The 56,726-nt window shown below is 53.0% G+C and carries 59 protein-coding genes and 1 tRNA gene (2 of these 60 cut by a window edge); 39 read left to right on the plus strand and 21 right to left on the minus strand.

Translation table 11 applies throughout. The features are described 5' to 3' along the window. The 21 genes from G549_RS0103790 to G549_RS0103890 all read left to right on the plus strand — a co-directional run. Window positions 1-1,492: the 3' portion of a peptide ABC transporter substrate-binding protein gene (locus tag G549_RS0103790; protein WP_027833904.1), read on the plus strand. It extends 212 nt beyond the left edge of the window; only the last 1,492 of its 1,704 coding nucleotides appear in the window; its start codon lies beyond the left edge, outside the window; the stop codon is at window positions 1,490-1,492. A 76-nt stretch (window positions 1,493-1,568) separates the two neighbouring features. Next, window positions 1,569-2,579 carry an ABC transporter permease gene (locus G549_RS0103795; protein WP_027833905.1) on the plus strand — a complete coding sequence of 337 codons (1,011 nt, stop codon included), beginning with the start codon at window positions 1,569-1,571 and terminating at the stop codon, window positions 2,577-2,579. Next, window positions 2,572-3,486: an ABC transporter permease gene (locus tag G549_RS0103800; RefSeq protein ID WP_027833906.1), complete on the plus strand. Its 915-nt coding sequence runs from the start codon at window positions 2,572-2,574 to the stop codon at window positions 3,484-3,486. Before G549_RS0103795 ends, G549_RS0103800 begins: the two co-directional genes overlap by 8 nt. Window positions 3,487-3,756: 270 nt before the next feature. Beyond that, complete coding sequence (locus G549_RS0103805; protein ID WP_027833907.1) at window positions 3,757-5,583, plus strand: ABC transporter ATP-binding protein; 1,827 nt, start codon at window positions 3,757-3,759, stop codon at window positions 5,581-5,583. A 238-nt stretch (window positions 5,584-5,821) separates the two neighbouring features. Continuing rightward, on the plus strand, window positions 5,822-6,430 hold the full coding sequence (locus G549_RS0103810; RefSeq protein ID WP_027833908.1) for a 50S ribosomal protein L21: 609 nt from the start codon (window positions 5,822-5,824) through the stop codon (window positions 6,428-6,430). A gap of 19 nt (window positions 6,431-6,449) precedes the next feature. Further along, window positions 6,450-6,716 carry a 50S ribosomal protein L27 gene (gene rpmA / locus G549_RS0103815; RefSeq protein WP_027833909.1) on the plus strand — a complete coding sequence of 89 codons (267 nt, stop codon included), beginning with the start codon at window positions 6,450-6,452 and terminating at the stop codon, window positions 6,714-6,716. A 126-nt stretch (window positions 6,717-6,842) separates the two neighbouring features. Next, window positions 6,843-7,406, plus strand: coding sequence for a GNAT family N-acetyltransferase (locus tag G549_RS18935; protein WP_051213313.1), 564 nt, complete (start codon window positions 6,843-6,845; stop codon window positions 7,404-7,406). Beyond that, on the plus strand, window positions 7,393-7,950 hold the full coding sequence (locus G549_RS0103825; RefSeq protein ID WP_027833910.1) for a GNAT family N-acetyltransferase: 558 nt from the start codon (window positions 7,393-7,395) through the stop codon (window positions 7,948-7,950). Before G549_RS18935 ends, G549_RS0103825 begins: the two co-directional genes overlap by 14 nt. Then, the gene (locus G549_RS21180; protein ID WP_051213315.1) at window positions 7,931-8,476 is read left to right on the plus strand and encodes a GNAT family N-acetyltransferase; all 546 of its coding nucleotides are present in this window, start codon (window positions 7,931-7,933) and stop codon (window positions 8,474-8,476) included. Before G549_RS0103825 ends, G549_RS21180 begins: the two co-directional genes overlap by 20 nt. Then, a complete protein-coding gene (locus tag G549_RS18945; protein WP_051213317.1) occupies window positions 8,469-9,029 on the plus strand; it encodes a GNAT family N-acetyltransferase in 561 nt (186 codons plus the stop codon). Before G549_RS21180 ends, G549_RS18945 begins: the two co-directional genes overlap by 8 nt. Next, window positions 9,026-10,066: a GTPase ObgE gene (obgE, locus tag G549_RS0103840; protein WP_027833911.1), complete on the plus strand. Its 1,041-nt coding sequence runs from the start codon at window positions 9,026-9,028 to the stop codon at window positions 10,064-10,066. Before G549_RS18945 ends, obgE begins: the two co-directional genes overlap by 4 nt. A 30-nt stretch (window positions 10,067-10,096) precedes the next feature. Beyond that, on the plus strand, window positions 10,097-11,236 hold the full coding sequence (gene proB, locus G549_RS0103845; protein ID WP_027833912.1) for a glutamate 5-kinase: 1,140 nt from the start codon (window positions 10,097-10,099) through the stop codon (window positions 11,234-11,236). 3 nt (window positions 11,237-11,239) lie between these two features. Beyond that, entirely contained in the window at window positions 11,240-12,511 is a 1,272-nt protein-coding gene (locus G549_RS0103850; RefSeq protein ID WP_027833913.1) for a glutamate-5-semialdehyde dehydrogenase, read from the plus strand. Continuing rightward, window positions 12,508-13,140, plus strand: coding sequence for a nicotinate-nucleotide adenylyltransferase (locus tag G549_RS0103855; protein ID WP_084633942.1), 633 nt, complete (start codon window positions 12,508-12,510; stop codon window positions 13,138-13,140). Before G549_RS0103850 ends, G549_RS0103855 begins: the two co-directional genes overlap by 4 nt. Window positions 13,141-13,259: 119 nt before the next feature. Next, window positions 13,260-13,649: a ribosome silencing factor gene (gene rsfS, locus G549_RS0103860; protein WP_027833915.1), complete on the plus strand. Its 390-nt coding sequence runs from the start codon at window positions 13,260-13,262 to the stop codon at window positions 13,647-13,649. A gap of 13 nt (window positions 13,650-13,662) precedes the next feature. Beyond that, entirely contained in the window at window positions 13,663-14,145 is a 483-nt protein-coding gene (rlmH, locus tag G549_RS0103865) for a 23S rRNA (pseudouridine(1915)-N(3))-methyltransferase RlmH (RefSeq protein ID WP_027833916.1), read from the plus strand. A 120-nt stretch (window positions 14,146-14,265) separates the two neighbouring features. After that, entirely contained in the window at window positions 14,266-15,597 is a 1,332-nt protein-coding gene (locus G549_RS0103870) for a murein hydrolase activator EnvC family protein (protein ID WP_027833917.1), read from the plus strand. A 19-nt stretch (window positions 15,598-15,616) separates the two neighbouring features. Beyond that, window positions 15,617-16,933: a S41 family peptidase gene (locus tag G549_RS0103875; RefSeq protein ID WP_036221315.1), complete on the plus strand. Its 1,317-nt coding sequence runs from the start codon at window positions 15,617-15,619 to the stop codon at window positions 16,931-16,933. Between the two features lie 61 nt (window positions 16,934-16,994). Then, window positions 16,995-18,137 (plus strand): divergent polysaccharide deacetylase family protein, encoded by a 1,143-nt coding sequence (locus G549_RS18950; RefSeq protein ID WP_051213319.1) that lies wholly within the window; start codon window positions 16,995-16,997, stop codon window positions 18,135-18,137. A 10-nt stretch (window positions 18,138-18,147) separates the two neighbouring features. Then, window positions 18,148-18,672, plus strand: coding sequence for an RNA pyrophosphohydrolase (locus G549_RS18955; RefSeq protein ID WP_036220953.1), 525 nt, complete (start codon window positions 18,148-18,150; stop codon window positions 18,670-18,672). After that, on the plus strand, window positions 18,669-19,355 hold the full coding sequence (locus tag G549_RS0103890) for an aspartate/glutamate racemase family protein (protein ID WP_027833919.1): 687 nt from the start codon (window positions 18,669-18,671) through the stop codon (window positions 19,353-19,355). Before G549_RS18955 ends, G549_RS0103890 begins: the two co-directional genes overlap by 4 nt. Window positions 19,356-19,433: 78 nt before the next feature. On the opposite strand, the gene G549_RS0103895 is transcribed toward G549_RS0103890, so the two are convergent. The 7 genes from G549_RS0103895 to G549_RS0103935 all read right to left on the minus strand — a co-directional run bounded on the left by G549_RS0103895 (window position 19,434) and on the right by G549_RS0103935 (window position 27,693). Further along, on the minus strand, window positions 19,434-21,080 hold the full coding sequence (locus G549_RS0103895) for a BCCT family transporter (RefSeq protein ID WP_027833920.1): 1,647 nt from the start codon (window positions 21,078-21,080) through the stop codon (window positions 19,434-19,436). Window positions 21,081-21,640: 560 nt separating this feature from the next. After that, window positions 21,641-22,594 carry an SDR family oxidoreductase gene (locus G549_RS18960; RefSeq protein ID WP_084633943.1) on the minus strand — a complete coding sequence of 318 codons (954 nt, stop codon included), beginning with the start codon at window positions 22,592-22,594 and terminating at the stop codon, window positions 21,641-21,643. Window positions 22,595-23,148: 554 nt separating this feature from the next. After that, window positions 23,149-23,562 carry a hypothetical protein gene (locus G549_RS0103915; protein ID WP_027833922.1) on the minus strand — a complete coding sequence of 138 codons (414 nt, stop codon included), beginning with the start codon at window positions 23,560-23,562 and terminating at the stop codon, window positions 23,149-23,151. Between the two features lie 235 nt (window positions 23,563-23,797). Then, window positions 23,798-23,874: transfer RNA gene (locus G549_RS0103920), tRNA-Arg, on the minus strand. Between the two features lie 128 nt (window positions 23,875-24,002). Beyond that, window positions 24,003-25,424, minus strand: a complete 1,422-nt coding sequence (locus tag G549_RS18965; protein ID WP_051213320.1) for a sensor histidine kinase — start codon at window positions 25,422-25,424, stop codon at window positions 24,003-24,005. A 24-nt stretch (window positions 25,425-25,448) separates the two neighbouring features. Further along, window positions 25,449-26,879: a dihydrolipoyl dehydrogenase family protein gene (locus G549_RS0103930; protein ID WP_027833923.1), complete on the minus strand. Its 1,431-nt coding sequence runs from the start codon at window positions 26,877-26,879 to the stop codon at window positions 25,449-25,451. Between the two features lie 43 nt (window positions 26,880-26,922). Continuing rightward, window positions 26,923-27,693, minus strand: coding sequence for a TVP38/TMEM64 family protein (locus tag G549_RS0103935; RefSeq protein ID WP_051213322.1), 771 nt, complete (start codon window positions 27,691-27,693; stop codon window positions 26,923-26,925). Between the two features lie 317 nt (window positions 27,694-28,010). On the opposite strand from G549_RS0103935, the gene rpmH reads away from it, so the two are divergent. From rpmH to yihA, 5 genes are all read left to right on the plus strand, one after another. Further along, window positions 28,011-28,145, plus strand: a complete 135-nt coding sequence (rpmH, locus tag G549_RS21635; RefSeq protein WP_084633949.1) for a 50S ribosomal protein L34 — start codon at window positions 28,011-28,013, stop codon at window positions 28,143-28,145. Between the two features lie 37 nt (window positions 28,146-28,182). After that, on the plus strand, window positions 28,183-28,563 hold the full coding sequence (gene rnpA / locus G549_RS0103945) for a ribonuclease P protein component (protein ID WP_051213326.1): 381 nt from the start codon (window positions 28,183-28,185) through the stop codon (window positions 28,561-28,563). After that, window positions 28,560-30,389: a membrane protein insertase YidC gene (gene yidC, locus G549_RS0103950; protein WP_027833926.1), complete on the plus strand. Its 1,830-nt coding sequence runs from the start codon at window positions 28,560-28,562 to the stop codon at window positions 30,387-30,389. The genes rnpA and yidC overlap by 4 nt, the downstream gene beginning before the upstream one ends. A gap of 93 nt (window positions 30,390-30,482) precedes the next feature. Then, complete coding sequence (locus tag G549_RS0103955) at window positions 30,483-31,178, plus strand: CatB-related O-acetyltransferase (protein WP_425528538.1); 696 nt, start codon at window positions 30,483-30,485, stop codon at window positions 31,176-31,178. Then, window positions 31,171-31,800: a ribosome biogenesis GTP-binding protein YihA/YsxC gene (gene yihA, locus G549_RS0103960; protein WP_027833928.1), complete on the plus strand. Its 630-nt coding sequence runs from the start codon at window positions 31,171-31,173 to the stop codon at window positions 31,798-31,800. Before G549_RS0103955 ends, yihA begins: the two co-directional genes overlap by 8 nt. Before the next feature lie 9 nt (window positions 31,801-31,809). On the opposite strand, the gene G549_RS18970 is transcribed toward yihA, so the two are convergent. After that, window positions 31,810-34,365, minus strand: a complete 2,556-nt coding sequence (locus G549_RS18970; RefSeq protein ID WP_156905471.1) for a bifunctional diguanylate cyclase/phosphodiesterase — start codon at window positions 34,363-34,365, stop codon at window positions 31,810-31,812. A 217-nt stretch (window positions 34,366-34,582) separates the two neighbouring features. Next, a complete protein-coding gene (locus tag G549_RS0103970) occupies window positions 34,583-35,293 on the minus strand; it encodes a glutamine amidotransferase-related protein (protein ID WP_084633955.1) in 711 nt (236 codons plus the stop codon). Window positions 35,294-35,436: 143 nt separating this feature from the next. Between G549_RS0103970 and argB the strand changes: the two genes are divergently transcribed. Both argB and G549_RS18975 read left to right on the plus strand, forming a co-directional pair. Further along, on the plus strand, window positions 35,437-36,351 hold the full coding sequence (argB, locus tag G549_RS0103975; RefSeq protein ID WP_027833930.1) for an acetylglutamate kinase: 915 nt from the start codon (window positions 35,437-35,439) through the stop codon (window positions 36,349-36,351). Further along, window positions 36,351-37,040, plus strand: a complete 690-nt coding sequence (locus G549_RS18975; protein ID WP_036220955.1) for a pyrimidine 5'-nucleotidase — start codon at window positions 36,351-36,353, stop codon at window positions 37,038-37,040. Before argB ends, G549_RS18975 begins: the two co-directional genes overlap by 1 nt. On the opposite strand, the gene G549_RS0103985 is transcribed toward G549_RS18975, so the two are convergent. Continuing rightward, the gene (locus G549_RS0103985; RefSeq protein WP_027833931.1) at window positions 37,037-37,717 is read right to left on the minus strand and encodes a helix-turn-helix transcriptional regulator; all 681 of its coding nucleotides are present in this window, start codon (window positions 37,715-37,717) and stop codon (window positions 37,037-37,039) included. The genes G549_RS18975 and G549_RS0103985 overlap by 4 nt on opposite strands. An 88-nt stretch (window positions 37,718-37,805) precedes the next feature. On the opposite strand from G549_RS0103985, the gene G549_RS0103990 reads away from it, so the two are divergent. Further along, entirely contained in the window at window positions 37,806-38,102 is a 297-nt protein-coding gene (locus G549_RS0103990) for a hypothetical protein (RefSeq protein ID WP_036220957.1), read from the plus strand. A 29-nt stretch (window positions 38,103-38,131) separates the two neighbouring features. Here G549_RS0103990 and G549_RS0103995 read toward each other — a convergent pair whose 3' ends face one another. After that, on the minus strand, window positions 38,132-39,007 hold the full coding sequence (locus G549_RS0103995) for an LOG family protein (protein WP_027833933.1): 876 nt from the start codon (window positions 39,005-39,007) through the stop codon (window positions 38,132-38,134). A gap of 175 nt (window positions 39,008-39,182) precedes the next feature. Here G549_RS0103995 and dapD point away from each other — a divergent pair, with 175 nt between their 5' ends. The 3 genes from dapD to G549_RS0104015 are packed head-to-tail and all read left to right on the plus strand — an operon-like array spanning window position 39,183 to window position 41,787. Continuing rightward, window positions 39,183-40,031, plus strand: a complete 849-nt coding sequence (gene dapD, locus G549_RS0104005) for a 2,3,4,5-tetrahydropyridine-2,6-dicarboxylate N-succinyltransferase (protein ID WP_027833934.1) — start codon at window positions 39,183-39,185, stop codon at window positions 40,029-40,031. Continuing rightward, the gene (dapE, locus tag G549_RS0104010) at window positions 40,032-41,192 is read left to right on the plus strand and encodes a succinyl-diaminopimelate desuccinylase (RefSeq protein ID WP_027833935.1); all 1,161 of its coding nucleotides are present in this window, start codon (window positions 40,032-40,034) and stop codon (window positions 41,190-41,192) included. A gap of 1 nt (window position 41,193) precedes the next feature. Next, window positions 41,194-41,787: a hypothetical protein gene (locus G549_RS0104015; protein WP_027833936.1), complete on the plus strand. Its 594-nt coding sequence runs from the start codon at window positions 41,194-41,196 to the stop codon at window positions 41,785-41,787. Here the strand turns inward: G549_RS0104015 and truA are convergent. The 3 genes from truA to def are packed head-to-tail and all read right to left on the minus strand — an operon-like array spanning window position 41,776 to window position 43,971. Continuing rightward, window positions 41,776-42,528, minus strand: coding sequence for a tRNA pseudouridine(38-40) synthase TruA (gene truA, locus G549_RS0104020; RefSeq protein WP_027833937.1), 753 nt, complete (start codon window positions 42,526-42,528; stop codon window positions 41,776-41,778). The genes G549_RS0104015 and truA overlap by 12 nt on opposite strands. Further along, entirely contained in the window at window positions 42,528-43,454 is a 927-nt protein-coding gene (gene fmt / locus G549_RS0104025; RefSeq protein WP_027833938.1) for a methionyl-tRNA formyltransferase, read from the minus strand. Before fmt ends, truA begins: the two co-directional genes overlap by 1 nt. A 1-nt stretch (window position 43,455) precedes the next feature. After that, complete coding sequence (def, locus tag G549_RS0104030) at window positions 43,456-43,971, minus strand: peptide deformylase (RefSeq protein ID WP_027833939.1); 516 nt, start codon at window positions 43,969-43,971, stop codon at window positions 43,456-43,458. 176 nt (window positions 43,972-44,147) lie between these two features. Here def and G549_RS18980 point away from each other — a divergent pair, with 176 nt between their 5' ends. The 5 genes from G549_RS18980 (at window position 44,148) to G549_RS18990 (ending at window position 49,364) form a co-directional block, all read left to right on the plus strand. Further along, window positions 44,148-45,299 carry a DNA recombination protein RmuC gene (locus tag G549_RS18980; protein ID WP_036220959.1) on the plus strand — a complete coding sequence of 384 codons (1,152 nt, stop codon included), beginning with the start codon at window positions 44,148-44,150 and terminating at the stop codon, window positions 45,297-45,299. Between the two features lie 526 nt (window positions 45,300-45,825). Then, window positions 45,826-46,425, plus strand: coding sequence for a helix-turn-helix domain-containing protein (locus G549_RS0104040; RefSeq protein ID WP_027833940.1), 600 nt, complete (start codon window positions 45,826-45,828; stop codon window positions 46,423-46,425). Beyond that, window positions 46,418-47,650, plus strand: a complete 1,233-nt coding sequence (locus G549_RS0104045) for a type II toxin-antitoxin system HipA family toxin (protein ID WP_156905472.1) — start codon at window positions 46,418-46,420, stop codon at window positions 47,648-47,650. Before G549_RS0104040 ends, G549_RS0104045 begins: the two co-directional genes overlap by 8 nt. 310 nt (window positions 47,651-47,960) lie before the next feature. Then, window positions 47,961-48,770, plus strand: coding sequence for a class I SAM-dependent methyltransferase (locus G549_RS18985; protein WP_051213330.1), 810 nt, complete (start codon window positions 47,961-47,963; stop codon window positions 48,768-48,770). Between the two features lie 111 nt (window positions 48,771-48,881). Continuing rightward, window positions 48,882-49,364: a pyridoxamine 5'-phosphate oxidase family protein gene (locus G549_RS18990; RefSeq protein WP_036220961.1), complete on the plus strand. Its 483-nt coding sequence runs from the start codon at window positions 48,882-48,884 to the stop codon at window positions 49,362-49,364. Window positions 49,365-49,433: 69 nt separating this feature from the next. Here the strand turns inward: G549_RS18990 and G549_RS0104065 are convergent, their stop codons facing one another. Further along, entirely contained in the window at window positions 49,434-50,456 is a 1,023-nt protein-coding gene (locus G549_RS0104065; RefSeq protein ID WP_027833942.1) for an AraC family transcriptional regulator, read from the minus strand. 128 nt (window positions 50,457-50,584) lie between these two features. On the opposite strand from G549_RS0104065, the gene G549_RS0104070 reads away from it, so the two are divergent. Continuing rightward, window positions 50,585-50,995, plus strand: coding sequence for a hypothetical protein (locus G549_RS0104070; RefSeq protein ID WP_027833943.1), 411 nt, complete (start codon window positions 50,585-50,587; stop codon window positions 50,993-50,995). A gap of 62 nt (window positions 50,996-51,057) precedes the next feature. Here the strand turns inward: G549_RS0104070 and G549_RS0104075 are convergent, their stop codons facing one another. Both G549_RS0104075 and G549_RS0104080 read right to left on the minus strand, forming a co-directional pair. Then, a complete protein-coding gene (locus G549_RS0104075; protein WP_210162390.1) occupies window positions 51,058-52,359 on the minus strand; it encodes a SulP family inorganic anion transporter in 1,302 nt (433 codons plus the stop codon). A gap of 62 nt (window positions 52,360-52,421) precedes the next feature. Next, entirely contained in the window at window positions 52,422-53,495 is a 1,074-nt protein-coding gene (locus tag G549_RS0104080; protein WP_027833945.1) for an ornithine cyclodeaminase, read from the minus strand. Between the two features lie 150 nt (window positions 53,496-53,645). On the opposite strand from G549_RS0104080, the gene G549_RS0104085 reads away from it, so the two are divergent. Further along, window positions 53,646-54,086: an Lrp/AsnC family transcriptional regulator gene (locus tag G549_RS0104085; RefSeq protein WP_027833946.1), complete on the plus strand. Its 441-nt coding sequence runs from the start codon at window positions 53,646-53,648 to the stop codon at window positions 54,084-54,086. Here the strand turns inward: G549_RS0104085 and G549_RS0104090 are convergent. The 4 genes in view from G549_RS0104090 to G549_RS0104105 are tightly spaced (at most 17 nt apart) and all read right to left on the minus strand, a layout consistent with a single transcriptional unit that may run on beyond the window. Then, window positions 54,083-54,487, minus strand: coding sequence for a nuclear transport factor 2 family protein (locus tag G549_RS0104090; RefSeq protein WP_027833947.1), 405 nt, complete (start codon window positions 54,485-54,487; stop codon window positions 54,083-54,085). The genes G549_RS0104085 and G549_RS0104090 overlap by 4 nt on opposite strands. 14 nt (window positions 54,488-54,501) lie before the next feature. Further along, the gene (gene recR / locus G549_RS0104095; protein ID WP_027833948.1) at window positions 54,502-55,110 is read right to left on the minus strand and encodes a recombination mediator RecR; all 609 of its coding nucleotides are present in this window, start codon (window positions 55,108-55,110) and stop codon (window positions 54,502-54,504) included. 17 nt (window positions 55,111-55,127) lie between these two features. After that, window positions 55,128-55,451, minus strand: coding sequence for a YbaB/EbfC family nucleoid-associated protein (locus G549_RS0104100; protein WP_027833949.1), 324 nt, complete (start codon window positions 55,449-55,451; stop codon window positions 55,128-55,130). Then, window positions 55,448-56,726, minus strand: the 3' portion of a protein-coding gene (locus G549_RS0104105; protein ID WP_027833950.1) for a DNA polymerase III subunit gamma/tau. The gene runs 491 nt beyond the window's last position; only the last 1,279 of its 1,770 coding nucleotides appear in the window; its start codon lies beyond the right edge, outside the window; the stop codon is at window positions 55,448-55,450. Before G549_RS0104105 ends, G549_RS0104100 begins: the two co-directional genes overlap by 4 nt.

Below are 56,726 nucleotides of genomic sequence, written 5' to 3' on the forward strand. Positions count from 1 at the left end.
TATGGAGCCTGCCTTGGCGACAGAAATTCCAACCATTGAAAATGGCGGCGTTTCTGAAGACCTGACATCCATCACGTGGAAATTGCGTGACGATGTTGTGTGGTCTGACGGCACACCATTTACAGCAGCTGACGTTGTCTTCTCGGCCAATTATTGCTTGGACCCAGAAGGTGGCTGTAACGCAGCATCAAACTTTGCTGATGTGGAAAGCGTTGAGGCGCTTGACGATCACACTGTGAAGATCAACTTCTCAGTGGCAAAGCCATTCCCATATGGTCCATTTGTGGGCGCGACTGCTCCTGTGATCCAGGAAGCCCAGTTCAAAGAGTGCATGGGCGCGAAAGCACCTGAGTGTACTGAAGCGAACTTTGGCCCCATCGGCACAGGCCCATTTGTTGTGGACGAGTTCCGCGCGAATGACGTTGTGACCTATAAAGCCAACGAAAACTATCGCGATCCTGCACAGCCTGCTTTTGCAACCGTGACCCTTAAAGGCGGCGGCGACAGCGCAGCAACAACACGCTCTGTGCTTGAAACTGGCGAATTTGACTATGCATGGAACGTGCAGGTTGAGCCTGAAGTGCTTGACCAAATGATGGCTGCCGGCAAAGGCGAAATCATTTCTGCGTTTGGTACATCTGTTGAACGTTTGATGGTGCAATTGACCAACCCAGATCCATCTTTGGGCGACAAGCGCGCAACTGTTGAAGGCGGGCCACACCCGTTCTTGAGCGACATCAATGTGCGTAAAGCATTGTCTATGGCCATTGACCGCGACATCTTGGTTGAAGTGGGCTATGGCCCGAACGGTCAGGTGACATGTAACGTGCTGCCTGCGCCTGAAATTTATGCTTCAACCGCAAATGATGCATGTAAAACTCAAGACGTTGAAGGCGCCAAAGCGCTTCTTGACGAAGCTGGCTGGTTGCCAGGTCCTGATGGCGTTCGTGAAAAAGACGGCGTGCGTTTGTCAATTCTATACCAAACATCCACCAACTCCGTTCGTCAGGGCACACAAGCTTTGATCAAACAGATGTGGCAGGAAATTGGTGTTGAAACTGAGTTGCGCAACATCGACGCTGGTGTGTTCTTCGGTGGTGACCAATCTTCACCTGACACATTCCAGAAATTCTTTGCTGACATCGAAATGTACACCAACAACTTCGACGGCACTGACCCTGAAGCCTATATGGGCAACTGGGTCTGCTCAGAAATTCCTTCTCCTAAGAACCAGTGGATCGGCAACAACATGCCGCGCTTCTGTTCAGAAGAGTATGATGCTTTGAGCGCTGAGATGGGCCAAACTGCTTCAATTGAAAAGCGGTCTGCCCTTGCGAAAAAGATGAACGACATGCTGATGCAGGAATATGTGATTATTCCTTTGATCCACCGTGGTCGTGTATCCGCAGCGTCTAACACCCTTGGCAATGTTGTTCTGAACCCATGGGATTCAGAATTGGCGTTCGCTGAAGAGTGGACACGCGTTGAATAATCGAACTTGTGGGGCGCGCATGGCGCGCTCCACGCTTCCCACTTTTGGGCAATAATGTAGTGTTGGGGAACTCTTCATGCTGAATTACACCCTTAGGCGTTTGCTGTTTGCGATCCCTACCCTTTTGGTGATCAGCTTCATTATCTTCGTGATATTGGATCTAGCGCCGGGCGATCCAACCGGCCAATTACCGCTAACCATTCCCGCTGAAGTGCGCGCGAAAATCCGCGAAAGCCTTGGCGTTGGTGAGCCTATTCATATCGCCTATTTCAAATGGGTGCGTGGTTTCTTTGTTTATGAACCGCTTTATTGGCTTGATCAAATTGGCATCACCATTGGTGATCCCTCCGAACGTGCTCGGATCATTTCTTACGCCACCCGTGGCCCTGTATTCGATCTGATCCTTGAGCGCATCCCGCAAACCTTGTGGGTGGTGGGCCTTTCTTATGTGTTTGGCATTTTGATCGCTTTGCCGATCGGCGTGATTTCTGCCTATAAGCAATATTCATGGTTTGACCAGTTGGGCACATTTATCTCCATGGTGGGCTTTTCCGTGCCGACCTTCTTTACTGGCCTCTTGATGATCGTGATCTTCTCTGTGCAGTTGGGCTGGTTCCCATCGGTCTATGACACTACATTAGATGTGAATAGCTGGGACACATTCATTTTGCAGGTAAAGCAGATGGTGATGCCTGTTGCTGTGCTCGCCCTTTATAATGCCTCGCAGATTTCACGTTTTATGCGCGCGTCGATGCTCGATAATCTGACACAGGATTATGTGCGCACGGCCCGTGCAAAAGGCATGAGCGAAAAAGTAGTGGTGTTGACCCACGTGCTGCGCAACTCGTTGATCCCGGTGGTGACCGTGATCGCCCTCGGCGTACCGACCATTTTCTCTGGTGCGATTATCACCGAGCAAATTTTCCGGGTGAACGGGCTGGGCCAATTGCTGATTATTGGCATTCAGGGCAGCGACTTCCCGCTCGTGCAAACACTGACCTTCATCTTTGCCATTCTCATCGTGCTGTTCAATCTGATCGCCGATGTGATCTATGGCATTCTCGACCCAAGGATCCGCTATGACTGATCAAGCTGCAACCACAACATTGGGCAAGCCGCAGCGCTCCTTGTGGGGCGATGTATTGCGCCAATTCTTGAAGCATAAGGGCGGCGTGGCTGGCCTTGTGATCTTCTCGTTCATCCTTTTTGCGGTATTGTTTGGTCCTTATATCCACACCATCGACCCGCAATATCTAGATATTCGCAACAAAAATTTGGGGCCAACCTGGAAGCACCCCATGGGCACCGACAATTTGGGACGTGACGGCTTGGCGCAAGTGCTGAGCGGCGGCCGCGTGTCTTTGGCCGTGGGCATCGCGGCGATGGCGTTGTCGCTGTTGCTGGGCACCTTGATCGGCATTCTGGCTGGTTTCTTCCGCAAGTTGGATGGGCCGCTTATGCGGACCACGGATTTGTTTCTGGCGCTGCCCATTTTGCCGCTTTTGCTGGTGATCATTTTGTTGTTCCGCGACACGTTGCGGTCCGCATTCGGGCCGGAGATGGGCATCTTCTTGCTGATCGTGTTTGTGATCGGCATCACCAGTTGGATGAATACGGCGCGGATTGTGCGCGGCGAAGTGCTGGCGGTAAAAGAACGTGAATTTGTGTTGGCGGCCCGCTCCATCGGCACCGGCTCAACCAAGACCATTCTGCGTCACATTTTTCCCAACGTGTTGAGCCCGGTGATGGTCTCGGCCACGCTGGGGATTGCCACAGCGATCATTACCGAATCCGCTTTGAGCTTTTTGGGCCTTGGCTTTCCATCCGACTTCCCCACATGGGGACGGCTTCTTTATGATGGCGCCAACTTTATGACCCTTAACCCCGCACGGGTGATTTGGCCTGGTCTGGCGATCTCGCTGACCGTGTTGAGCGTCAATTATATTGGCGACGGCATCCGCGATGCGCTCGACCCGCGCATTCGGGGACGGTAAGAATTCAACATTTTTAATATGTGATAAAACGGCACCAGCAATGGTGCCGTTTTTGTTTCTGCGGGCGTTGCGCCTTGACGCAAGAATAAGGGCTGGCTAGCCTCTTTTCATTCTTAGAGCAGGAGTTTCCCTGATGAAAAAAGTACAAGGCACTACCGCTTAAGCCTTCCGATTTCTTGGAAGTTGCGAAAGCCGAATGAAAGCTGAACGGGCCCGCGCGAAAGCGACGCCCGCAGCATATTTTGTTGCTTTTCTCTAGGACCAATTTACATGTTTAAACTTATTTCGGATCTGGTCGATCCGTTCGTGCGCGGGCGCATGGATACGCCTAATTCCACCCCCCTTGGCTTTATCCGCCAACAAATGCGCCCCTTGCGCTGGATTATTCTTGCTTGTCTTGTGACCACAATATGCGCCGCTCTAATTGAAGTGTGGCTGGTTTACTATGCTGGACATCTCGTCAACCGCCTGGTTGCAATTCCACCCGATCAGATTTGGGCGTTAATGGGCGCAGAACTTGTTCTGGCGGCGTCCATATTGCTGGCGCTGCGCCCTGCCGTGGCTCTTTTGAATGAAGGACTGGACGATATTGTTTTTCGGCCAATTGCTGTCAGCATGGTCAGATGGCAGGCGCACCAGCATATTATGCGACAATCAGTTGGTTGGTTTCGCAACCAGCAATCCGGGCAATTGGCCCAACGCGTGCGCGAAATTGGCGTTTCGGCCACAGGCACCATTTATGCCGTTCTGCATGGCCTTATCTACGTGGTCACCTATTTTGTCGGGTCATTTTGGCTGTTCACCGCGATCGATTTTCGTCTGGCTATTCCACTTTTGATCTGGGTCGCGTTCTATTTATTGCACATGGCCTATGCCGTACCCCGGTTCAGTCGCCACTATGAGCGGTTTGAAGCGGCGAAAACCGATTTAACCAGCCTGTTGGTGGACAATTATGCCAATATCGAAACGGTCAAGCTTTATGCCGACCAAAGCTATGAAGATCAGCATGCGCTCACCAAATTCAGGCGCGCCTTCACGGCATTTGTTGGTGTCCAACGTTTTGAAGTGGTGATCAATGTTGGCATGGTTGTGTTGAGCAACATGTTGCTGGTGGGGCTGATCGGGTATGCGCTTTATTTGTGGCACGTGGGGGCGGCTCAATTGGGCCTGGTGGCCGCATCGCTGGCATTGGCGACACGCGTTTCCAGCATGGCGGAATGGATGATGGACGCAGTTGCCTCGATTTACGGCAATATTGGTGCAACCCGCGAGGCCTTGCGCTCCGTCGCGCAGCCTTTGGATATGCCCGCCAACCCCAATGCACCGAACCTGAATTTTAAAGGCGGTGCGATTGAGTTTCGTGATATTTCGCATCACTATGGACAGGGTGCTGGCGGCTTGGACAGGCTGTCGCTTCACATCGAGCCGGGCCAGAAGGTAGCGCTGGTCGGGGCCTCGGGCGCTGGCAAATCAACGCTGGTCAATTTGATGCTGCGCCATTACGCGCCCGAACGGGGAAAAATCTTACTGGATGGGCAAGATATCAGCCATATCGATCAAAATTCGTTGCGCCAAAACATCGCCCATGTCTCGCAAGATGTTTCACTGCTAAACCGTTCTCTTCGCGACAATATTGCATTTGGCCACTCTCAGGCGTCGCAGTCTGACCTTTATGATGCCGCCCGTCGCGCCCATGCACATCAGTTTATCCAAAACACGGTGGATGACATGGGCAACCAGGGTTATGATGCCATTGTGGGCGAACGCGGGGTGCGGCTTTCAGGTGGACAAAAGCAGCGCATTTCGTTGGCACGGGCACTGCTGCGCAACGCCCCCATCCTGATATTGGATGAAGCAACATCGGCGCTCGATTCCGAGGTTGAAGCCGACATTCTGGATGCTCTTTATACGTTTATGGCGGACAAAACCGTGATTGCGATTGCGCACCGCCTGTCCACCATTGCACATATGGACAAAATCGCGTTTATCGAGAATGGGCGGATCGTTGAACTGGGGCGTCATGATGAGCTGCTGGCGCGCAATGGACGATATGCCAGCTTGTGGCATACACAAAGCCGCGACAAGCTAACCGAATAATTGTTGCGGCAGCGGCATCAAAAATGGGCGAAAAGCGGCCTTTTCCCTTGACTTCAAAGGGATTCTCCAGCATAACCGCCCTCGAATTGAAGCGTAGCTGGGGACAGGTGCGCCGATTTTCATTGGAAAAACTGCAGCTTAAGGCTTTCAGGTTGACCTGAATAAAAGACCGGTAATCCGGCGCCGCACAGCGCGTGACAACACTCTGGCCCACGAACGGCCTTTGAAAGGAATAAATATGTTTGCTGTGATTAAGACAGGCGGCAAGCAGTACAAAGTTGCTGCTGATGACGTCTTGAATGTTGAAAAACTTGATGCCGAAGCCGGCGACACCGTCACCTTTGATCAAGTGTTGATGGTTGGCGCTGAAGGCGACGTAACAATCGGTGCTCCGTTGGTAGACGGTGCTTCTGTTGTTGCTGAGTTGGTTGAGCAAAAGCGCGATAAGAAAATTGTGATCTTCAAAAAGAAGCGTCGCCAAAACTATCGCCGCAAAAATGGTCACCGTCAGCATTTGAGCGTTGTGCGCATCACCGACATTTTGACCGGTGGCGCAAAGCCAAAAGCAACGAAGAAAGCAGCGCCGAAAAAAGAAGCTGCTAAAGAAACAGCAAAGTCTGAAGCACCTGCCGCTAAAGCAGACGCAAAAGACGATTTGAAATTGATCTCTGGTGTTGGCCCAGCTTTGGAAAAGAAATTGCACGCTGCAGGCGTGACCTCTTTGAAGCAAGTGGCGGAATTCACCAAAGCGGACATTGAACGCATTGATGCCGAGCTGAACTTTAAAGGCCGCATTGAACGCGAAGATTGGATTAGCCAAGCTAAAGAATTGATGGCTGGCAAGTAAGTTATAGGAGACTGACAGAATGGCACATAAAAAAGCAGGCGGTTCATCCCGTAACGGTCGTGATTCAGCTGGTCGTCGTCTCGGCGTGAAAAAGTTTGGTGGCGAGCACGTCGTGCCCGGCAACATCCTTGTGCGTCAGCGCGGCACAAAATGGAATCCAGGTGAAAACGTGGGTCTTGGCAGAGACCACACAATTTTCGCGCTTGTGGAAGGCAAAGTGACCTTCTCCACACGTCGCAACAACAAGACTTTTGTATCCGTGATGCCACAAGAGGCAGCGGAATAACGGCGGTTCACATATCATCCGCCGGTTTAACCAAACCCCGGCGGATCGATTGAGACCTGCTAAAAAGCTTCAAAGTTTTAAAGGGGATTGGTGAAAACCGGTCCCCTTTTTGTTTGGAGCATTAAAATGACTAAATCAGTTTTGAAAACCACTCTTCCTTCAACCATCCGCTCAAAGCGTTTGGTGATGCGTCCGTTGGGCGATCAGGATGTGGCGCAACTGGTGGTGCTCGCAAACAATAAAAAGATTGCCGATGTGCTGGCGCGGCTGCCCCATCCTTATGGGGAAGAAGACGCCAAATTCTTTATCAATCTGGCCAACTCCGATGGCGAAGAAAAAGTGTGGGCAATCACGCTCGACGACACGCTTGTCGGCGTTTGTGGCCTTACCTTTTCCGATGACCTGTCAACGCCTGAACTTGGCTATTGGCTTGGGGAACCCTATTGGGGTCAAGGTATTGGTTCTGAAGCTATTTCTGCTTTGTTGAACGCGGTGAAAGAAACCGAGAAAGCGGCGGAACTATTCGCCCGTTGTCTCGTTTCCAACAAGGCTTCCAAGGCACTGCTCACCAAGTGTGGGTTTGTGCATCAGAAGACCCTCACCGAAGAAAGCGGCCTTCATGCCGACAAGGAAATGCACCATTTCCTGTTCAACCACAAAGACGAGCGGATAGATAATGACTTACATTGAGACCAAGAACCTGCTGCTGCGTCCGGTTGAAATAGGGGATGCAGCGAACCTTGCTGAAGCCTTGAATGACTTTGAAATTGCGCGGAATTTGAAAAACGTGCCAACCCCCTGCCGCCCTAAAGATGTGTTGGCATGGTTGGGGCGCACGGTGCATGACCGTTCGCGCGACAATATTGCGTTTATCATCGAAGTTGAGCCCATGAAGCTGGGCGGCTTGATCGATTTTGGGAAGACCGAACGGGGCGTCAATATTGGCTATTGGCTGAAGAAAAACTATTGGGGCAAGGGCCATATGGGCGAGGCGCTGCGCGCGGCGCTTGACTGGTATTTCCTGGAAGATGATCGGGACTTTATCGTCTCGGACATTTTTGAGGACAATTTCGCATCGCGCAAATTGCAAGCCAATCTGGGCTTTGAGGAAGTGGGCACCTGCCAGTTTAACTGCCAAACGCGCGGCGAAACCGTCACGGCAGTCGACACGGTTTTGACCCGGCAAGCCTATTGGGACCTTCGGAGACAGAGCCATGCTCAAATTGAATATTGAGGGATGGCGGCTGCGTCCAATGGAAAAAGCGGATGCTGCCGATTTCCAGCGCATCTTGGAACAATATGATGTGGCGAAATTTCTCATGCCCATTAAGCACCCCTTCCCCGAAGGGGCTGCTGAGGTGTGGGTCCGCGAAAAGCTGAAAAACGGCGCATTGCAAAATACCAGTTTTGCCATTCTCAACCCAGCAGGCGATGTGAGCGACAATGTGGGGTTTGATCAGGATGGTGACAATTGCCATCTTGGTTACTATTTGGACATGCCCTATTGGGGAAAGGGCGTGATGTCAGGTGCGGTTGCAACCGTTCTGGCTTGGCTATTCGACGCCTCAGAAACCACTTTGGTTCACTCGGGTGCATTTGAGATCAATCCTGCTTCGCTCGCCATTCAAAAGAAGCTGGGTTTCATAGAGACTGGACGCGGCACAGCATACTGCGCGGCGCAGGAGCAAGAGCTTGGCCATATAGATACAGCGCTGAGCCGCGATCGGTTTTTGAAAAACAGGGTGGGTTCCAATGCTTAAACTCGCCACTGATCGGCTCTATTTGCGGCCACCACAAATGGATGATGCAGCGGCGATTGCTGCTGCATTATCGCGTTATGAGGTGGCGAAGGATATGGCACATGTGCCTCACCCTTATTCGTTGGAAGATGCTCAAGCGTGGTTGGAGAGACAACCGAAAGTTTTGCCTCCTTACGGGCAAAAATTTGCGATTTTCACCCATGAGGATCAATTTTGCGGCATGACGGGTTTTACCGAACGAGAGGAATTACCCTCGCTTGGCTATTATATGCATCCCGATTTTTGGGGCCAAGGCCTGATGACCGAGGCGAACTGGGCCCTGATCAAATGGCTGTTTAATGGACCGGGCGCAGCAAAAATCACGTCTGGCGTGTTTGATTATAATATTGCGTCATTAAAGGTGCAGCAGAAGTTGGGTTTTCAAACTGTCGGTCAATCTCAGGTACAATCCCTTGCACAAAACAAAGAATTCGCGCATATCGATACAGAACTGACAAAGGATGCGTTTGAAAATGCCGCGCCAACGCTGGCAACCTTGCGTAAAAACACATGAAATTTCTAGACCAAGCAAAAATCTTTATTAAATCAGGTAGCGGCGGCGCAGGTTCTGTTTCGTTTCGGCGTGAGAAATATGTCGAATTTGGTGGCCCTGATGGCGGCAGCGGCGGTCGCGGCGGCGATGTAATCGTGCAATGCGTCGATGGGCTGAACACGCTGATCGATTATCGCTATCAACAGCACTTTAAAGCCGGCACCGGGACACACGGCATGGGCCGGCAGCGAACGGGCGGCGATGGCGCCGATGTGATCTTGAAGGTGCCTGTGGGCACGCAGATTTTTGCCGAGGACAATGAAACATTGATGGCGGACTTCACCGAAGTGGGCCAAGAAATGGTTTTGCTTAAAGGCGGCAATGGCGGCTTTGGCAACATGCATTTTAAAAACTCCACCAACCAAGCGCCTCGCCACGCCAATCCCGGGCTGGCGGGCGAGGAAATGTGGATTTGGCTGCGCCTGAAACTGATTGCGGATGCGGGCCTTGTGGGTCTACCCAATGCGGGAAAATCGACGTTTCTCGCCTCGGTCACCTCCGCAAAGCCGAAAATCGCTGACTATCCCTTCACCACATTGCACCCCAATTTGGGCGTGGTGAAAATCGGCAACCGTGAATTTGTGATGGCAGATATTCCAGGGCTCATTGAAGGCGCACATGAAGGTGCTGGCATTGGCGACCGATTTTTGGGCCATGTCGAACGCACCCGCACCATTGTGCACTTGATTGATGGCACACAAGAAGATGTTGTGGCAGCTTATAAAACCATTCGTGGTGAGCTTGAAGCCTATGGCCATGGCCTTGGCGAAAAACATGAGATTTTGGCGCTGAACAAGGTGGACGCGATTTCGGACGATGACCTTGCTGAAAAACAGGCCGCGCTTGAAGCGGCGAGCGGCAAAAAGGTGCATTTGATCTCTGCGGTCGCGGGCAAGGATGTGGATAAGGTGCTGTTTGACGTGCTGGGCCAATTGGACGACGCCAAAGACGCCGAAGCGCAAGAGGCGCTTGACGAAGACGCGCCTTGGACGCCTTAAGCGCGATCAATAGGCGGAAATGAGAGTTTTATGGCAGATGCGCTCAACGATTTTTTTGGCTTTAAGCGCCTAACGATCAAAATCGGCTCTGCCCTTTTGGTGGACGCTGAAACGGGTGCGCTGCGCAAAGCGTGGTTGGAAAGCCTTGCTGCCGATATCGCGGCGCTCAAGGCCCATGGCGTTGAAGTGGTGATCGTATCGTCGGGCGCCATCTCGCTAGGTCGGCGCATGTTGGGCCTCGAGGCGGTGAGTTTACCGCTGGACCAAAGCCAGGCGGCTGCGGCAGTGGGGCAGATTGCCCTCTCCCAAGCCTTTAGCGACATTTTGCGCACGCATAATATTGTGGCGGGCCAAATTTTGGTGACCCCCAATATAACAGAACAGCGGCGGCATTTTCTCAATGCCAAGACCACCATGAACACCTTGCTCGATATGGGGGCCGTGCCGATCATCAATGAAAATGACAGCGTGGCCACCAGCGAAATTCGCTATGGCGATAATGATCGGCTGAGTGCGCGTGTCGCCACCATGGTGGAGAGCGACGGGCTGATCATATTTTCAGATGTGGACGGGCTTTACACAGCGCCACCGCATCTGGACCCAGACGCTGAGTTTTTGCCTCGTATAGAACGCATCACCCCGGAAATTGAAGCGATGGCGGGCGGCGCGGCCAGCCATTTGTCACGCGGGGGCATGCGGACGAAAATTGAAGCGGCAAAAATGGCGGTAAACGCCGGCACCGCGATGATCATTGCCAAAGGGGCCATTGATCATCCATTGCGTGCAGTGGCAAATGGCGCCCGGCACAGCTTTTTCGTGCCTGTGGCGACCAAACGCGCAGCGCGGAAAAACTGGATCATGTCGGCTCTGCCCGCTGGACGCGTGGTGATCGATGCAGGGGCCGCCACCGCTTTGGCCAAAGGCACAAGTTTGTTGCCCATTGGCGTGACCCAGATTGAAGGCACATTTGGTCGCGGGGATGCGATTTCCATTTTCGATCAAGCTGGGATAGAACGTGCGCGCGGCCTTTCAAATTTTGATGCGGCTGATGCACAATTGGTGTTGGGCAAACGCTCAGCCGATATTGCTGAGATTTTAGGACCTGTCTCGCGCACTGAACTGGTGCATCGCGACAATATGGTTTTGCTGCAAGTTGAAGAGGCAAGTTGAACAATGACAGATCATGCCGATATTCATACGCTAATGATGGGGCTGGGCGAGCGGGCCCGCTTGGCCGCCCGCGGATTGGCCATTGCTCCAACTGACCAAAAAGACCAAGCCCTGCGTGAAGCGGCAGCGCTGCTGCGCGCCAATGTTGAAGGCATTCTGGCAGCAAACCAAAAAGATGTGGCGGCGGCGAAGGCCAACGGCGTGGGTGCGGCCTTTATCGACCGTTTGACACTGGACGCCCAGCGCATCGAAGCGATTGCCGATGGGTTGGAGCAAATTGCCCTGTTGGACGATCCTGTGGGCACCAAACTGGCCGAAATTCGTCGACCCAACGGGTTGGTGATTGATCGCGTGCGCACGCCTTTGGGTGTAATTGGGGTGATTTTTGAAAGCCGCCCCAATGTGACCGCTGATGCTGGCGCGCTTTGCCTTAAAGCGGGCAATGCGGCGATCTTGCGTGGCGGGTCTGACAGTTTTCACAGTTCGCGCGCCATCCATCAATGTTTGGTGGACGGGCTTGAGGCGGCAGGATTGTCGAAAGACGCCATTCAATTGGTGCCAGTGACCGACCGCGAAGCCGTGGGCAAAATGCTGCAAGGGCTGAATGGCAATATTGACGTGATTGTGCCGCGTGGCGGCAAAGGGCTTGTGGGTCGTGTGCAACAAGAGGCACGCGTGCCTGTGTTCGCGCACCTTGAAGGCATTTGCCATATTGTGGTGGACCAAAGTGCGGATCTGGACATGGCTGAAGAGATTATTCTGAACGCCAAAATGCGGCGCACCGGCATTTGCGGTGCGGCAGAAACCGTGTTGATTGATCAAAAAATTGCACCACTCTTTGTGCCGCAACTGGTGGATGCATTGATGGCAAAAGGCTGCGAAGTGCGCGGATGCGCTCGCACCGCTGACCTTGATGATCGTGTGGTTGCCGCCACGGAAGAGGATTGGTCTACCGAATATTTGGATGCGATCATTTCCGTGCGGGTGGTGGATGATTTTGATGCGGCTCTTGATCATATTGCCCACTATTCATCCCATCACACAGAAGCCATTTTGGCTGAGAACGACGAGGTGGTTGAACGCTTTTTCCGCGAAGTGGATTCAGCGATATTGATGCACAATGCTTCAACCCAGTTTGCCGATGGTGGCGAGTTTGGCATGGGGGCCGAAATTGGCATCGCCACAGGCAAAATGCATGCGCGTGGCCCGGTGGGTGTGGAACAGCTCACCAGCTTTAATTATCGCGTGCATGGCAAAGGACATACGCGTCCGTGACAAGCATTATCAAAAACAGTCACGCTGATCTCAGCCTGCCCCATTCCACACCCGGGATGCGGATTGGCCTATTTGGCGGCAGCTTTAACCCGGCCCATGAGGGCCATAGATTGGTGACGCGGCAAGCGCTAAAGCGGCTCGGGCTGGATGCGATTTGGTGGCTGGTGACCCCCGGCAATCCACTGAAAGACCATAGCGAACTCAAACCCTTGTCAGAGCGCATTGCGGCGGCGCGAAATTTGATGGACCATCCGCGCGTGCGCATCACCGGCTTTGAAGCCAAGCATGGCTTTAAATACAGCTATGACACTTTGGCCTATTTGAAACAGACCTTGCCCGGCCGCAAATTCGTTTGGATTATGGGGGCCGACAATTTGGTGAGCTTCCATAAGTGGGACCGCTGGCAGGATATGGCGCAATTGATGCCGATTGCGGTTTATGTGCGCCCCGGGGCAACCCATAATGCGCCGTTTGCGCCTGCGGCCCAAGCCATGGCGCGGTGGCGCGTGGATGAAACCGACGCCGCACGCTTTGCTGACATGCCCGCCCCGGCTTGGATCTATTTGCATGGCATTATGTCTGATCTTTCGTCCACACAACTGCGCCAAGGGGCAAAGCGCCGCGGCTAACACAGCGCAGAAGACTTGAAAAACACGCGCAATAAGCGCATATTAAAAGCATTGGAAATAAGCGTGAAAGATGATCGAGCCACAATGGTTTCTATCTCACTGAAATTGGGCCTTGGTGCATGACGCCCCAAACCCATAACAAGGGCGCAGCGCCTGAATCTGCTGCATCATCAGAAAATCTTTTGGATGTTGTACTTGGGCTTTTGGACGATGCAAAAGCTGAAGACACGGTATCTATTGATATTCGCGGCAAATCAAGCTTGGCGGACAATATGATCGTGGCCTCTGGCCGATCAAACCGCCATGTGGGAGCGATCGCCGACCAATTGTCGCGCACATTGCGTGAAAAGGGTTTTGGCAAACCTAAGATTGAAGGCGTTCCACAGTGCGACTGGGTGCTGGTGGATGCGGGCGATGTGATCGTGCATCTGTTCCGCCCTGAAGTGCGCGAATTCTACAACATTGAAAAAATGTGGTCTGCTAATTTGCCAAATGACGCGACGCACTAGCGTTTAGACCCTTATGAAAGTGCATATTCTGGCAGTGGGGCGGTTGAAAGACGGCCCCGAACGCCAACTTGTTGATCGCTACATTGAACGTGCTAAATCGGTGGGTAAACAGCTCGGCTTTGGCGATGTGAGCGTGCGAGAGCTGCCCGAGAGCCGCGCCAAGCAATCCGAACAACGCAAAAAAGAAGAAGCAGACGCCATACTCGCCCAGGTGCAGGATGGCGCGGTGCTCGTGTTTTTGGACGAACGCGGCAAAAGCCTGACCAGCGAAAAATTTGCCCAACATATGGGTGATTGGCGCGACAATGGCGCACGCGAATGCTGGTTTGTTATCGGCGGCGCGGACGGACTCGACAAAGACCTGCGCCAGCGGGGCAAGCTCACCCTGAATTTTTCTAATTTAACCTGGCCGCACCAGATTGTGCGCATCATGCTGGCGGAGCAAATTTATCGCACCATGACGATTTTGAGCGGTCACCCGTACCACCGTGGCTAGAAACATAGCGAAAACCGGGGGGTACGGCCCAAAAAAGGTCAAACTTAAACGCGACAAAAGCGTTGCCTTTGATACATTAGAGTGGTGATTCGCCATTTTGCGTGGAGCCGAAATTTACCCGTGAGCCTTTATTTGCGCCAAATTGGAAAAGCCAGTCGATGGAGCGCTGGATTGTTGCTGGCCAGCGCCATGATAATGGGGCCGAGCCTTGCGCAATTCAATGACCCCACCACAACCCAAGATGCGCAGATTGAACTTGACCAAGTTAAGCTGACCATTGAGCTGACCGAAGAGCGGGTGGCGGAGCTTAAAGCGCAAGTGGAAGAGTTTTCGGGCGATCGCACCCAGCAAACCGCCGCGCTCATCGAAGCGGCGCAAAGGGTGAAGCTGGCGGAGATTGAAGCCAACGCGATTGCCGAGCGTATGGCCAGCCTGCGCGCAGAAGAAGAGACCATCCGCGCAACATTGGACGATGAAAATCAGGAAATTGGCACCCTTCTCACTGCGTTGCAGCAATTGGGGCGCAACCCGCCCCCTGCCCTGATTATTGAACCGGGCAATGCCGTCGATTCTGCGCGTGCCGGGAGTTTGTTGGCGTCTGTTTTGCCGCAATTGGCCAGCCGGGCTGATGCGGTGCGCATGGAACTTGATAGTTTGTTGGCGATTGCGGAAGAAGCCGAGGCGGAACAAAAGCTACTTGTGGCCAACCTTACCGTTTTGCGGGAAGAACGCCTGCGCATTGCAACCCTGATTGAAGCCCGCAAGCGCGGCCTGGAACGGGTGGGCGAAGAGCTGGAAGCGGAGCAACGCGAAGCCGAATTGTTGGCCAGCCGCGCCACTTCCCTGACGCAACTGATCAATACGCTTGAAGATAAAGTTCAATCGGTGAGCAATGCGAATGCTGAGGCAGATGCATCCGATGAGGACCAAAATAATGTTGGCGAAGAATTAGAGCAAAGCGTGATTGATTTGGCTTTGGCCGATAAATCACGCACAGAGCCCGCCTTCCCGTTTGCCCTGGGCAAGGGGCACTTGACCCCGCCAGTGGTTGGCGTGGAAGTCGTCGCCTATGGCGCAGATGATCGATTTGGCGGCACGTCGCAAGGCGAATATGTTGTGACGCGGCCCGAAGCGCAAATTGTTGCCCCTGCCGATGGATGGGTGGTTTATAAAGGCCCTTATCTTAATTATGGCCAAATTATCATTTTGAATATGGGTCAAGGATATCACCTGCTGTTGGCAGGCATGGAAAGCGCAGACGTCAATTTGGGACAATTTGTTTTGATGGGTGAACCACTGGGTAAAATGGGCACCAACACAAATTCTCAAACGATCGCGACCAGTGCTGGAAACTCTCGGCCAACGCTTTATATTGAAATTCGAAATGAAGATACGCCTATTGACCCCACCGGATGGTGGGACAAAGGGTCCAGGACAGCACAGAATGGATAGTCAATTTATGAAACCGACCATGAAATCAGCTCTTCTTGCCCTCTCAATTGGTCTTTTTGCTGGCGCGGCGGCGCCCGCGTTTGCACAAGAGGCCACGCAAGAAAATGAGGGGCCGCTGGAACAGCAACAAGTTTATGAAGAACTGAACCTATTTGGTGAAATCTTCGACCGCATTCGCTCCGAATATGTGGATGCACCAAATGAAAAAGAACTGGTGCGCGCGGCTATTCAAGGCATGCTGACCAGCCTTGACCCCCACTCGGGCTATCTTGATCCAGATGATTACGCTGATGTGCGCGAAGACACGCAAGGCACATTCGGCGGCCTGGGCATTGAAGTGCAGATGGAAGATGAAGTGATCAAGGTTATCTCACCCATCGACGAGACCCCCGCTGCTGAGGCCGGGGTGTTGGCCAATGATTATATCGTTGAGTTGGATGGCGAGCCTGTTCGCGGCAAATCATTGGACCAAGCGGTTGAATTGATGCGCGGCGAAGTGGGCACCGATATCGAACTGACCATTATTCGGGAAGGTGTTGAGGAACCAATCACGCTGACCATCACCCGGGATGTGATCACCTTCCAAGTGGTACGCTCCTTCACTCAAGATAATGTTGGGATCATCCGGCTCGCACGCTTTACCGGCCAAGCCTATGCTGGTGTGGAAAAAGCGATCAATGACATCCAAGAAGAACTTGGCGATGACCTTGAAGGCATCATCCTGGATTTGCGCAATAATCCAGGCGGGCTTGTGGATCAGGCGGTCTTTATCTCAGATGCGTTTCTATCGCGTGGCAATGTTCTGTCGACCAGAGGCCGGTCGGCAGAGGAAAATTCGCGCTATGACGCCAACCCAGATGATTTGGACAAGCGCGTTGAAAACCTTGATATGATCGTCCTGATCAATGGCGGGTCAGCCTCCGCATCTGAAATTGTGGCCGGGGCGCTGCAAGACCAAAAGCGGGCGACCCTTGTGGGCACACGCTCCTTCGGTAAAGGCTCAGTGCAATCGATTATTTCACTTGGACAAAACGGGGCGATGCGCTTGACCACCTCGCGCTATTACACCCCAAGTGGGCGCTCAATCCAAGCAGCTGGCATTGTGCCTGATATTGAGATCTTCCAGGATGTACCGGACGAACTCAAAGGGCGTGACGAAATCATTGGGGAAGCTGCACTTGATGGTCAAATTGGCGGCGGCACAGAAGATGAGGCCACAACTGGTTCATCGGTTTATGTGCCCTCAGATCGCGAAAAAGACAACCAATTGCAGTTTGCAATTGATTTGATCACCGGGGAAAAGACCAACGAAGCTTTTCCACCTGATCCTAAATAGATCATTCGGTTTGGCCCCGCATTCAGTGGGGCCAACACCAAACCACAAGTTGCGGCGGCATATGGCGGACAACATTAATAAGCCTCTTGGGCGCAAAAAAAATGAGCGCCGAGACAACCCATCGAAGATTCGTGTCGGTGGGTTTCCGCTATTGCCTGTGTCTATCGCCCTGCTGGTGACCGTTATTGCGGTGCCCGTCGCGTGGGTGGCCTATGTGGAAAGCCCTTTGGAGGGGCGGCCACAAATTGAAGTGGGCGTTTCATCTACCGGCAACAACGAATTGGCCCGCAATCTTTCTACCGAAGGCGGCGAAGATATTGTTGAAGAGGAACCTATCGACCCCGTTGAAAGCCCCTCCTTTATAAATATTGACGCCTTTCCGGAAGCAGCCGAAGCCGCCCGCGCAGCAGCGCCCCTGCCCGAATTACTGGAAAAAACCCAACATGGCTTTATTCCGCAAGTGGGCCCGAACGGGGACCGACCTGCAGACGTGTATGCGCGGGCATCGCTCACGCCTGACAGCGCCAATGGCCGCGGCCTGATCGCTGTTGTTGTTGAAGGATTGGGCCTTTCAGAGGAAAACACACGGTCGGCAATTGAACGGCTGCCAGATGAAATAACATTGGCCTTTGCCCCCTATGGCAAAGATGTGGGCAGCCTTGCCCTCGCCGCACGCATTGGCGGCCACGAAATCATGCTGCAATTACCGCTTGAGCCGTTTGATTACCCGCAAAATGATCCCGGCCCGCAAACGCTTTTGGTGGGACAAGCCGCCCGCGCCAATTTGGATCGTTTATACTGGCTGATGTCGCGCATGGGCGGTTATACTGGCGTCATCAACTTTTTGGGCGCCCGCTTCACCTCCTCTGCCAACGATATGCAACCCGTTATGGAAGAAATTGCCCTGCGGGGACTAACATTTTTGGATGATGGGGCCTCAAACCGTTCACTCGCACCGCAGCTGGCGAAACAGGCCGGGGTGGATTTTGCACGGGCCGATCTGAGTTTGGATGAATCGCCCTCACGCAGCGATATTTTGCGCCAATTGAGCAAATTAGAGGCACTCGCCCTTGAAAATGGCTCGGCCATCGGCACGGCTACATCTTTGCCCGTGACCGTGCGCACCATTGCGGAATGGGCCAAAGAGCTGGAAGACAAAAATCTGGTTTTGGTGCCCGCAAGTGCATTGATGCAAGACAATTAGGACAGAATTTATGACTCAGCCAATTGATCGCGAGAAAATGCCCTATCGGTTTTGCGCGGGCGTTTGCGTCGTCAATGACAAGGGCGAAGTTTTTACGGGTCGGCGGCTGGCAAAGCCCGGCGTGCCCCAATCGCATGAATGGCAATTCCCGCAAGGTGGCATCGACAAGGGCGAAGATCCGCTGGAAGCCGCCAAGCGCGAGCTTTATGAAGAGTCCAACATGTCCTCCATTGAGCTGATTTACGAGGTGCCAAAGTGGCTTAGCTATGATTTGCCGGAGGAGCTTTTGGGCAAGGCCTTGAAGGGCAAATATCGGGGCCAGCAACAAAGATGGTTTGTGTTCCGCTTTGTCGGAGACGAAAGCGAAATCAATGTCGAACGACCAGCAGATGGCACGCATCCCGCAGAGTTTTCTGAATGGGCGTGGCGGCCGATTGGCGATATGCCGGACCTTATCGTTCCGTTCAAGAAAGAGCTCTATCAAGAGTTGGTGGCGTTGGTGCGGCCCCAAATTGAAGGGGAGCACCAGATATGAAAACCATCGGCCTATTGGGTGGCATGAGCTGGGAATCCACAGCGCTTTACTATCAACAGCTGAACCAATTGGTGCGCACCAAATTGGGTGGCTTGCACAGTGCTGAATTGTTGCTGCGGTCCGTCGATTTTGCCCCCATTGCCGCCATGCAAAAGAGTGGGGCCTGGGATGAAGCCGGCACCCTTTTGGCTGACCACGCAAAAGGGCTCGAACGGGCCGGCGCCGAGTTTTTGCTGCTGGCGACAAATACCATGCACCTGGTGGCGCCGCAGATTGAGGCGGCTACCGATATTCCCCTGCTTCACATCGCTGACAGCACCGCGCAGGCGTTGAAATCGGATGGGTTTGAGCGGGTGGGCCTGCTCGGCACTGCCTTTACGATGGAAAAGCCATTTTTGATTGATCGACTTCAAGGTCATGGGCTGGATATCATTGTGCCCGAGGTGGACCGCACCAATTTGAATGCGATCATTTTTGATGAGTTATGCCAAGGCATCGTGTCGGACAAGTCACGCGAAACCTATCAGCGTGCCATTGATGGAATGATGGCGCGTGGCGCCGAAGCCGTTATTTTGGGATGTACTGAAATCACACTGTTGATCAGCGATGATGACAGCCCCATCCCCACCTATGACAGCACCGACCTACATGTGCGCGCCGCTGTTGAAATGGCGCTGGGCTAAGACCAACACCGCGTCTAGCCAATGAAAAGCCCGCCAAAATGCTTGGCGGGCTAATTCAGTTTAATTGTGCATCATTATCTAGTTGTGCTTCATCTCACTCATCAAGCCTTTCACCAAAGCAAAGCATGCCAGGAGAATGACAATGGTGAACGGGAAGCCCGTGGACACCGCCATGGCTTGAAGCGCCCCAAGGCCACCACCAAGCAACAACGCGATCGCAACGATACCTTCAAAGCTCGCCCAGAACACACGCTGCGGTGTGGGGGCATTCACTTTACCGCCAGCTGTCATGGTGTCGATCACCAATGAGCCAGAGTCTGATGACGTCACGAAGAACACGATCACCAAACAGATACCCACAAATGAGGTGAGCTGTGCCAATGGCAATGGTTCCAGCATTTCAAACAGCTTCAACTCCAAAGCGGCATCAGCCACGGCTGTGTAGCCCTGATTAACGATCTGATCGATCGCTGTGCCACCGAATGAGGTCATCCACAAGACAGACACCAGAGACGGGATGATCAACACACATGTGATGAACTCGCGCACGGTGCGACCACGGCTAACGCGGGCGATAAACATGCCCACAAATGGTGACCAGGAAATCCACCACGCCCAATAGAACGATGTCCAGCCTTGTGAGAAGTTTGCATCTTCGCGGCCAAACGGCATCGATAGAGCCGGGAGATACTCAACATAGGCCCATAGGTTTTGGAAAAAGCCGGTCAGGATAGCGAGGGTTGGACCCACAATTATCACAAAGACGAGCAAAATTATCGCCAAGACCATGTTGATCTCAGACAAGCGCTTCACGCCTGCATCCAAGCCTGCAACAACAGAAACTAGCGCCATCCCGGTAATCACGACGATCAAAAACACCATGCTGGCATCGCCGACAGGCAAACCGAACAGCGCGTTCAGACCGGCATTCGCTTGCTGCGCCCCAATACCCAGAGAAGTGGCCAAGCCAAACAATGTGGCGAACACCGCCAGAATGTCGATGATGTGACCTGTCCAGCCCCATACGCGTTCGCCAAAGATTGGGTAGAACACTGAACGCATGGTAAGCGGCAGCCCCTTATTGTAGGAAAAGATCGCCAATGACAGGGCGACCACTGCATAAATTGCCCACGGGTGAAGACCCCAGTGGAAGATGGTTGCAGCCATGCCCAAGCGCGCGGCCTCGGCCGCATTGCCTTCAGCACCGCCCAAAGGCGCCCAGTCTGTGCGGACACCATTTTCGGAAGCGACGCCCCCCAGCGCGCTGGTAAAGTGCGAAATCGGTTCGCTCACACCATAGAACATCAGCCCGATGCCCATACCGGCGGCAAACAACATGGAAAACCAGCCTATATATGAAAAATCTGGCGTCGCATCTTTGCCCCCAATGCGCACCTTGCCCATTGGCGTCACAATCAACACCAAACACAAGATCACAAAGATATTGCCTGCCAACAGGAAGAACCAATCAAATGTCTGGGTCAGCCAATTGCGCAAATTGTTGAACAAGGGTTCAACTTCAGATTGGAATGCCAATGTGAGCAACACAAAGGCCACTACGGTTAAGCCGGAAATCACAAATACCGGGTTGTGAATGTCCAGACCAAACGGGCCGATATTGGTTTCAATATTATCCTGACCGATTTCGTAATCACTCTCGATGATCTCGGTCGGACCTTCGGGCGCGGGAATCGCGTCCAGTTCGGGTTCGTTGTTGTCCGTCAATTTAGCCTCCTATTGACTGAGGCGAGTGCCGAGCACAGAAATCAAGACATCAATTCAAAATAAAGCTGCTCGCACAAAACAAAACGAAGCAAATATCGCCATGTCTACTGCGGTCGTCATAATATGATCAATTTCACCAGCAACCGCGACCGCGATTACAGTAATTGTCAAAAGGCCCCAGTTTATACTACCCCATCTGAGGCCCAAATTTACTTCCGGCTTCCGCAGACCTCGCCTTCAGTATAAAGGCTAGCACACCGAATATGTTATTTGTAGTATTCTTTGTGGATAAACTATTCGGCCCACCAAAATGCCAGCCACCCATTGATCACTTGGCGCTGCGTCTTGGGCCGAAGTTTCCCCCTCCCTGCTAGCGATCAAAGCCTTCATTTTGGCAATTTCATTTTCTGGCGCTTTGATGATTTTATCGACCAAATTGTGAACGCGTGGATCCGAAACCCGCATGCTCACGGGTCAGAATCGCGATGAGATGGTGAGGTATCAGGACGAAGAATCGCCTACACCTCATCATCTCCTTCTTTTTTGCACCCATGCGGGAGTTAAGCCCCAACGATGTTGCCACCATTGGGATGGAGCACCTGCCCCGTCATATAGCTTGCGTCAGATGAGGCGAGGAAAATGTAGCTCGGGGCGACCTCATCAGGTTGCCCGACACGCCCCATAGGTGCGCCTTCACCGAAATGTTCGACATGCTCAGCATCGAATGACGCGGGGATCAACGGTGTCCAGATCGGACCGGGCGCCACAGCGTTTACCCGCACATGTTTTTCCGCAAGGTTAGACGCCAATGATCGGGTAAGGCCCAATATCGCGCCCTTGGAGGCGGCATAGTCCATCAACACATCATTGCCGCGATAGGCCACAACCGACGTTGTGTTGATGATGCAATCATCCTTGCCCAAAAACTTGAGTGCGGCTTGGCTGAGGAAAAACGCCCCGAAAAAGTTAGTATCGAATGTGCGGCGCACCTGGTCTTCTGGAATATCTTCCAACCGTTCTTGCACGTGCTGTTCGGCGGCGTTGTTGACCAGAATATTGAGATAGCCAAATTCTTTGAGCACCTTCTCCACCGCGGCATCGCAAAATGCTTTTTCGCCAATATCACCCTTGATCGCGAGGGCCTTTTGGCCGGTCTTTTCAATATGGCGGACCGTTTCGTCGGCGTCGTCATCCTCATCAAGATAGATAAATGCTACGTTGGCGCCTTCCTTGGCGTAGCCAATGGCGACCGCCCGGCCAATGCCGCTATCGCCGCCGCTGATCAGCGCCACCTTGCCAGTGAGCTTGCCTGCACCTTTATAGTTTTCCATCAGCGACTGCGGGCGTGGCTGCATGATGCTCTCCACGCCGGGCTGATGGTCTTGGTGTTGCGGTGGCCGGGTTTCCCCTTGAACGCCAACTTCACCTGGTGTCCATGACGGTGGATCACTGGCGGGGAAAGATTCGTCCAACGCCTCATCTATCTCTGGAACCTTCTTCTTTTTATCTGCCATTTGATCACCTCATTGATTGTGTTGTGTGAACAACGCAGGGCCTCCGGCCAGAGTTCCGCAACCAAATCGACAGCAATTGCACTGGTGCATGCCTTGTGACTATTTTTTTGCGAGATGTCAGATTGTCCTGAACAATCAAAAAGCCCGCGCCAGCGATGCGCAGATTTCCATTTTGGAATGGCTTGTCACGCCCGCCGTGCTTTGCGCCCAAAAGGCACCTGCAGTGCCGACAAGAAGCCCTGACAGCATTTTGAAAACACCATGACGGCAAACGCGCAGCATCCCACCGCACATGAGGCAAAATCATTTATCGATTTGGGTGGGAAATGTCACACTGCTCCGACTCTACAGGTCGGCAAAACGGGGCAAATGATCGGACCCGGGTCAGACAATCCCACCCCAAAACGTCAATCAAATCTGACCTAAAGTGATCAGCACTCGTTGTCTTCAAAGGACCGCTTCGAGCTCGATTGTAGGCTTTGAGATGATATGGAGATTGGGCCTAGCCTAAATCAACTTTCCAGCCACAAGCCATTCGAATGGCTCGATTGTGTCTAAGCAAGTTTCGAGTACCAAACACCATCGAGACAATATTCTTGAACGATAACTTCTTTTTCCAAGAGCTTGCCATGCTCCATAACAGAGACCGGCCTCTCACGGTGAAATCTCGTTCGAGTATACAACCTAGATGCTCTGCGAATTTGCGCCTCTTCGTGAGCCATTGCCTCAATACGAGAGGAAAAACATTTCTTTTCGTAGAACCTTAGGAAATCCGTTTCTTGACCTACTTCAAATTCCGAAACGAGATTTATTCCCGCCGAGAAATCTATTCTATTGTCGTGCTTCCAAACCGTAACTAAGCAATAAACATTACGTAGGTCTAAGGTCCCTAATGCACCCCTATTGTTTTGGATTAGACGATTGAATCTTCCTGCTAAATCCAGTTTCAATATTTCTGTAAATTTCATCCGCCCCCCCAGCGTTCGCCTTTACACCTTGAAATGGAGCATATCTTACAAATGTGGATTGTCACATGCTATCGATCCAAATGAACGGCAAAACACCTAAATCCCTTCCGGCCAAGAATATTGCTGTGCACGCTCTCGCCCACATTGCTGCCATTCAAGTGAATAGTGCAAAGACAGATTTTGGCCCAACTGTGGCGGTTGGGTCAGGTTCGTTTGACGATCAACATAGGGGAAATGGTGCACCGGGGAAGATTCGAACTCCCGACCCCTAGATTCGTAGTCTAGTGCTCTATCCAGCTGAGCTACCGGTGCTTAAAATCAACGGTTCGAAAGTTCCGTCGATCAACAGCGCAAAGCCATATACTGGCTTTGAAATGATTGCAAGACCCACAATCGCAACTTTTTCATCTGATTGTCATTTTGCAGCGAAAAAGCCCGGATTAGCGGGGCAAACAAATCTCAAATTTTGTGCCTTTTTCAGTTTCGATATAATTGAGCTGTCCGCCATGTGCTTCGACAAGCTCCTTGGCGATGGCCAAACCGAGGCCCGTGCCGCCAGCACGGCCCGATCCCTCAAACGCACGGAACAGATTCTCTTTGGCGCGCGGCGACAAACCAGGCCCGTTATCTTCGATAAATAAACGCACTTGCTGGTCATTGGCGATCAGGGTGGCGGCGATGGACAGGTTTTGGCCATCTTGCAAGCTCAGTGGCTCCAATGCCTCACGCGCATTTTTGAGCAAATTGGTGAGGACGCGCGCGATCTGATCCGGGTCCACGCGGATGATGACATCATCTTCCACCTGATTGTGCCACTCGATTTCGGGGTGCATCCGCACCGCCGCATCGGTCGCGCATTCATCCAACAGTGCGCGTAAATCCACAGGCTCAAACCGTGGGGCCACCGATTTGTGGCGACCATAATCAAGCACCGACTGACAAAAATTGATGGCGCGATCCAGCGTATGCACCAATCGCGGCGCTAAACGCTGCACATGCGGGTCATCCAAATTGGCCACCTGATCCGAGAGTAATTGCGCCGCACCGAGGGTATTGCGCAAATCGTGATTGATCTTGGCGACGGCCAAGCCAAGGTCGGCCAAATGCTGCTTTTGTTTGAGCATGGCGAACAGATTGCTCTCCATTGCGGCTAGTTCCCGCTCAGCAACGCCAACTTCGTCGCCGCGTTCGGAAGGGATGATGATTTTGCGGGCGTCGTCAGGATCCTGCCGAAAGGAGATCATGTTCCGCGTCAGCCGGGTAATCGGGCGAATCAGCAATCCATTTAGAAACAAGAAGATCGCGAATGACGTGAAGCTGGCGACCAACAGCGAAAGCCAAAAAATATTGCGGGAATAGGTGATCAATTCTTCGCGCAACAGCGCTTCATTGACCAGCACCTCCACCACAACATCCTGGTTGTCCATGGGTACACCAATGACCCGCATGGTGCGGTTGGACCCGAAAAACAGCACTTCCAATGCGCGGCCAATCAAGTCCAATGGCGCGCGCTCTCGCGTATCAGCGGCATAGGCGGCCACGGGCATGGGCATATCTGCGCGCTCAATCAATTGGGATTGGCCCTGCGTGCGCACCACCAACGCCTCTGCCTGAGCAGAGCTTAACAATTTGCTGACGGTGTCTGGCGTCAAATCCATCGTGTCTGGCACGGTTTCAATGACCCGCGCAGCAACGCCAGCGACATGCACGCGATCATCCATCCAATTGATGCGGAAATTGGCGACTGAGGGCAGGTAGATCAACACCTCCACCACCATAATCATCGCGATGATCATGGTGATCAATTTCATTGAAAGGCCGAAAATGACCCGCTTTGGAGCGTCAATTTGTTCGTTCGCCATAATTGCCTTTGCAGCGCTTAAAGATCAGCCCAACATGCGGTTGAGCTGAAGCAAGAATTTCAGCGCCGGATGATCGACTTTATCTTTATAGAACTCCACCGCGATGCGCTTTGCAATCTCGAATTGCGTTGGGTAAGGCGCGACCATCTTGGTAAACGCCCCAACCTTCATTTTGTTGGCCACAGCCAAAGCATAGATATTGATCAATTCGCCCGCATTGTTGCCCACGGCCCCCGCGCCCAGGATTTTGCCTGACGGGGTGGTGATGACTTTAAGCAGCCCTTCCTCAACATGCTCGGCGCGAGCGCGGTCATTTTCAGCAAAACTCCAGCGCAGCACTTTGAATTTGTCGCCATATTTTTCCCGTGCGTCGGCCTCTGTGAGCCCGACATTTGCGATTTCGGGATCGGTATAGGTTGCCCAGGGAATAATGGTGGGATCGTTTTTGATCGGCAAACGGTATAGCGCGTTACGCACCACCAAGCCCCCATGATAACCCGCAACATGGGTAAATTGCAGGCCGCCAGCAACGTCGCCGATGGCATAGATGCGCTTGTTCGACGTTTTCAGCGATTTATTGACCTGAATGCCGCGGCCATCATAATTGACCTTCGCCTTTTCCAAATCCAAGGCTTCAACATTTGGCTTGCGCCCGGCCGCCAGCAGCAAATGCGACCCGACAATTTCTTCTGTATCGCCGTTTTTCAGTTCAATCGTCACAGCAATGTTTTTGGCCTTCTGCCCGACTTGCGTGACCTTCACGCCCTGACGGATCACCACGCCTTCGCGGCGAATTTGCTTGAGCGCAATATCGCTCAATTCCGGATCATCTTTGGCCAACGGGGTTTGCATTTCGAGCACGGTCACGTCGCTGCCGAGGCGGTGATGCGCCTGCGCCATTTCCATGCCAATCGGGCCGCCACCCACAACAATCAAATGTTGCGGCTTACGGGTCAGGTTAAAAATCGTTTCATTGGTGTGATACTCAATTTCGCTCAAGCCCGGAATCGGCGGCGACATGGGCCGCGAGCCTGTGGCAATTACAAACCGGCGGGGCTTGACGGCCTGATCACCCACCATCACGGTTTTGGCATCGGTGAATTTCGCTTCGCCCTGCAACACTGTGGCACCAAGACCCTCAAAACGCTCCACCGAATCGTGGGGTGCGATGTCGGCAATTACCCTGTGCACATGTTCATTCACGCGGCCAAAATTAATCTTGGGATCTTCTGCCGCGATGCCAAATTTGGTGGCGGTGCGCATATATTGCGCGCGTTTGGCTGAGGCAATGAGCGATTTTGACGGTACACAGCCATAGTTGAGGCAATCCCCGCCCATCTTGTCGCGCTCGACCAGCACAACGCTTGCGCCCAGCGATAAAGCAGCGGCCGCGACGGTTAAGCCGCCGGAACCGCCACCGATAACACAGAGATCAGGTTGAAGAATTTTTGCCATAAATAAAACTATCCTCGCACAATGTGCGCTTCCGTTCTTTTGTTTAAGCGGGCGTTTTGCGCACGCGCTTAATGATGATCGGGATCAAAGATGCGAGCCCCAAGGCACCCAACGCGATCAACAAATCTGTTGTGATGATATTGCCCACTTTCAGCGAAATGCCGCAAGTGGCATTTCCCGCTGCCATGCAAGCCTCGTATGCATCGGCCTGTGCCCGAACGATTGAATCAAGCCCCTCGCCCGCATAAGCGTAAGCGAACGTGCCCGGCGCAATGCCGACCAGTGTGGTCCAGAAAAAGATGGAGAACGGGACGCCCAGAATGCCGGGGACAATGTTGACCAATGTGAAGGGAAACACAGGGGTGAGCCGCAAAAACAGCATGTAATTCACGGCGTCTTTTTGGAAACCATCCCGCATACGCTGCACATAGCCTTTTGCGTTTTGCCGCATATGCTCGCCAAGCGATGTTTTGGCAATGAAAAAGAGAATCGATGCGCCCATCGTGGCGGCAACGATGGTAGCGAGGCCGGCTATCCACCAGCCCAAAAGCAAGCCACCCGAGACGGTGAGCACCCACGCGGCAGGAAATGAAAGCGCCACCGCCACCACATAAAATGCCATGTAGATGAGCACAGCGAACAATAAATAGTCCGCCACAAATTGGGACATGCGGGTATAGTTTTGAACCAATGCCTCAACGGAAAGCCATTTATAAGTGCCGGTGAAATAGAGCGCGGCAATGATGAGCACAAGAAGCGCCAACGGCAGCCAGCGCTTGGCGAGTGAAATCTTGTTTTGGTGCGACAAAGACATAGTTGGTCCCAAAGTTTGTGGTTGGTCCAGACTAATCATGGGTCGCGTCTGGACCCAAGTAAATTATGATGACAGAATGATCACTCAGATTTGAGGGTCAGGTGTGAAACAAAGGACGGAAAAAGTACGTCCGCGCACGAGGGTTTTGATTGACTTGGGCACTATGATTGCCTATAAGCCAGCCCAACTCGACCATTTAATGATGGTGCGGTCGGTATTTGTTTTGTCAAAATCAAAAGCCGTTGTGCCCTTTGGTCAATCAGGAATTAAACAGTAAAAGAGGAACCGTGTCCTTTAAGATGCGGTCTTGAAGAGCAATGAAGCGTACATTTCAGCCTAGCAATCTTGTTCGCACACGTCGTCACGGTTTCCGCGCACGTATGGCCACCAAGAACGGTCGTAAGATTTTGAATGCGCGTCGCGCACGTGGCCGCAAGCGTTTGTCAGCTTAAGTGACGATTTGGGCACGATAAGGGTCCGAAGAGCGAGATGACAACCATGCGCCAGTTGAAAAAAAGGGCGCAATTTTTGAAAGCCGCGCGTGGACGTAAAATTGTCCGGCGCGGCTTTGTGCTGCAAGCCGTTGCGCACAATGAAGATTGCGAGTTGGGTCCGGCGCTGGGCTACACAGTGACCAAGAGGGTGGGCAACGCACCGCAGCGCAATCGGATAAAGCGACGTTTACGCGCACTTTCCAAAGAATTCGCTGAAAAATTTGACCCAAATTTCAACTATGTGTTGATTGGTCGTCAAGAAGCGTTACATGAACCCTTTAACGAACTTAAAAAGAACCTCGCAAGAGCTCTTGAAAAGATACATGTCGAAAGAAGCGCTGCTTCGCATGCAATAGATCGGAAGTCAAAATCATGAATGAAGGCCGCAATTACGTCTTGGCAATCGGGTTGTCGATTTTGGTGCTGGTGGGGTGGCAATATTTTGTTGCTGGACCGCAACTGGAAAAAGCCCAACGGCAAGCTGAAATCGCTGCGCAGCAGGAGCAAGGCACATCAAGCACCGCGGATCTACCGACCCCATCTGCTGATGGCGACCCAAGCGATATTGCTGCGCCTGTAACCGGCGTTACTGGCAGCCGTGATGACGTGATCTCCCAAGGTGAACGCGTTGATATTTCGACCGATGCTTTGACAGGTTCGATTAATCTAACCGGCGGTCGCATCGATGATCTGCGCTTGAAGCGCTATCGCGAGACTGTGGATGAGACCAGCCCGATCATCACGCTTTTGTCGCCTGAAGGCACACCAGAGCCATTCTTTGTTGAGCAAGGCTGGGTAAGTGCCACTGGATCGACAGCAAACCTGCCGAAATCTGATACGCAGTGGGATGTTGTTGGCAACAGCACCTTGGGTGTGAATTCACCAGTGACGTTGCAGTATGACAATGGCAATGGGCAAATCTTTAAGCGCACATTCAATGTCGACGAAAACTATCTCTTCACTGTGACCCAGGCCGTTGAGAACAATGGTTCTGGCGATATTGCGCTGTTCCCTTATTCTCGCGTTACCCGGCAAGAAACGCCCAAGACTTCGGGCTTCTTTATTTTGCATGAAGGCCCAATCGGCGTTCTTTCCGACAATAATCTGGTTGAGCTTTCCTATGGCGACCTCGCTGAAGATGGTCGCAAAGACTTTTCATCCAATGGCGGCTGGCTTGGCTTCACCGATAAATATTGGGCCGCCGCAGTTGTGCCAACACCAGACACATCTGTGAATGCGCGTTTCTCCTATCGCACAGCGGGCGGACGCCCGACCTATCAGTCCAGCTTTGTAGCGCAGGACCCGATTGTTGTAGGGGCGAGCCAATCCGGCTCATTTACAAGCCACGTTTTTGCCGGCGCTAAAGTTGAAGAATATATCGACGACTATGAGCAGAATCTCGGCTTTGACCGATTTGAACTGTTGATTGACTGGGGTTGGTTCCACTTTATCACCAAACCCATTTTCTACATGATCCGGTTCCTCAATGGCATTTTGGGCAATTTCGGTCTCGCTATTTTGGCGGTGACCGTGATCATCAAAGCCTTGTTCTTCTGGTTCGCGAACAAATCTTACGCCTCCATGGCTGCCATGAAAAAAGTGCAGCCTGAGATGAAAGAAATTCAAGAGCGCCACAAAGATGATCGCATGCAGCAACAGCAGGCGATGATGGAGCTTTACAAGCGCGAAAAGATCAACCCGATGAGCGGTTGTTGGCCGGTTCTGATTCAGATCCCTGTGTTCTTCTCGCTCTACAAAGTGTTGTTTGTGACCATCGAAATGCGCCATGCGCCGTTCTTTGGCTGGATTCAGGATTTGGCGTCACCAGACCCGACCAACGTGTTCAACCTGTTCGGCTTGTTGCCATTTGACCCAACAGGCCTGCCCTTGTTGGGCGGTTTCCTGGCCTTGGGTGCATGGCCATTGATCATGGGTATCACCATGTTCGTGCAAATGCGCTTGAACCCTCCACCAGCAGATCCCACACAGGCAGCGATCTTTGCCTGGATGCCTGTGATATTCACATTCATGCTGGCAGGCTTCCCAGCTGGCTTGGTGATTTACTGGGCATGGAACAACTTCCTGTCCATCATCCAGCAATATGTGATTATGCGTCGCCATGGCGTGGATGTTGATTTGTTTGGCAACATCGCGGCCACCTTCAAGCGGAAAAAACCCGCTGAAGAAGAGGAAGCGAAATAATTGACGATCTAGCATGAGGCGGCTAATTTAGCCGCCTCAATTGTTTTTAGGGGTAGGCTCAGCCAATGATTCAATAACCGTACACCACCTTCGATGTGGACACGCTATTTGCTCACTCTTTTTTGCAAAGGACAGCCAATGTACGGCCCGAATCCGAATACCCCCTTTCCGATCAAAGATGTTGATCGGGTGATCTTCTTGAAAAACCACATTACCAATCCGCTGATCGAGGTTGGCGATTTCACCTATTACGATGATGGTGATCGACCGCAAGATTTCGAACAGCGCAATGTTCAATATCATTTTGAGTTTATCGGCGACAAACTCACCATCGGCAAATTCTGTGCCTTGGCCCAAGGCTGCCAGTTTATCATGAATGGCGCCAACCATTTGATGGAGGGGTTCTCCACTTTTCCATTTCAAATCTTCTCTGAGGACTGGGCAGATGGGTTTGACGCCAATAAGTGGGTTGAAAATTCCAAGGGGGACACCAGCATTGGTCATGATGTGTGGATCGGGCGGGACGCCACGATCATGCCCGGGGTGACCATCAGCAATGGCGCGATCATTGGCAGCAATGCCGTTGTGGCAAAAGACGTGCCAGCCTACGCCATCGTGGTTGGCAATCCGGCCCGCATTGTAAAGATGCGATTTGGCGATGGAATAATTGCGCGATTGGAGCAAATTGCGTGGTGGCATTGGCCGGTAGAAAAGATTACAAAGCACAAAGATGCGATAATGGGCGCGGAAATTGCGGCGCTAGAAAAGGCAAGTTTAGACGATGACTGAGTATTCTCCGGCAGAATTGGAAGCAGGCCGCCTGCTGTTTGCACGCCCTTGGGATTTCATCAAGGGGTGTGTGCGCATTGACGACCTTCCGCCAACCGACCGCACAGAGATCGCCTTTGCCGGCCGCTCAAATGTGGGCAAGTCTTCTTTAATCAACGCATTGACAGGGCGGGTAAATCTGGCGCGGACCTCTAACACGCCAGGGCGCACGCAGGAGCTGAATATTTTTGAAGCCAATGACGCACCGCTGCGCATTGTGGATATGCCCGGCTATGGCTTTGCCAAAGCGCCGAAAAAGACCGTTGAGACGTGGACCAAACTGATCCATTCCTATTTGAAGGGCCGCCCCAACCTGCGGCGGGTCTTTGTGTTGATCGATGGCCGACATGGGCCAAAACCCGCCGACGAAACGGTGATGAATGAGTTGGATGGTGCCGCGGTCTCTTATCAGATTGTGATCACCAAAGCGGATAAGCCAAAAGCTGAAGAATTGGCCAAAGTCATCGAGCGCACGACGCAAATCGTCAGCAAGCATGGCGCCGCCCATCCCGAACTGTTGGTCACCTCATCTGAAAAGAAAGATGGTATCGCTGAATTGCGCGCCGTAATCTCGATGCTTTAGGATTGTGCGCTAAATGCTGACCATGCGGGGCCACTCTGTTTCAGCATTGTGGTCCGTGATAAACCGCTCAAGATCATCCGCCCCCATTGGGCGGCCAAACAAGTAGCCTTGGAATGCGTCACAGCCCAGCAAACGCAGGATGCGTACCTGATCCTCGTGCTCAACGCCTTCCGCCAACACTTCAATGTTGAGCGACTTGCCCATATCGATAATCGATTTGATCAGGCGGCGTTGTTCGGCAGATTTGGTGAGCGGTGCCACAAATTGCCGATCGATCTTGAGCCGTTTCGGATGAAGGCGCACAAGGCCCACAATTGAGGCGTGCCCCGTACCAAAATCATCAATGTCGATATCGATGCCCATTTCCTGAAGGCGTTCCAGATTTTCATCCACGATCTTTTTGGATTCATCCAAGAAGATGGTTTCCACCAGCTCGAATGTGATTTGACCTGGTTTGATATCAAACTCCGATAGCGCGCTAATCAAGTCTTCGTCTTCCAGGCGGCTGGAGGATACGTTGACTGACGCGTTGGGCATTTCAAGCCCCTTGGCGCGCCAACGCGCCATGTCGTCGAGCACCGTTTGCAAGATCATGTGATCAAGCTTGTCCATCACATTCAGTTCTTGAGCGGTGGCCATAAACTCGTAGGGCGACAATAGCCCTTTGGTGGGATGATCCCACCGCGCCAGCGCCTCAACCCCGATGATTTTAAGCGAGTGTGCATCGAATTGCGGTTGATAGAATGGCACAAATTGAGCCTGCTCTATGCCGCGCAATACTTCATCCGCCAATGCGCGCGACTTGACGATGCTGGTCTGCAACTCGTCTGTGAAGAATGAAAAGCAATTTCGGCCATCTTGTTTCGCCCGATATAGCGCGATATCTGAGCGGACCAACAAATCCGTATATCGTGTATCATTGTCAGGGCTGCAGGCAATCCCCACACTTGCGCCAAAGCGACAGATTTGGCCTTCAAAGTTTAGCGGTCGATTGGCAGCGGCGATAATGCTGCGGGCTAGATCAGACAACATGTCCAAATCGCCGTCACATTCCATCACCACAACAAATTCATCCCCGCCCACGCGGCCGATAAAGCCATTTTTCGGCGCATTGGCGCGCAGGGCACCCGCGAAATAACAAAGGGTGGCGTCGCCCGCTCGGTGGCCCAACGTGTCGTTGATCTGCTTGAACCGATCCAAATCGATGGACAAGATGGCAAGGCCGCGCCCCTCTTCAGCAATGCTTTGCATATGGCTCAAATGCTGATCGAGCAGGCGGCGGTTGGGCAATCCGGTGAGTTCGTCATGCATCGCCAGATGCTCAATTTGCTGATGCGCGGACTCGAGCTCTTCGTTTTTGCCCTCGGTAATTTTCTTGGCGCTCAACAGCGCATTCTTCATCTCAACTTCTTCTGTTACGTCCCAGTTCACCCCGACCATCTTCGGATCGCCGCCAGCGGGGTGGTAATAGGAACACCGAGACTGGAGATGCCTGATTTGACCTTTGGGCAACACAATTCGGAACTGTGAATTCAAATTGCCCTTCGTGGCAATCGCGATTTCAAATTCCTTTTTGGCCCTTTCCCGATCTTCAGGATGAAGTGCATCCTCCCAATCTTTTTGTGAGCGGATATAGATGCAATCATCGTAGCCGAACAGATCGTTGGTGCGTTCGTCCCATACGTTTTCGCGCGTTCTTAAATTAACTTCCCAAACGCCAATAGCGGACGCAGAGAGCGCCACGCGCAAGCGCTCGTGCAGCAGCTCCAATTGTTGCTCGCGCGCCTCAAGCTCAACATTTTGTTTGCTGCGAAGCCGAATGAGATGGGCGGTATAGAGCAGCGGCACCACCACAATGAACAACGCAAGAACAAAGAAAAGTCTGAATTGCCAAATTGTCGGGGAACCATGGGCCCAGCCCTCACGCGGGGTGGCCAACAGAACCCAGCTACCGAATGGCAGGTTGACGCCAACGGTGACCGGATTGTGCTGTTGCATCGAAGGGTCGCCAAAAAACACATCGCCGGAAATGCCAGAGCCGTCCTGGCCCTGAAGGGCAATATCGAGATCTAGATCGTCGCTGAGAAGGCCGCTATCTTGATAAAGGCGCTCCGCATCAATTACGGCAGATACAATGCCCCAAAACTTCTTTTCGCCTGTAAAATCATTGAGAAAAACCGGGTAACGCCCGATAAAGCCGCGCCCGCCTTGCACGAGATCGACCGGCCCCGCCAAGACCAGCTCACCCGTATCACGCGCGCGCAAGGCCGCGGTGCGTTGCTGTTCATTTTGCTTATAGTCCAAGCCGATGACGCTTTCATTGCCAACATAGGGATAGATCATGTTGACTTTGAGATCAGGCGCCCCGGCCAACACCCGGAGTTGTTGTGAATCGTCAAAAAGACTACGCGCCAGAAAGGAAAACCGAACCTGCCCCATATCCGGCTCTGAGGCGATGACGCTCACCAACCCCTTCACCAATTGCAAATTGGCGTTGACCGTGTGTTCCAACTCCGCGCGCAAAACACTTGCTTTCGCCAGCACTTCGTTGCGCTGTTCCTGCATAAAGAGGCGATTGCGCTGATCTTCGGCGAAAATCCAAAAAAGGAAAATAAAGACAATACTGATCAGAGCCGGCAAATTTGTTAAATGCCAGACATATCGGCTCCAAAAGCCGTTTCTATGCCCCTGTTTGATCACGGTAATGTTTGCCCCGCCTTTCGTCTTCGTCAAAAGACTAGCGGCGGGATGTTTAAATTTTGATTATATTTGGGACAGAACCTTATTTTTGTTGGAAAAATCGAACAAATAACCGCCCCAATAAGGCTGATGATGATGTTTTTTGCAACGAGACGAGCGCTTCGTCTGCATCATCGGGGTCAAAAACAACGCCTTTGCGCTTGGTGAAGAGCGTTCTTGAAAACTCATCATCAAACTCGGGATGCGGTTGTACGCTGATCGCCGGGCCGTTTGGATAATAAAGACCAGCAAATGGCGTAAAGTCACTCTTGGCAATAATCTGCGCTTCCGGCGGTGCTTGAAGCACCTGATCCTGGTGTGAGGCGGTGACACTGACGTGGCTGGCCTCAAGGGCCAGTTTTTCGGGCAGATTGACCAATTGATAGTCATGCCGCCCAAGGCCCCATCCCTTTTCGGATTTGCCCGCATGGCCGCCAAGGGCCTCGGCCATGATCTGATGGCCAAAACAGATGCCCACCATGGGTAAATGGCGTGCATAGGCCTGCTTGATAAACTCTTTTAAAGGCGCAATCCATGGCAGCGGATCATAGACACCGTGGGAACTGCCTGTGATCAATATGGCCTCAACTTGATCAATAGGCGGCAGGGTCTCATTTTCAACAACACTGACCACTTCATAGTCAAAATCGCCACCTGCGGTTTCCAGCATTTTTTGCATCATGGTGCCGTAGGTGTCGAAATCATCCCGCATAGGCTCGGGCACAAGCCCCGTTTGAAGAATGGTTATTTTCATAATTGTGGCCTCAATATAATTTTGACCACATAAGACTATTGACAATTACCTGACAAGAGCGGTTTTACTCTGGACAAAGTCAGGTGAACCTGCACGATGGGGTTCGACCAAATCGCGATCATTCCCAAGGAATTTCCAAACGCATGACCAGCGAACCCAAGCCAAACAAATCTAAAGAAGCGGCCATTTTGGCCCAAGCCCTGCCCTATATGTTGCGCTATGACGACCGCGTGGTGGTTGTTAAATATGGCGGCCATGCCATGGGGGACGAGCAATTGGCACGCGCCTTTGCCCGCGACATTGTTCTTTTGCGCCAGTCTGGTGTGCACCCGATTGTGGTGCATGGGGGCGGGCCACAAATTGGCAAAATGCTCGAACGCCTAAACATCACGTCTGAATTTAAAGACGGGCTGCGGGTGACCGACCAGGCCACGGTCGACGTGGTGGAAATGGTGCTGGCGGGCGCAATCAACAAACAGATTGTAACCGCGATTACCCAGGAAGGTGGCCGCGCCATCGGCCTTTGCGGCAAGGATGCCAACATGGTCTCTGCCAAAAAACTGCGCCGCACCAAGATGGACCCGGACAGCAATATTGAGCGCATTGTTGATTTGGGTTTTGTTGGCGAGCCGAGCGAAGTACGGCCCGAGATTTTGCATCGCCTGATTTCAGAAGAAATTATCCCCGTGATCGCGCCGATTGCCGCTGGTGAAAAGGGCGACACGTTCAACATCAACGCTGACACGTTTGCTGGTGCCATTGCCTCGGCCATGGATGCCAAACGTTTCTTGCTGCTGACCGACGTTGAGGGCGTTTTGGGCGCGGATGGCGAGCTGATCACCGATATGGATGTGGATGGTGCCCGCAAGCTGATCGAAGACGGCGTGGCCAAAGGCGGCATGATCCCGAAACTGGAAACAGCGATTTCTGCGGCAGAAAATGGCGTGGAAGCGGTGGTGATTGTAAATGGCAAAACCGAACATGCGGTGCTATTGGAACTGTTCACAGAACATGGTGCTGGCACCCTGATTCATGTCAATCAAGATGAGGAGCTTTAATGTCACTTTCGCATGTCGACTGTTGGATCTTTGATCTCGACAATACCCTTTATCCCCGCACCTGCCGGTTGTTCGATCAGGTGGACAAGCTGATCACATCTTATGTGGTCGATGTAACGGGTTATGAATGGGCCGACGCGCGCAAGCTGCAAAAAGAGTTCTTCGCTGAATATGGCACAACCTTGAACGGTTTGATGGCCACCCGCAATATTGATCCGCATGACTATTTGCAAAAAGTGCATGACATTGATTATTCGCCGGTGCAGCCCAACCCGGCGCTGATGGACACTATTCGGGCGCTGCCGGGCCGCAAAATCATCTTCACCAATGCCGATCGTGGCCATGCGGAAAATGTGTTGAACCGCTTGGGCGGGGACGATGTGTTTGAAGACATTTTTGGCATTATTGAAGCCGAATTCGCGCCCAAGCCGCATAACCCATCTTACGAGAAATTTTTGGCCGCCCATGCAGTAACGCCAAAAAGCGCGGCCTTTTTCGAGGATATGGAAGTCAATTTGAAAGTGCCTCACAATTTGGGCATGCGCACGGTGCATGTGGTGCCCGGTGCAGACTTTGACGGCAGTGAATTGGAACCATTTGAGCTTGAGCGCAAGGATGGTGAAGCGCATATCCACCATGTGACCGACGATTTGGGCACCTTTTTGAGCCCGTTTGGGCGCCGAAGCTAGCCCTCAAATCTCTTGAGATAGGTTTGCAGCGTTTGGTGCGGCGCGAGTTTGAACTTCTCGCGTGCCAGAACCATCTGCTCAAACCGATCCATACGGAAATCACGAAAGTCCTGTCGGCTGGTACACCAGGCGGTCATCAACCAGATCGGGCCAAAATTGGCGAGCGCCAACGGGTAAAGCTGGCGTTCGCTCACTCTGTCATCTAGCGCGCGGTAGGTGACCTGCAAAATGCGGTTTTCATCAATTGCCTTGCGCACCAAACGTAGTTCTTTTTGCGGCATTTTCATGCCTTGCGGCGGAATCACCATCAGATGTGGACTGTCCAACTTGGCCTGATGGCTTTGCGGCACGGCATCGCGGATTTTGGCCAGCGCTTCCTTGGCGGCGGCGGACATATCCTTGTCGGCAATCAGGGCGAGGGTTTTTGCGCCGAGGGCCAGCGCTTCCAGCTGCTCAAAAGTGAAGCTGAGTGGCGGCAAGTCAAATTCGTCGCGCAGCATAAAGCCCACGCCAGGTTCAGAATCAATTGGTGCGCCAGAACCGATCAAATGCGCCATATCACGGTAGACAGAGCGTTTGGAGATTTCCAACTTCTCGCCAATTTGCTGCGCGGTCAGCGCGCCATTGGCGGTGCGCATAATTTGAATGATGCGGAAAAGGCGTTCGGCACGGCGCATTTTATGGGTCCCTACTCAACATTGTGGCCACAAGGGTGGCAACAGGGGGATGCTAGATCGCTTTCCATCAACAGGAAAGGAAAATCAAATGTCTCATGTTTTTGAATTGGTCAGCTACACTGCAAAGAACGCCGAAAACGCCCTTAAGCTGCGGCGCGAGGCCATGGACCACGCTAAGGAGTTGAAGGGCTTTGTGCGCTATCATGCGTTGGTGAACACTGAAGATAACAAGCATTTTGCCGATTTGGTGGAATGGGCCAGCCTTGAAGATGCACACGCGGCGGCGGAAAAGGTGATGACCTTGCCCGCCTTCCAAGGGATGATGGCTGAAATTGAGAGTGTTGAAAGCATGAAGCATTTCAACATTGATAAAATCTCCGAATAAAAAGAAGCCCGGCTCGTGCCGGGCTTTTCTTATTCTGGTGTGTCGCAACCTTCATCGGTGATTTTGGGCAAATTGTAGAATTCGCGCACAATGCACCAAGCTTCTTCTGCCGTGTCTACCGTTTCAAACAGGTCGAGATCGCCCGGCGAGATAGTGCCCTCTTCCGCCAAGGCTTCAAGATTGATCACGCGTGACCAAAAATCCTTGCCGAACAAGAGCACAGGCACGCGCTCCATACGCCCTGTCTGGATCAGCGTCAGGGCTTCAAAGAACTCATCCATTGTGCCAAAACCACCGGGGAATACGGCGATCACCCGAGCGCGCAGCAGGAAGTGAATTTTGCGGGTGGCAAAATAGTGAAAGTTAAAACAAAGGTCTGGCGTCACATATTGGTTGGGCGCCTGCTCGTGCGGCAAGACAATGTTGAGACCAATATTGGGCGCGCCAACTTCTACAGCACCTTTGCTGCCCGCTTCCATAACGCCGGGTCCGCCGCCTGTTACGACAACATATTCTTTATAGTCCAATGTCTCAGACGTCAGCGACGCCAGCCGCGAAAATTTGCGAGCCTCTTCATAATATTTGGAGTTCTTTTCCAAATTTTTCTTCTGAACATCGTTTTTGGCTGCCCATGCCTCTGCGCCGGGCGCAGGCAAACGCGCACCGCCGAACAGAACCACGGTGGAATTAATGCCGCGCTCGGCCAACCACAATTCAGGCTTTAAAATTTCCAATTGCAACCGAATGGGGCGGGTTTCTTCCGCGGTCATAAACTCTTCGTCGGAAAAGGCCAGCTTATAGGCTGCAGATTCGGTTTGCGGCGTGCGCGGCACCCGACGGGCAACGTTGATGTCCTCTTCGGAAGTGCGAAGCGAAGTGTGGTGCTGTCTGCGGCGTCTTGCCATTATATTTTCCCTTCAAGGTGCCTAGGTCTTGCGTTATCTTTGCGCGTGAAGCGTTAAAGATGTTTTGGCTTCAGATCAATTTTACGGCCAAAGCGCGAAAAAGCGAGGTTGACAGGTGCACCTTGCACGCTAATGTCGCGCAAAAGACAATGCCCATCACCAAGGAGACCCTCAAATGGATCGCGCCGAACTGGCTCAAACTATTGATAACGCGTTTGATAATCGCGATGAGATCACTTTTGCAACACAAGGTGTTGTCCGCGATGCGGTCAATGAAGCCCTTGAGTTGATGGACCGCGGCGAAGCCCGCGTTGCCGAACAAAATGTGCAAGGCGAATGGGTGGTCAATCAATGGCTGAAAAAAGCTGTGCTTTTGTCGTTCCGCTTGAACGATATGGAAGTGATTGAAGGCGGACCTGGCGGCGCCACATGGTGGGACAAAGTGCCGTCTAAATTTGCAGGCTGGGGCGACAATCGTTTCCGCGAAGCAGGCTTTCGCGCGGTGCCGGGCGCGATTGTGCGCAAATCAGCGCATATCGGCCGCAATGTGGTTTTGATGCCATCTTTCGTGAACCTGGGCGCCTATGTTGATGATGGCTGCATGGTGGACACATGGGCCACTGTGGGCTCTTGCGCGCAAATCGGTAAGGGTGTTCACCTTTCCGGCGGCGTTGGCATTGGCGGCGTATTGGAGCCGCTGCAAGCTGGCCCAGTGATCATTGAAGATGATTGTTTTATCGGGGCGCGTTCTGAAATTGTGGAAGGCGTGCGCGTGGGCAAAGGCTCCGTGATTTCCATGGGCGTGTTTATTGGCCAATCTACAAAGATCGTGAACCGGGAAACTGGCGAAATTCATATTGGCGAAGTGCCGCCCTATTCTGTTGTGGTGTCTGGCTCTATGCCGGGCAAACCCTTCCCAGATGGCACACCGGGTCCAAGCCTTTATTGTGCAGTGATCGTGAAGCAGGTGGACGAGCGCACGCGCTCTAAAACCTCCATCAATGATTTGTTGCGGGAGGCGTAAGTGAGTCAGGCACTCGACCTATTGCGTGATCTGATCCGCTGCAAATCTGTGACGCCTGCCAATGACGGCGCGTTGGAGATTTTGCAAGATTTTCTGACGCCATTGGGCTTCGAGTGCCAAATCGTCACCTTTGATGGCGATGGGTCTTACCCAGTGAACAACCTGTTCGCCACGCGCAACCGTGGCGGACGGCATTTGCTGTTTGCCGGGCACACAGATGTGGTGCCTGTGGGCGATGAAGCCGCCTGGACCCACGATCCGTTTGGCGCTGAGGAAGTGGACGGCGTGATGTGGGGCCGTGGCGCAGTCGACATGAAAAGCGGTGTGGCCGCTTTTTGCGCGGCACTGCCTGAGCTGGTGGACAGCGGTGAAGCCGACAATGGCACCATCTCGCTGTTGATCACAGGCGATGAGGAAAGCGACGCGGTGAACGGCACCGTCAAAACCTTGCAATGGGCGAAAGAGCAAGGCCATCAGTTTGACTTCGGCTTGGTGGGCGAACCCTCCAGCACAGAAGAGTTTGGCGATGTGGTCAAAATTGGTCGGCGTGGCTCACTGAGCTTCACCATCACGGTGGCAGGCGAGCAAGGCCATGTGGCCTACCCGCATAAGGCCAATAATCCGATCCCGGTTTTGTCCAAAATTGCAGCGCAATTGTCGTCAGAGCCATTGGATGAGGGCAACGAGAATTTTCAAGCAACCAACCTGGAACTGGTGACTATTGATGTGGGCAACAGCGCCAGTAATGTGATCCCCGCCAGCGGTCGCATGAGCGGCAATATCCGTTTCAATGACCTTTGGGACGCGTTCAAACTGGAATATTGGTTGGGGCAACAAATCCTCAAAGTGCCCGCCAATGGGTGCGATATTGAGCTGAAAATTCATCATCCGGTGTCGCGCTCATTTGTCTCCAATGAGTCAAAAGATGTCGATCTGCTTATTGAAACTGTGAAGAAGCACGCCAATATTACACCAGAGCGCTCCACTGGCGGTGGCACGTCAGATGCGCGGTTTATTGCTGATTATTGCCCTGTCGCAGAGTTTGGCCTTGTGGGCAAAAGCATGCACCAGGTAGACGAGCATGTGCCAACAGCTATGGTGGACCGATTGCAAGCGGTTTACACTGACTATGTCCGCGCCTTCCTAGATCAAAAGAGTTGATATGAACAATCGTCCCTACCTTGAAGAAATGATTGATGCCGCCAAGGGCGTCTTTGCGCTGATCCGAGGTGAAAAGGATAAGTTGGGATATTTCAACTTTTCGCAATCTGGTTTGGTCGGCAGCTTTATCGCGGTGTTGATCGGCTTGGCGTTGCAGGAAGTGTTTTCGGGGCCAGGGCCAGAAGATTTGCAGGTGCCCGCATGGGCGAACTTGATCAGCTATGCGTTGTTATATGCGACACCGTTTTTGGTTGCCTACGGATTTTTGAGCATCATCGGCGAGCGAGACCGGATGTTGGGCTATATGGTCGCGAACAATTGGGCCAGCTTCTTTTTCACGCTAATACTCGTGGCGATCTTTATCTTCCAACTGCTCGCCAGCGTTGGGTATTTTGTGATCGTGGTCCTGACCATTTTGGTATTTTGGCGCACCGCGCGGCTCATTTTGGGCTTCACCATACCGCAAACCATCATCTTTTTTGTGGCGACCATTATGGCCGTTCTGATGGCAGCGATGCTAACGGTGAACATTCTATTCGCAGCGGCAGGTGTTGATCCGGCTGTATTTTTGGACGCGCAAACCTCAGGCGTCTAAATCGGGATAATCCACACCGATCAAATACAGGCCATCTGGCGGAGACACCGGACCGCATGCTTTACGGTCTGCCGCATCGAGCGCCGCGCGAAAATCCTGCGGCGTCCATCTTTCCCGTCCCACTTCCACCAGCGAGCCAACCATGGAACGGACCTGGTTGTGCAAGAAGCTGCGTGCAGACGCGAACACATGGATCATCTCGCCCCGTCGCTCCACATCCAGCCGATCAAGCGTGCGGATGGGTGAGTTGGCCTGACACATGGACGCGCGGAACGTGGTGAAATCATGCTTACCCAAGATCAGCTGCGCCGCCTCGTGCATCTTATCGGCATCCAGCGCGTGGGGCACATGCCAGACGCGATTGCGCATGAAGGTGGGCCGCGCTTTTCGGTTTAGGATGAGAAATTCATAGTGTCGCGATAGCGCCGAAAAGCGCGCTTCAAAATGGTCGGGCACTGGCACATGGCCGGTGATGGCGATGGGCAACGGCTTTAGATGAAAGTTCATCGCTTCGGCGATGCGAAACGAATCCCATTGCTTGGATAAATCCAGGTGAAACACTTGCCCCGTGGCGTGCACCCCTGAATCGGTGCGCCCTGCGGCTTGTACCTTCACGCGTTCGCCAGAGAATTTTTCAATCGCGTCTTCAATGGCGTCCTGCACCCCCTTGCCGTCGAGTTGGGACTGCCACCCGTGAAACGGGGTGCCATAATATTCAACTGTGAGCTTGTAGCGGGGCACTATTGTGCAACCTTGCCTTTAAGCGAGCCGGGGCCGCGCAAAAAGGTTTCCACATCCATGGCGCCTTTGCCTTCGCGCTGAACAGTGAGTGGCAAAATGGCCCCCTCGCCGCAAGCGATGCGCAAATCATCGTCGAGCACGGTGCCGGGTGCACCGCTTCCATCCACTAGGCTGGCTTTGATGATCTTGATGCGGACAGGCTTGTCATTGATCTCAATTTCGAACCACGCGCCAGGAAAGGGCGACAGGCCGCGAATTTGGTTGTGCACCACCGCCGCAGGCTGGGTCCAATCGATCCGCGCTTCGGCCTTCTCTATCTTTTTGGCGTAGGTCACGCCTTCAGTGCTTTGCGGCGTGAAATCCATGCTGTCGCGTTCCAACGCCGAAAGGGCTCGGCCCATCATATCGGCGCCACGCACCATCATTTCATCGTGCAATTCGCCCGCGGTCATGTTGGGTGAGATGGGGATTTCATCAATCAAACCGACATCGCCTGTGTCCAGGCCTTTGTCCATTTTCATGATCATGATGCCGGTTTGAGTGTCGCCTGCCATGATTGCCCGTTGGATGGGCGCAGCGCCACGCCAGCGCGGCAGCAAGGAGCCGTGCAAATTCAAGCAGCCTTTTTCTGGTGCATCCAAAATGGCTTGCGGCAGCAACAGCCCATAGGCCACGACAACGGCAACATCAGCATCAAGCGCTTGGAATGCTTCGACATCGGCCGGGTCTTTGAAATTGAGCGGCGTGCGGACTTCAAGCCCAAACCCTTCGGCCAATTCGTGCACCGGCGATTTACGGTCTTTTTTGCCCCGGCCCGCTGGGCGCGGCGGCTGGGTATAGACCGCCACGACATCGTGGCCACGGCCAATAATCTCACTCAAAGTTGGCACGGCAATTTCTGGCGTGCCCATAAAGATGACCCGCATATTACCCCGCTGCGCGTTTAGCGATTTTTTGGAATTTTTTGGTGACCCGCTCGCGCTTTAACCGCGACAGATAGTCGATGAACAATTTGCCGTCCAAATGGTCGATCTCGTGCTGCACAACGGTGGACAAAAGCTCTTCGGCTTCCAGCTCTTGCGCCGCGCCGTTCTCATCCAGATATTTTACGCGGATTTTGACCGGGCGCTCCACATCCTCATAATATTCAGGGATCGACAGGCAGCCTTCTTGATAGACCCATGTTTCGTCCGACGCCCAGGTGATTTCTGGATTGACCATGGCGATCGGGTTTGGCTCGTCCTCTTCTTTGGAGGGGTCCATCACGATGACCCGATGCAGCTCGCCAATTTGCGGCGCGGCAAGGCCAACGCCGGGCGCGTCATACATCGTTTCAAACATATCTTTAATCAGTGTTTTGATCTCGTCATTCACGGTTTCAACAGGCGTGGCGACCTTGCGCAAAACATCGTTTGGGATATGCAAAATGGGGCGGATGGTCATGGTATTAATCTCTTGGTTCAACTTTGGGTGCTTGGATAGGCCGATTAGCCCTTCGGGTCAAGAAATTCGGCGCATAGCTGCCCTGCTTCTGTGAGATATAGGCAGAGAATCGTTCAAGTTAAAGCCACCAGCGCTTTAAGGCGGCACATGGGCGCGAATCACGATATGTTCTCCCTATGAATGATGTACTTTTTTATGCCTTCGGGCATGGCTTTACCGCACTAGAACTCACTTTGACGGGCGTTGGCCTGTTGCTGATTTTGGCGATTGTGGCGCTGATCGGAAGTTGGCGAGCTGGCCAGCAAAGGGCGATTGAAGCCGCGCGCATTGCCGAGCGCAATCAAGAGATGGAACGGCACATGGCCGACCTAATGCGGGTGCAAAGCGAGATGACCGGGCGCATGCACACCATGTCGGAGATTTTTGGCAGCCGCACATCGGATTTGGCCAAGGCATTGACCGACCGGATTGATAGCGCCAGCCACCGCATGGGACAAACGGTGACGGAATCGCGCACCAAGACCGAGGAGAGCCTCTCCAAGCTGAATGAACGGCTGGCGGTGATTGATCGCGCGCAAGCCAATATTTCCGAGCTGTCACACGAGATGGTCTCTTTGCGCGATATTCTGGCCAACAAGCAATCGCGCGGGGCATTTGGGCAAGGGCGGATGGAAGCGATTATTTCCGATGGCTTGCCCTCCAGCTCCTTCCAGTTTCAAGCCACCCTTTCCAACAATTCGCGGCCCGATTGTTTGGTGCTGATGCCCAACAAGGCGCCCGATTTGGTGGTGGACGCAAAGTTTCCGCTGGAAAGCTGGCAGCGGATTAATGACGCGCAAGATGCGGTGGAACTGAAAGGCGCGATGACCCAGTTCCGCACCGACATGACCAAGCATATGAAGGATATTTCGGAAAAATATCTGATCGCCGGGGAAACACAGGACACGGCCTTTATGTTTGTGCCCTCCGAGGCCATTTTTGCGGATATTCATGAGAAGTTCGATGATCTGGTGCAAAAAGCTTTGCGGATGCGGGTGGTGATTGTGTCGCCCTCGCTTTTGATGCTCTCAATCCAAGTGATCCAAGCACTGCTGCGCGACGTGAAAATGCGCGAACAGGCGCATATTATCCAGTCCGAAGTCACCAATCTTCTGGCCGATGTGGGCCGCTTGTCTGACCGCGTGCACAAGCTGCAAACCCATTTCCAACAAGCTAACCGCGATGTGGAACAGATTTTGATTTCCACCGGCAAGGTCAACAAACGCGGCGAACGGATCGAGCAGCTTGAGTTTGAGGAAACTAAGGTGATGTTGGAGGGGGATGGGTAGTTTTTTCCGAGGTCTGCTTTGAGCCCTTTGTCGCCATTGAATTTTGTTTCCTGATGGGCAATTCCGGCCCAAAGCTGCCGTTGGCCATTGCCACTCGATGCTGCATCTGCAGCCAGCATTGCCGACATTCGCCGCGCACACACAAAGCCTGAAGGCATATAAGTGATAGAGGAGTGCTTGCGATGACCCGAACGCATTGCACCGTACTCGACTATGCGGAGCAGATGGTCCGTGTGCCGTAAGCGTCGAAAGCGAGCGTTGGCATTGACAGCGATGCATGGAAAACGTGAATAAGTATCCCAGATGCCGCCCTTTTAGAGCACATCCTACCGAGCGGGGTTTTATCCTGTGTCCGAGGACAAAGGGCGCCCGGTTGTCATGATAGATGCGAGATTTTGATATATTTTAGTAGATCAATATCACCATATGATCTATATTAGCATATCGAATTTGATTGCTGCGTTGAAAGTGTGATACATTATTCTATATCAAAAGTGGCTCTTGATGTGTGAAAGTAGATCGGAATATGAGTTACGCCACCGAAAACATCGCCGCTTCCCTGAAGTCGGCACGTGAAAACAAGGGGTTAAGCCAAAGAGAGCTTAGCGCTCGATCAGGCGTGCCGCAATCGCATATCTCAAAGATTGAGAGCAACGCAGTCGATCTGCGGCTTTCGAGTCTTGCTTCACTTGCCCATGCGCTTGACCTTGAACTGACGATGATACCAAGAAAATCGGCGCCGGCAGTCAGATCGATTGTGCGCAGTACGGGCAGTCACAAACCTCAAAGCAACAACGATGCACTGCGCGAGCTTGCGCGCGCGCAACGTGCTCTTGATGCGCTCCCCAAGGCTTTGCATGAGAACTCTGCGATGGAAACGCTACAAAGACAATTTCAAGAAATGAATAATTTCCGCAACATCTTGCAAGAAACTGACGCCATTAGGAATATACGCAGCGCGATCGAAGCAATTGAGAATTCTGGGGGGCACAAGAACCTAGAAAAAATTGCCAAAGATGCTCAACGTCTCCGCAATATGTTGGCGCACAGTATGCCGTCACACAAGATCAACGAACTAGCCAGTAGACCGGCCTACAGCCTAGACGAGGATGACAGTGATGGCTGATGTTTCTGTTCTAAATGTTGAGCTTTATGGGGAGGCTATCGGCACGTTGACACGCGTCGCGGGGGATCGCAGCCTTTTCGCGTTCAACGAAGAGTATATTGAAAACTCTGACCGCCCGACACTTAGCTTGTTCTTCAAGGATGAGCTTGGCGAGTTGCGCACGGAATTTAAACCTGTCCAAAAGCAGGTCATGCCGTTCTTTTCCAACCTATTGCCGGAGGGGCACTTGCGCAAGTACCTCGCAGAGCAAGCAGGGGTGAATGCTGAACGAGAATTCTTCTTGCTTTGGGCCTTAGGGCGCGACCTTCCTGGCGCTATTACAATCAAACCGGCGGACGGCGAAATCTGGCCACCGGAGGCCGCGCATGTAGGTGGCGAAGACGCGCCAAAATCCAAAGACAACATGCTTCGGTTCTCTCTTGCCGGTGTTCAATTGAAATTCTCAGCCGTTGAGGGCGCGAGTGGTGGGCTGACTATTCCCGCGTCGGGCATCGGCGGTGACTGGATCGTCAAGCTGCCGTCACGGGAATACATGGGTGTCCCTGAAAACGAATTCTCAATGATGCGGCTGGCCAGCATGCTCGGCATGGACGTGCCTCGTATTGATCTGGTCGACATCGATAGTATCGCAAATCTGCCAGATGGCACTGATCGCTTTGGAACAAAGGCCTTCGTTATCGAACGCTTTGACCGGCACCCCAGCGGAGAGCGGGTGCATATCGAAGACTTCGCGCAAGTCTTTGGTGTCTACGGCGAAGACAAATATAAAAAGGCGAGCATGCGCAACATTGCTGCCGTCATTGGAGCAGAAGGGTCGGATGAAGACATCCGCGAGTTCGTACGCCGCTTGACGTTCAGCACGCTGATTGGCAATGGGGACATGCATCTTAAGAACTGGTCGCTGATCTATCCTGATCGACGCACTGCCGCCCTTTCGCCAGCCTATGATTTTGTATCGACAGTTCCATACATTAAGGGTGACAGCTTCGCACTGAACTACAGCCGCGTGCGAGATTTTGCTGCCTTTGATGAAGATGAAATCTCCCATCTCGCCGCGAAAGCAGCGTTGCCCGGCAAAATGGTTCTTGAAGTGGCACGAGAAACCACGAGCGATTTTGCATCGCTCTGGAAGCGTGAAAAATATGCGTTGCCGATGCGCGACGACGTTAGGGCGGCGATTGATGCACTACTGCCAATCCTCCCTTTGATGAAAGAACACCTTTAGAAAGCCAATTTTATGAAGATTTTCCCAAGTTGCGAAGTAAAAATTCTATCGGAATGCCCAAGCGAAGGTCCGAAATGTCCGCATAGCTGTCATTCCATCATAAGCTGCTATTCTATGGCTTTCATCAGGTGATCTCATCAATAGAGATATATCAGCGTTTCCTTTTTGGTCGTGCCGGATGGGCCAATCACAGTGCCGCGATTTTGGCGCCTGTGCGGCGTCACGGCATATGAACAATAGAGCGCCATTTTGCCGAAAATGGCCGGAGGTGGTATTCTTGGACCACCATAGGGCGTCAGGGGGAGGCGAAATGGGGAACGAGACTGAATCTGTTATTGATCATTATACCCGTCATAATCTGATGCAACGCATCCGCGATGCCTTGCGATCAGCCGGGCACGACCCGGAAAATCCCACGCGGGAGATGCTGGCGGAACTCGACCATTTGCACGGCGGTGGCTTCACCACAACCGAAACGCAGGTGGCGCTGGCCGAAATTCCAACGGGCTGTCACGTGCTTGATGCGGGCTGTGGCATTGGCGGGCCAAGCCGGTTTCTGGCGGGGCAACATGGGTGCACAGTTGAGGGCATCGATTTAACGCCGGAATATATCGACGTGGCCACGCAGTTAAATGAAATGGTTGGGCTTGACGACAAAATCTCCTTGTCTGTCGGCAGCGTGACGGAGCTGCCTTATGACAATGAAAGGTTCGATGCGGTGTTATGCCAGAATGTCTCCATGAATGTTTCCGACAAGGAAACCCTGTTCTGCGAGGCTTTCCGGGTGCTCAAACCGGGCGGCATCTATACCATCAGCCATATTGCTGAAGGCCCTAACGCGCCGCCCATCTACCCGCTGCCCTGGGCGCGCACGTCGGATGGGAGCTTTCTGGAAACGCCGGAACGCATTTTGATGCTGCTCAAGCAAGCGGGATTTGAAGCGATTGAAGATCGCGCCGCCACCGCACCATCGCAACCCGGCGGCGGTCCCCAGCCAGGGACAATCGGAGCAATTCCCGCAATGGGCGATGATATGCCGGAGCGCACTGGCAACAGCGCACGATCCATTGAACAAGGGCGGCTGGTGGCGATGATGGTGGTCGCGCATCGACCCCAATAATTGGTTGGCGGAGATCGAGGAATTGGCAGCGACAAAGTGACCGCCGCCTAATGATCTGGAACCATCCCCCGGTCCCATACGTTTCTCCTTACAATGAAAGGAGTGCGAGATATGATTGATTTTAAGAAGGAATTCTGGAAGCGCCTCTCTAATGTTAAATCTGGTTTGATGGATGTGGACGGGCGTTTGTTTCCGATGACGCCGAACCTGACGCCAGAGGATGACGGGGCGATCTGGTTTATCACCTCGAAAGGCACAGATGCGGCGGATGCGGCGGAAGCGGGGAAAACCATTCGCTTTGCCCTGTCCGACAACAGTGCCGGTTTGCACGGCTATGTGAACGGCAAAGTCTCCACATCGCCCAACCAGGAAAAGCTGGAAGAAATCTGGAGCGTTGTGGCTTCAGCATGGTTCGAGGACGGCAAATATGATCCCGATCTGGTCTTGGTCAAATTTGAGCCGCAGGATGGTGAAATTTGGCTGAGCACGGAAAGCGGTGCTGTCTTCCTGTTTGAAACCATCAAGGCCAATTTGACCCATCATGAGCCGGATGTGGGCCAACGTGCCACGTTGGATTTTAAGAAGGCCGCTTAAATCTGGCAAAAGGACATTCAATTGTGCCGCCGGTGCTTAGGCATCTGGCGGCACATTATTTTGTGCACCCTACACCACCTCATGGTTTTGACGGAACGCGCGCGGGCCTTGGCCTGTCCAGCGCTTAAAGGCGCGGGAGAAGGCCGCGACGTCCGAGAACCCCAGTAAATAGGCAATGTCGCCCACGCTGAGCTTTTGGCTTTTCAGATGCGACATGGCCATGGTGTGGCGCAGCTCTTCCAGCACGTCACGATAGGCTGTGTTCTCCTCTTTCAGGCGACGAAACAGTGTTTGACGACTCATGCCCAATTGGGCGGCGATTTGATCTGCCCCCGGATTGCCCAAATGCAAAAGCGGCAAAAGCGCCTGCTCCACTTGGCCGCGAGTGCTTTTTTGTGTCGATAACTTTGCCAAAAGCTGATCGGCCCGCTCGGCCAGGAGATTGGACATATAGGTTGGGCTTTGCGCGACGGGCCATGCGGCGACCTCCGGGTGCAGCTCCAACGCGTTCCACTTGGTCTCAAAATGTACCGGACATTGAAATATACGGGCATATTCATCCCTGTAAGACGGTGCTGCATGCGTAAAGTGGACTGAAAGGATATGCGGGGCGTCAAGAAATTGGCGCGGCCCACACGTCAGCCGCGCAAAGGCATTTTCCACCAGTTCCGGCACATTTTGTGCGGGTGCCGCCTGATAAACCATATAGGGACGCCCGTCCTGCTGGGTCAGTTCAAAATGCGGGCTGCCCGCTGGATCATTGATCTCCATGGCCAGCCGCCCATAGTGCTGCAATTGCTGAAATGCCGCGCCCATAGTGGGGGCGGCATTCATGATCAGGCCGACGATTGAAAGATCGGCCATGTCCACATCTTCGCCCCAATGCAGCGCGAGCGCGAGATCGCCGGTTTCCTTTTGCGCTTGATGCATGAGCGCGAGATAGTGCTTGAACGGCACCCGCGTGTCCGGATCCGTCAGATCCATATCGACGAGCCCCACCTTGAGCCGCAAATCGGCAGCATCTGCCCCGCGTGAGGCCGCATAGGTCAAGAGGCCCGCTGCTAAACCGGCTGACACTGTGGAATACGCCAATTCTATCTCCTGTTACAAAGGATCAAGTTTCAAGCAACCTAAGATCATGGACTTAATCTTATATCCGGCTACAAATCTATGTTCACTAGATCGCTATTCTCTCTGCGAATTGCAAGAAGGACAAAAAATTGAAGCCCGTTTCGCTGTTGCGCCTTTATTTATTGCGCGGATGTTATTTGTTGTTGTTGGTTGGCCTGTCGATACAGATCGTGCCTGACCTGTTTGGCCCGGTGGTGACCATGCCCATGATGGATGGCGTTGTTACCGCCATGTTGAGCGCTTTGGCGGTGCTCTCCATTCTCGGGCTGTTCGCGCCCCTCTTTATGCTGCCGCTGCTTTGGTTTGAGCTTTGTTGGAAGCTCCTTTGGGTGCTGTTTGTGGCCCTGCCCCGCTGGCAAACGGGCACCATGGATGAAGGGACCATCGAGGTCTTGTTTGCCTGCGCCTTTGTGGTGCCATTTGTGTTTATCATCCCGTGGCGTTATGCGATTGCCCGCTATTTAGCGGCACTGGATCCGTGGCGCGCCAAGAACGATTGATTGAGCGGAAGCGCGGCATAAAAAAAAGCCCCGGTCAAACGGGGCTTTTTTCGTTCAACGCCTTAGCGATTGGGCGGTCGCCAATCGCTTTTGATCGGCTTTTGCTTATTCAGATTTAGCGCCAAGCCGATGATAACGCCGACACCAATGGCGACGGTTAGGTCTACAGCGACGGTGAGGACAAGGGTGAGCAATAAGAGGAACAGATCGCTCTTTTTGCCGTGTGCATATTCACCCCATTTGTCCACTTCCATCATGTTCCACGCGGTGACCATCAGTAATGCAGCCAGGGCAGGCATGGCCAGATAGCCCGCGAGCGGCGTGGCCAGCAACATGACGATCAAGATGGTGACAGCATGCACCAACCCGGCCACAGGCGTTTTGCCGCCAGCTTTGATGTTGGTCGCCGTACGTGCGATGGCGCCCGTAGCGGGCAGCCCGGTGAACAAGGCCGATCCGATATTAGCGATACCTTGCGCTGTTAGCTCCGCATTTGGGCGATGATGACCTTCGATCATCTTGTCCGCCACCATGGCAGACAACAGCGATTCCACGCCTGCCAGAAAGGCGATGATAAAGGCCAAGGGGAGCAGTTCAATAATACGATCCAATGTAAGCACGGGCAGTTGCGGCATGGGCAAGCCGCTGGGCAGTTCGCCAAATTGCGACCCGAGGGTGCTGACAGGCAGGGCAAAGGCAAACACCGCGAGCGAGCCAATGCTAACCGCCACAATGAGACCTGGAAATTTGGGGGCCATGCGACGCAGGGCGACAATCATCACCAAAGTTGCCAAGGCAATGGCCAAAGTGACCAAGCTCATCGTATCGCGGGCGCCCCAGAAGGCGTGCACTTTTTCGAAAAACTCTGCGGGCACTTCTGCCAAGGACAGGCCGAAGAAACTGTTGAGCTGGCTGGTGCCAATGATGATGCCGATTCCGATGGTGAACCCAGCCACCACGGCTTCAGGCACAAAGGCGATGAGATTGCCTGCCCGGAAATATCCGGCGATCAACAAAATGATCCCCGCCATGAAGGTGGCCAACACCAAACCATCATATCCATGCTCAGCGATGACACCGAACACCACCACAATAAAGGCCCCGGTTGGCCCGCCAATTTGAACTCGGCTGCCGCCAAACAAGGAAATCAAGAAGCCCGCAACAATTGCGGTGACAATTCCTTTTTCTGGTGTTGCGCCCGAGGCGATAGCGATGGCCAAGCTGAGCGGCAGCGCCACCATCGCAACCGTGATGCCTGCGATCAGGTCAGCGAGAAAAAGTGGCCAACTATAGGATTGAATCGTGGTGAGTATTTTTGGGAGTCGCATGGGAAAATCATACATCGCCGGTTCAGCGACTGTCATGAATTTTCTTTATGCCGCGCCGAAATGGCGCAAAGAAAAGCCCCGGCGAACCGGGGCTTCTGTTATTCCGCTGCTGTCATATTCTGTTTGGCGGCGCGTTGCACCATGCCATAGAGATCCCGCGGATCGTCTGGATCGGCGAGCATGTCCAAATCTTCATAGAACTGGGTGCCTTGGATGGCCTGATAGATAAAGCGCAGGGCAGAGAAATCTTCGACGGCGAAGCCGACACTGTCAAACAATGTGATTTGCCCTTCGGCTTTGCGGCCTTCTTTTTGGCCTGACATCACTTCCCACAATTCGGTGACTTCATAGTCACCCGGCAATTGTTGAATTTCGCCTTCAATGCGGGTTTGCGGGGTGAACTCGGTGAAGATTTCTGAGCGGTACAAAATGTCTTTATGTAGCTCGGTCTTGCCCGGGCAATCGCCGCCAATGGCGTTGATGTGCATGCCAGAGCCGACCATATTGTCGGTGAGGATGGTGGCATATTGCTTATCCGCCGTGCAGGTGGTGATGATCTCGGCCCCGGCCACACAATCTTCGCCGGTGCTACAAGAAGTGAGGTTAAGCCCACTATTTTGCAGGTTGAACATGGCCTTTTCGGTGGCTTTCGGGTCCGTATCATAAAGGCGGACATTTTCAATGCCGCAGATTTTTTTGAAGGCCAGAGCCTGGAATTCGCACTGGGCGCCATTGCCGATGATGGCCATGGTTTTTGCATTTTTGGGCGCCAGATATTTGGCGGCCACGGCGGACATGGCAGCGGTGCGCAAGGCGGTGAGGATCGTCATTTCAGACAGGAGCACCGGATAGCCATTTGCCACATCCGCCAATAGACCGAACGCGGTGACAGTTTGCATGCCGTCCTTGGTGTTTTTGGGGTGGCCATTCACATATTTAAAGCCATAAACCTCACCATCGCTGGTGGGCATCAGCTCGATCACACCTTCATTTGAATGGGAGGCGACGCGTGGGGTTTTATCAAACAATTCCCAACGCACAAAATCCTCTTCGATGGCTTTGGCGATGCCTGCCATCACCTCATCCACACCGATATGCAAGATGAGTTTCATCATATTGTCGACGCTGACAAAAGGCACAAGATTGAGTGTGTCGCGGTGGAATTTTGCCATTGAATATCCCTCGTCATCCAAAGCTAAAGTAAGAGAAACAAATCATACGCAATGGTTCAGTCAAAAAAAATGGCAATGATTTATAATTCTTGCCATCTATTTTGATAAAATCGTATAGTCAGATTGTGCAATTTTACATTGGATCGCAAGATGGCTGAGAATCCCTATTATGTGTATGACGCACTAGACCGCGAATTGATTGCGCTTTTGCGCCGGGATGGGCGCGCGTCGTTGGCCAAAATCGCCAATATTTTAGGCGTTTCACGCGGCACGGTGCAAAACCGGCTGGACCGATTGACCGAGGTCGGCGCCCTGCTCGGCTTTACGGTGCGGGTGCGTGAAGATTACGGCCACGACATGGTGCGGGCCATCATGATGGTGGAAGTGGTGGGCAAGACCACCAGCGATGTGATCAAAAAGCTGCGCGGCATGCCTGAAGTGCAACACATACACTCCACCAATGGTGCTTGGGATCTGGTGGTGGAGATTCAGGCGTCAAGCCTGCCTGAATTTGATCGGGTGCTACGCGAAGTGCGTATGATCGACAATATTTTAAACAGCGAAACCAGCATTTTGCTGAGTTCGGTTTAAAAGGGCTCGAAGCAATCGTAATTGCGCTGGCGAAATATCTTTTGGTCTTTAAATTCGAAGACACACGCGAAGTGTGCTTTCATTTCATCGCCGGGCTGTAAGCTGCCGATGGGAACGGCGAGATTCCCAATCCAAATCACTTCAGCGAGCGCGCCATTCTGATCGTCTTCCATATAATTGACGATCTCAAAGCTCTGCCCCTGCAAAACCTTCCGCCCAGCTTCGGCGCCTTGCAGCATCGCTGCGAGATCACGTGTGTTTTTTTGTTTGGTGAGCGCGTTGGGAAATTCGACTTGTTCGATTTGAGGATGGAGAAAGACTGAAAGAGCGTCGCCAACTGCCATTTTCGATAAAGCGGCGAGATAATCGATGATCCACTGCTTCTTCGAAAATTCCGGCATGTCCACTCCTCAACTCAAAAGTCTGTGCGCGCTTTCAATGCTTGCGACAAGGTGCCCTCGTCCAGATAATCCAGTTCGCCGCCAACCGGCACACCATGGGCCAGCCGTGAGATTTTTACGCCGAATGATTGCAACTGATCTGTAATGTAGTGCGCGGTGGTTTGCCCGTCCACAGTGGCGTTTACAGCCAAAACGATTTCAGTGATGTTGCCCGCTTCCACGCGCTCAACCAAACTATGGATGTTCAAATCTTCCGGTCCAATGCCATCGAGCGGTGACAAGGTGCCACCCAGCACGTGATAAAGCGCGGCGCCAACGCCCGCCCGCTCCAAGGCCCACAGGTCGGCCACATCCTCCACGACGATCAACAGGCCAGCGGTGTTGCGCTTTGGGTCAGTGCAGATATGGCAGGGGGAAATAGTATCGACATTGCCGCAGCTTTGGCAGGTCATGACCGTATCAACAGCACGTTCAAGCGCGCCAGCAAGCGGCACCATCAAGGTCTCTTTTTTCTTGATCAGGTGCAACACAGCACGGCGTGCCGACCGCGGGCCAAGGCCCGGCAGTCGCGCCAACAATTGGATAAGCTGATCAATTTCGGGGCCGCCCGACCGTGAGGACATGAAAAATGTCTCTTGGCTTAGAACGGCATCTTCATGCCAGGAGGAATAGGCAAGCCAGCGGTGACTTCCTTCATTTTCTCCTGTGCCATTTCTTCTGATTTTTGCTTGGCATCAGCATGGGCCGCAATGATCAAATCTTCGACGATTTCAGCTTCATCAGGCTTGAGCAGGCTTGGGTCGACTTTTACGCCCCGCATCTCGCCCTTGCCCGTCAAGGTCACCTGCACGGCGTCGCCACCAGCGGTGCCGACAACTTCCAGCGCTTCCAGCTCAGCTTGCATTTCTCCCATGCGCGCCTGCATTTCCTGCGCCTTTTTCATCATGCCCATCATGTCTTTCATAGGTCACCTTCTTCATTTTCTAAATCAATATCCAGCCAGTCTTCGGGCTGATCTTCATCAATCAAAGAGCGAATATTCACCAGTTTTGCGCCGGGGAATGCATCCAACACCGCTTTGACTTCGGGTATTTGCTCCGCCTTTTTTTGCCGCGCGTCTCGGGCGCGTTGTTTTTGCGCCGCGATGGTGTCGCCTGCTTTTTCGCGGGCGACGGATACCATCCATGTCTGGTTGGTCCATTCACGCAGTTTAGCCGACAATAGCGGCACGAATGTGTGGTCTGCTTCTTCCGTCAGCGCCAATTCAATACGGCCCGTGGCAAACGATACCGGGCTGGCATGCGCTTCCAAAGCGTGCTTGAGCACTAGTTCGCGATTTTCGCCCGCCAACTGGATCAATTCCTCATAGGTTTTGATTTCCAATGTGGGCTCTTGCGCCGCGGCGGGTGTTGGGTCTGGATTGGTGGCCATGGCGCGCAACGGACTTTGATCCCGCGATGCCGTGGGTGCTTTTTGGCCCAGTGCATTGATGCCACCACCATTGGCCATGGCGCGCGGTGCGTCTGCACCATTGCCGCCACCGCTGTGCTGCGGTGCTGACGCGCCCTGTGGGTTGGCTTGTATCTTTTTGATCAACTCGTCTGGCGACGGCAGGTCAGCAGCATATCCCAAGCGGATCAACACCATCTCAGCCGCCTGCAAGGCGTCGTGGCTGTTGTTGATTTCGCTGATGCCTTTGTTGAGAATTTGCCAAGCGCGCGACAATATTTTGACGCTGAGTTTTTGCGCCATTTCGCGGCCGCGCTCTTTTTCGTCAGGCGTCAATGCCGGGTCGTCTACGGCGCTGGGCACCACTTTTAGACGGGTCACCAAATGGGTCACTGTCGCCAAATCAGACATGATCGTCTGTGGGTCTGCGCCTGAATCATACTGGTGGCGCAACTGTTCAAATGCGCCCGCCATATCGCCGCGCATCAATGTTTCAAACAAGTCGAGCACCAGGGCGCGATCGGCCAGCCCCAGCATTTGCTTTACCGTGTCCGTGCCAATCTCACCGCCCGCATGGGCAATAGCTTGATCGAGCAAGGAAAGACTGTCGCGCACCGAGCCTTCGCCCGCACGAATGATCATTTGCAGCGCATCCGGCTGGAAGGCGATGCCCTCCTTTTCCAAAATGCTGGTCAGATAGGTGTTGAGGGTGCCGCTTTCGACACGCCGCAGATCAAATCGCTGACAGCGTGACAGGATGGTCACCGGTACTTTGCGGATTTCTGTCGTC

This window comes from Maritalea myrionectae DSM 19524, assembly GCF_000423365.1.
Taxonomy (GTDB): domain Bacteria; phylum Pseudomonadota; class Alphaproteobacteria; order Rhizobiales; family Devosiaceae; genus Maritalea; species Maritalea myrionectae.

What these genes read in the sequence shown, in the direction of transcription:
- G549_RS0103795 (WP_027833905.1), top strand. Translation starts at nt 1,569, where the DNA reads ATGCTGAATTACACCCTTAGGCGTTTGCTGTTTGCGATCCCTACCCTT.
- G549_RS0103800 (WP_027833906.1), top strand. Translation starts at nt 2,572, where the DNA reads ATGACTGATCAAGCTGCAACCACAACATTGGGCAAGCCGCAGCGCTCC.
- G549_RS0103805 (WP_027833907.1), top strand. Translation starts at nt 3,757, where the DNA reads ATGTTTAAACTTATTTCGGATCTGGTCGATCCGTTCGTGCGCGGGCGC.
- G549_RS0103810 (WP_027833908.1), top strand. Translation starts at nt 5,822, where the DNA reads ATGTTTGCTGTGATTAAGACAGGCGGCAAGCAGTACAAAGTTGCTGCT.
- rpmA (WP_027833909.1), top strand. Translation starts at nt 6,450, where the DNA reads ATGGCACATAAAAAAGCAGGCGGTTCATCCCGTAACGGTCGTGATTCA.
- G549_RS18935 (WP_051213313.1), top strand. Translation starts at nt 6,843, where the DNA reads ATGACTAAATCAGTTTTGAAAACCACTCTTCCTTCAACCATCCGCTCA.
- G549_RS0103825 (WP_027833910.1), top strand. Translation starts at nt 7,393, where the DNA reads ATGACTTACATTGAGACCAAGAACCTGCTGCTGCGTCCGGTTGAAATA.
- G549_RS21180 (WP_051213315.1), top strand. Translation starts at nt 7,931, where the DNA reads ATGCTCAAATTGAATATTGAGGGATGGCGGCTGCGTCCAATGGAAAAA.
- G549_RS18945 (WP_051213317.1), top strand. Translation starts at nt 8,469, where the DNA reads ATGCTTAAACTCGCCACTGATCGGCTCTATTTGCGGCCACCACAAATG.
- obgE (WP_027833911.1), top strand. Translation starts at nt 9,026, where the DNA reads ATGAAATTTCTAGACCAAGCAAAAATCTTTATTAAATCAGGTAGCGGC.
- proB (WP_027833912.1), top strand. Translation starts at nt 10,097, where the DNA reads ATGGCAGATGCGCTCAACGATTTTTTTGGCTTTAAGCGCCTAACGATC.
- G549_RS0103850 (WP_027833913.1), top strand. Translation starts at nt 11,240, where the DNA reads ATGACAGATCATGCCGATATTCATACGCTAATGATGGGGCTGGGCGAG.
- rsfS (WP_027833915.1), top strand. Translation starts at nt 13,260, where the DNA reads ATGACGCCCCAAACCCATAACAAGGGCGCAGCGCCTGAATCTGCTGCA.
- rlmH (WP_027833916.1), top strand. Translation starts at nt 13,663, where the DNA reads ATGAAAGTGCATATTCTGGCAGTGGGGCGGTTGAAAGACGGCCCCGAA.
- G549_RS0103875 (WP_036221315.1), top strand. Translation starts at nt 15,617, where the DNA reads ATGAAATCAGCTCTTCTTGCCCTCTCAATTGGTCTTTTTGCTGGCGCG.
- G549_RS18950 (WP_051213319.1), top strand. Translation starts at nt 16,995, where the DNA reads ATGGCGGACAACATTAATAAGCCTCTTGGGCGCAAAAAAAATGAGCGC.
- G549_RS18955 (WP_036220953.1), top strand. Translation starts at nt 18,148, where the DNA reads ATGACTCAGCCAATTGATCGCGAGAAAATGCCCTATCGGTTTTGCGCG.
- G549_RS0103890 (WP_027833919.1), top strand. Translation starts at nt 18,669, where the DNA reads ATGAAAACCATCGGCCTATTGGGTGGCATGAGCTGGGAATCCACAGCG.
- G549_RS18960 (WP_084633943.1), bottom strand. Translation starts at nt 22,594, where the DNA reads ATGGCAGATAAAAAGAAGAAGGTTCCAGAGATAGATGAGGCGTTGGAC.
- G549_RS0103915 (WP_027833922.1), bottom strand. Translation starts at nt 23,562, where the DNA reads ATGAAATTTACAGAAATATTGAAACTGGATTTAGCAGGAAGATTCAAT.
- G549_RS18965 (WP_051213320.1), bottom strand. Translation starts at nt 25,424, where the DNA reads ATGGCGAACGAACAAATTGACGCTCCAAAGCGGGTCATTTTCGGCCTT.
- G549_RS0103930 (WP_027833923.1), bottom strand. Translation starts at nt 26,879, where the DNA reads ATGGCAAAAATTCTTCAACCTGATCTCTGTGTTATCGGTGGCGGTTCC.
- G549_RS0103935 (WP_051213322.1), bottom strand. Translation starts at nt 27,693, where the DNA reads ATGTCTTTGTCGCACCAAAACAAGATTTCACTCGCCAAGCGCTGGCTG.
- rpmH (WP_084633949.1), top strand. Translation starts at nt 28,011, where the DNA reads ATGAAGCGTACATTTCAGCCTAGCAATCTTGTTCGCACACGTCGTCAC.
- rnpA (WP_051213326.1), top strand. Translation starts at nt 28,183, where the DNA reads ATGACAACCATGCGCCAGTTGAAAAAAAGGGCGCAATTTTTGAAAGCC.
- yidC (WP_027833926.1), top strand. Translation starts at nt 28,560, where the DNA reads ATGAATGAAGGCCGCAATTACGTCTTGGCAATCGGGTTGTCGATTTTG.
- G549_RS0103955 (WP_425528538.1), top strand. Translation starts at nt 30,483, where the DNA reads ATGTGGACACGCTATTTGCTCACTCTTTTTTGCAAAGGACAGCCAATG.
- yihA (WP_027833928.1), top strand. Translation starts at nt 31,171, where the DNA reads ATGACTGAGTATTCTCCGGCAGAATTGGAAGCAGGCCGCCTGCTGTTT.
- G549_RS18970 (WP_156905471.1), bottom strand. Translation starts at nt 34,365, where the DNA reads ATGCAGGAACAGCGCAACGAAGTGCTGGCGAAAGCAAGTGTTTTGCGC.
- G549_RS0103970 (WP_084633955.1), bottom strand. Translation starts at nt 35,293, where the DNA reads ATGAAAATAACCATTCTTCAAACGGGGCTTGTGCCCGAGCCTATGCGG.
- argB (WP_027833930.1), top strand. Translation starts at nt 35,437, where the DNA reads ATGACCAGCGAACCCAAGCCAAACAAATCTAAAGAAGCGGCCATTTTG.
- G549_RS18975 (WP_036220955.1), top strand. Translation starts at nt 36,351, where the DNA reads ATGTCACTTTCGCATGTCGACTGTTGGATCTTTGATCTCGACAATACC.
- G549_RS0103985 (WP_027833931.1), bottom strand. Translation starts at nt 37,717, where the DNA reads ATGCGCCGTGCCGAACGCCTTTTCCGCATCATTCAAATTATGCGCACC.
- G549_RS0103990 (WP_036220957.1), top strand. Translation starts at nt 37,806, where the DNA reads ATGTCTCATGTTTTTGAATTGGTCAGCTACACTGCAAAGAACGCCGAA.
- G549_RS0103995 (WP_027833933.1), bottom strand. Translation starts at nt 39,007, where the DNA reads ATGGCAAGACGCCGCAGACAGCACCACACTTCGCTTCGCACTTCCGAA.
- dapD (WP_027833934.1), top strand. Translation starts at nt 39,183, where the DNA reads ATGGATCGCGCCGAACTGGCTCAAACTATTGATAACGCGTTTGATAAT.
- G549_RS0104015 (WP_027833936.1), top strand. Translation starts at nt 41,194, where the DNA reads ATGAACAATCGTCCCTACCTTGAAGAAATGATTGATGCCGCCAAGGGC.
- fmt (WP_027833938.1), bottom strand. Translation starts at nt 43,454, where the DNA reads ATGCGGGTCATCTTTATGGGCACGCCAGAAATTGCCGTGCCAACTTTG.
- def (WP_027833939.1), bottom strand. Translation starts at nt 43,971, where the DNA reads ATGACCATCCGCCCCATTTTGCATATCCCAAACGATGTTTTGCGCAAG.
- G549_RS18980 (WP_036220959.1), top strand. Translation starts at nt 44,148, where the DNA reads ATGAATGATGTACTTTTTTATGCCTTCGGGCATGGCTTTACCGCACTA.
- G549_RS0104040 (WP_027833940.1), top strand. Translation starts at nt 45,826, where the DNA reads ATGAGTTACGCCACCGAAAACATCGCCGCTTCCCTGAAGTCGGCACGT.
- G549_RS0104045 (WP_156905472.1), top strand. Translation starts at nt 46,418, where the DNA reads ATGGCTGATGTTTCTGTTCTAAATGTTGAGCTTTATGGGGAGGCTATC.
- G549_RS18985 (WP_051213330.1), top strand. Translation starts at nt 47,961, where the DNA reads ATGGGGAACGAGACTGAATCTGTTATTGATCATTATACCCGTCATAAT.
- G549_RS18990 (WP_036220961.1), top strand. Translation starts at nt 48,882, where the DNA reads ATGATTGATTTTAAGAAGGAATTCTGGAAGCGCCTCTCTAATGTTAAA.
- G549_RS0104075 (WP_210162390.1), bottom strand. Translation starts at nt 52,359, where the DNA reads ATGACAGTCGCTGAACCGGCGATGTATGATTTTCCCATGCGACTCCCA.
- G549_RS0104080 (WP_027833945.1), bottom strand. Translation starts at nt 53,495, where the DNA reads ATGGCAAAATTCCACCGCGACACACTCAATCTTGTGCCTTTTGTCAGC.
- G549_RS0104085 (WP_027833946.1), top strand. Translation starts at nt 53,646, where the DNA reads ATGGCTGAGAATCCCTATTATGTGTATGACGCACTAGACCGCGAATTG.
- G549_RS0104090 (WP_027833947.1), bottom strand. Translation starts at nt 54,487, where the DNA reads ATGCCGGAATTTTCGAAGAAGCAGTGGATCATCGATTATCTCGCCGCT.
- recR (WP_027833948.1), bottom strand. Translation starts at nt 55,110, where the DNA reads ATGTCCTCACGGTCGGGCGGCCCCGAAATTGATCAGCTTATCCAATTG.
- G549_RS0104100 (WP_027833949.1), bottom strand. Translation starts at nt 55,451, where the DNA reads ATGAAAGACATGATGGGCATGATGAAAAAGGCGCAGGAAATGCAGGCG.